Genomic DNA, 57,671 nt, shown 5'->3' on the forward strand with positions numbered 1-57,671 from the left:
TGACCATGAATGACCCAATGCTGGTACAGCTGTGCATCGGTTGTGATACCGGCAGCGGCAAGATCCGTGTTCGCGGCAGCGTAGTCAGCAGCAACAAAAGTAGATGCCGGGAAGGTTGCGAAAGGCAGACGCATTTCCAGAGAACCGTTGGCCAGGAAGTGGTCAAACGGGTTGATGCCGGCAGCTGCAACATCCGGGTACTGGCTCAGATAGAAGCTGGTGTCGAAGGACGCAGACGGATCGGAACCTTCAAAACGGCCGAAGGTGTTGTAGTGCTGCTGCGCGAACTCAGCCCAGGTCAGGCCAGTGGAGCCAGCGGTCGCGATGAACGCGTTATACACGTCCGGGCGATGCGTCTGGTAAAAAGTTGCATCAAATGAAAGAGACATGCTCATTTCTCCTAAGATCTTATTTCTTGTGACGTCACGTCGGGTACGCCGGGTGATCAATCCCGACCACCATATCTCACTGGACAGCTAAAAACTGGCTGTTCAGTGATTGCTGTACAGCTAACACTGTACCGCGCGTCTGACAAGCACTTTCTTGAGGAGAAGTCAAATTTTTTTGAAGTTTTTTAGCAGTCAATTGAATGACTTAGCGTTATTTTTGTAGGCGTGGCAATTATGCCGCAAAAACGCCTCACACAGACAGGAACCGAAGCCCAATTCACCGTCTGCTTAAAACTTCACACCTGAAACTCTGCTGTAAAAAATACCAATCGCAGAAGAATCCCATCCTGCTTAAAATTTTAGCATTTTCTTGAGTGACATGAAAGGTTTTTCAAGGACCTTAATGACAGTGTGATTTCTTATTCCGCTACAAATACGGGTCAATCCCTAACAGGCATTTTTAAGATTCGCAACCCCGGATGGAATTTCGAATCTCCGCTGATTACTCAGTGCCAGATTTCTGGTTAAAAATTAGTTCATAGGTTGTCGGCTCGTAAAACTCGAGCATCTTGATGGCAAAATCCCGCTTGTCGACACCAAGGGCGCCGGCATAGATCTCATAGCGGTCCGCCGGTAACCGGCCTTTGCCGCTCTCAATCTGGGAAATGAAGGTGTAATAGAGCGCACCCATCTTAGTGGCCAAGTCCCGCTGGGAAAGGCCTGCTTGTTCGCGCGCCGCCTTGAGCCAGCTCCCGGCCTGAAGGCGTAAATCCTGGCGTTTATCATCGTTTGTTTTCGCACTGGATTGAAACTGCATATTTTATCGCCACCTTGAGGGGAACCTGCCACAGTCATTTTTTGTACAGGAAATAGTGTGCAAAATCCAGTGCAAATGTGATATTTATGTCGTGGTTGGCAGATTCCGGGGCCTGCGGACTGCATTTTGGCTGGACGCAAACACCTTGAAACCATAGTGTGCCGCCGAACGCATATATAGAGAGACGCATATGGTCGAAATCATTGCCTTTCCGGGCAGGTCGTCTTCATCGATCATTGATACAACCAGGCTCAATTTAGAGGGCACGGTGGACTTGACGCAGGCGCAGGTGACCCCTGTGCCGCAAGTTGGAACGACTGTTGACGGCACACTTGTGGTCAGCGCACCGGAGACGGCAACCGCGTTTCCAGAGGGCGACTGGACCAACCAGGAGCTGGCGGATCTCTACCGGGTCGAATCGCTTTTGGTCCAGGCCGGCATCAAGATGTCGACCGGCCGCGGTGTCACGGACGAAAACGACCCGTGGTTCGTGTTCTGCCGCGAAGACGGCGATGTGTTTGTTCACCTTGCGCGCGCCGACGGCCGCTATCTGCTGGACAGTCCTGGCCTCTCCGGCCTGCTGGAAGGCCCCGATTTCACCACCCTAATCGACAGGTTCGTCGAGCAGCTGGCCGCTTTGCGTCAGCCGGAAGACACTGGCAATGTGGTCAGCTTCCGGCCGAAGATGCTAAAAGACAACACGGTTTATCTGCATCCGTCTGTTCTGCTTGCCGCGCTCATCTGGACGCTGTATCTGGCCTCCGACGACATCGCCAGCGCGACAGAAGCGGCCGGTGACATGGCGGAAGACATGATTCTGCCGGTCGATCAGCTGCTGAAGTTTGATCAAGCGGGCGACGACCCGCTTTCGGACGCTGGTTCCGCACCGTTTGGCGATAGCACCGACCGTCCGGAAACAAAAGCTGGCCAAAACAGCCAATCCGACACCGCGTCGGGCGCGGCCTACCCAGACAGTGATCGTGGAGCACCGGGCTCTGACCGGTTGGTCGCCGGTTTCAGCGCCATGGCGGCAACGGCCTCGCCGGCAGCACAAGCAGTGTCCGCCAGCCTTGCCATCATCGCCTTTAGCTATGGGTTTTACGGATCCCAAGCTGGCAAGGATAGCGACGCGACATCCGGCAACGAATTTTCGATTGCCGGCCTCCAATTTGCTCTACGGGAACTTGCTGAAAGCGTTTCTGTCTCGGCCCGGCACGTTGCGGATCAAATCCCGGGCGAAGTCCAAACCGGGTTTGATGCCACACCTGTTGTGCTGGAAAGCTTGGAAGGCGCATCCCCGATCGAAGTGGCCGATGTTGTCGACTTCCAGCTGCATCTTGCAGATTTGGCCGCCGATACGGCTGTGAGTGATCTAACTGCATTGGAGGCTCCAATTGACGAGCCGCGGGCCCGGACAACTGAGGCCGAAAATGCAGGCCATGCGGCTGAGCCCGATGGCGTGAGCGAGGAAACAACTGCTGTTTCCCACGATAACGAAACTGCTTCCGCGGAACCAACACAGCAAGATCCAACTCCTACGGCACAACCGGCCGCTTCTCCAGCCGAAACGGACATTTCCTCTGACAGTGTTACGACGGCCGCGCTGGACAAGCTCAGCTCCGGGTCCAGCTATACAGTTGGGGTTGCCGCTGTTTCGACGACCATGAACCAGGACGATTTTGATACGTTCACAGGTTTCCTACAGACTTGGAGATCTGATAGCGAACCTAATGGTCTAGATAACGATGCCGGTACGGATGGCGATCTTGCGGCCGTCTCAGATTTGCTCCCGGGCCTGAGTGACCCGCAAACCGATGGACCCGCAGCCCCGGCCCCAGCAGAACCGGCGCCGGGGCTCGGCACCGCCGACCCAAGCGAGCCTGAAGCGCCAAGGGTTTCTGCGGTCAATGCGGAAATTGAGACGCTTGACAGCTCTGCCGATTTCTTCCTTTCAAACGTCTTGCATATCATCGACACCGTCGAAATCGTGTTTTTCAATTCCGGATCCACGACCGAACTCGTGTTCTACGACAAATCTGCGGTAGACGATGCGACCGACCGCCCTCATGCCCGCAGCTGGGTCAACGACGACGGTATGGTGGTTTCGATGGTCGGTCACTATCAAGATTTCGTAGCTTACGGTTTGGTCTAGTTTCATGAGTGAGACACCTTCCGCGCCCGGGGCCCAGTCCCGGGTCTGCGGTGTTGTGGTCACGTTCCACCCCGACATTCCTGCGCTCACACGCCTGCTTGAGCTGATCGCACCGCAGGTCGACAGCCTGGTGATTGTCGACAATGGATCGGACACCGACCTGACATCGCTTAAAGAGACCTTCCATGCACAGCTGGAATGTCTTGGTGAGAATTATGGCATCGCTCGGGCTCAAAATGTTGGCATAAAAATCGCCCGGGAGCTGAAGGCCAGCCACGTTTTGCTGCTCGACCAGGACAGCCTTCCTGCACCCGATATGGTTGACCAGCTCATCGCCGCAGAACACAGCCTCCGGGCGGACGGCAAGAAAGTTGCGGCCGTTGGTGCCAATTATGTCGACCCGCGCCAAGGCGAGACCGGATCCTTCGTTTACCGGGATGGGTTGAGACTGAAACGGCGGCCGATGACAGCCCCGGATGCTATTGTCGAAACCGACTTTTTGATCGCCTCCGGCAGCCTCACACCGATCGACGTCTTCGACGAAGTCGGCGACATGGTCGACGAACTGTTCATTGATTATGTCGACATTGAATGGGGTCTTCGTGCCCGCGCAATGGGATACTTCAGTTATGGTGTCTTCAGCGCGCATATGGAGCATGCCCTTGGTGATGATCACATCCCGTTCCGGGGGCATCGCGTGCCGCTCCACAGCCCTTTGCGTCATTATTATCAGTTGCGCAACGCCGTCTGGTTGATACGGCAGTCCTGGTTGCCAAAAGTGTGGACCGCCCTGTTGGTGTGGCGCATGTTCCGACAGTTTCTCTTTTTCACCGCGGCCGCCCCAAAGGGATTGAAGCACGGCCAGATGATGCTCGCCGGCATAGCCGATGGGCTGCGCGGGCGCATGGGCGCCAAGTAGATGACTGCGGACAAACCAGCCCAGACCCCTGAGACCAAGCCGTTTCTGACGGTTTCTCTGGTGGTTTACCGGCCTGATCCAGCCGTTTTCAAAGCCACGCTTAAAAGCCTTTCAACGGCAATAGAAAGACTTGGCACGGTCGATACGAAGGTCTTTATCATCCAGAATTGCAAGACAGAAGCTGTGCCAGACCTCGCAGCTACAGCTTTTCAAGGCATCCCTTTCGAGATCCTGGAAGGACACGGCAATATCGGTTTTGGCCGGGGCCACAATCTTGTGCTTGCCGACACCGGTCAGATCCATTTGGTGCTCAATCCAGATATTGAAATGGCTGAAGATGCGCTTGTTCAAGCGGTCGATTTTCTTAAAAAACACGATGACTGCGGCTTGCTGACTCCTCATGCCTGCTGGCCCGATGGAACCCGGCAGTTTTTGTGCAAGCGTTATCCAGCGCTCTTCGATTTGCTTTTGCGCGGGTTCGCTCCACATTTTTTGAGAAAACTATTTAGCAAACGTCTCGCCCGCTATGAAATGAGCGCAGAAACCGGCTTAGAAACTTTTTGGGCTCCGCCGATTGTAAGTGGATGTTTTATGATGTTCCGCGGCGATGTTTACCGGAAACTCGGTGGATTTGACCCCCGGTTCTTTCTCTATTTTGAAGATTTTGATCTGGCCCTACGTGCCGGAAAGATCACCCGGATTGCATACGTTCCGGCAATTCGTATTGTTCATGAAGGTGGCCACGCTGCCCGAAAAGGATTTGCCCACATCAAGCTGTTTGCAAGATCCGCATTCCAATTCTACCAGCTTCATGGCCTGAAGATTTTCTAATCAACTGCTTAGGAACCGGGAGGAGCAGCCACTATCAATAGCATCCTACCAGGATAGCGAAAAAGGCTGTGAATTCGGATCACGTCACATCCCCTTCGCTGACGATGATCAGTGGCCGGGCGGAGGCTGGAGGATTGAGTTTCTGGAGCGCAGCAAATCCGGCGGCACCTGACGGCGTTGTTGCCGGAAGATCCTGCACCTTCAGAGCGGTTACGGCCGCCATAGCTTCGTCATCGCTCACGGTCAAAAAGGTGTTCGCTGCGTCCCGAAGAATTTCGAACGCTAACAAAGACGCAGTTTTACAATCCAGGCGGCCCATGTTCGATGTTGGACCCTGAACATCAACGACCTTGCCGGCCCGGACGGCCTCCCGAAGACATGGAGCTGCATCCGGCTCCACCACAATGATCTGCGGTTGGACAGACCAGTTTTTGCGGATCATATAGGCGACTGCGGCGGCCATTCCTCCAACACCTGCTTGAAGGAACACATGGCTCGGCCATTCGCCGCAGCGTGAATAGGTTTCCCGCAATTCTTCGGCCAACACCGTGTACCCTTCCATCACCAGGCGGGGCGGTTCGGTGTACCCCGGCCACGACCCGTCAGCCAAGTGAATGAAATCGTTGGCTTCTGCATCCTCAATGGCGGCTTGGATACTGTCTTCGTAGGTGGCACCAGAGCGGATAACCTTCGCGCCGACGGCCTGCAGCCGAGCGACAAAGCTTTCGGGTACTGTATCCGCCAAATGGATCCGGGCATTAGCACCAAAAATCTGGGCGCCCTTGGCAACGGCCATGCCGTGATTACCGGCACTTGCGCAGACGAAGGTTTTTCCCTTTGCCCTTTTTCGGATCATATCCAAGGTAACCGTATCCGGGACCGAAGCGCCAAGACACAGGCGGGCTACGGCATAAATGCCACCGAGCGCCTTGAACGCACCAAGGCCCATGCGCCCGGTCTCATCCTTGATCTGAACGGTCCACGGTTCAAATGTCCGCTCCAGAAGTGGGGTCGCAGCGGCATCTGACCAGAGTGTCATTAGCTGGGCGGTATGCTCGTGATCGAGCTTAAACGATAGCTTTTCCATAAACCGAGACTAGACAATTACGTTGATCAGAATGTTTCACTGAGTTAGGTTTTTCGAGAAAATTTCTCAATATTTTGGGAAGATCGTATGAAAATCGATCAAGTTGACGTCACTATCCTCAATACGTTGCAGGACAATGCACGCACCAGCCTTGAGCAATTGGCTCATCTGACCGGCGTGTCGACCGCCTCGGTCCAGCGCCGCTTGAAGGCCTTGCGGGAATCCGGCCTCATCTTGCGCGAAGTGGCGATCCTGGACGGCGCCAAGCTTGGACTGGCCATGAGTTTCATCATCATGGTGGAATTGGAACGGGAACGGCTGGATCAGATCGATGCCTTTGTAAATCGGGCACGGCAGGAACCCCAAGTGCAGCAATGTTATTATGTCACGGGGGATGCGGATTTCTGTTTGATATGCATGACCAAAGACATGCAGGAGTTCGAGGCACTGACCCATCGCCTGTTCTTCCAGAACGCCAATGTCCGTCGATTCCGGACATCAGTTGTGATGGGCCGCAAGAAAGTTGGCTTGGAAGTGCCACTGGAGGCAGAATGACAAATGTTATTAATGTCTATTGTCATTCCGCAACGCAGACAAGCACCGCTGAATAAATCACTTTTCCTGTCGCAGAGTTGTGTACTCAACCCGCATATGTTTAGATTTTAAAATTAAATAGTTCTAGTATTGGGGGATGTTGTGGCAGTTATTAATACAATTCCGCTCACAAGAAATGTTGTCAGCGATTACGTCCTTTACAATCCTCTGCTCAAATGGGGAACCAGCGGTGTAGCCGGAACGCCTGGTGGCGAGGTTACCTGGAGTTTTGCCACATCTCCGATATCTGGAACCAACAACGGCACATCCTATACCTCCGATGCAGCGATAACCGACCCCAATTTTCAGCAAGCCATTCGCCAAGCGTTTGATACCTGGGCCGCTGTCGCCAACATCACTTTCCGAGAAGTAACCGATTCGAGCAGTGTGCAAATCCGCTTTGCAATGGATGCTATTGATGGTGTGAGCAACACACTGGGGTTTGCGGATACGCGCGCGACTTCTGTTGACGGCGGTGTCACGTGGACCAATACACTTTCACATGTCATTTACGACACAGCTGAAAGCTGGACGACAACAGCATTTCTAAGCACTTCGATCCATGAAATTGGCCATAGCTTAGGCATTGATCACAGTGACGTTCCTGGCAGCATCATGCAAGCTGTCACCGTTGGCGATAATTATGGAACAACGCTGACACAGGATGACATTAACGCCGTCCAGGCCGTTTATGGCACCAATTCTGATCCACTCGCGGCCGTCGAGAACATCTTCCGGTTTTTCAATCCGACCACGGGCTCGCACTATTTTGCGACCGGTGACACCCAACGCTCAACAATTGCAGCCTCCAATCCGAGCTGGTTGAACGAAGGCGCGGCCTTCCAGGCGGCGACCACGCAAGAGACGGGAACAATCCCCGTTGTCCGCATGTTTAATGAATCCTCCGGCCGATATCTCTTTACAGCAGACACGACTGAGATTTCGATCATTCAAAACCAAGGCTGGTCCCAACAGCAATCCGGCGTTTGGTTTGTAACACGTGGAGAAGAAGCCGCTCTTGGTTACACCACAGGGGTGTTCCGGCTCTATGTCCCGGCTTTGCAGGGACATGTCTATTCTTCAAACCAGGCTGAAATCGATATTCTACTGACCACACTCAACGCAACCAATGAAGGGGCGGCCTATTTCCTCAATCCATCCCTGACAGCTTCCGCCGCAATGAGTTTCGAATACGGCTTGGATGACACGATGGACGCAGAGACCGTTGCTGCCCTCGTGGGTCTTCAGGCGCCAGAAAACAACATTGAATTCGGATAGAATAGCCGACTTATCGAACCGCCAAGATCAGTCAGTGAGTTCACGCCTATCGTCCCCATGGCCGCGACTAGGCCATGAAAAGGCCGTAGGAATTGCGTGTAAAAACGCAGTTCTTGCAAATATGCGATGATTTAGAGGCTTGAAATCACTTATGTCGGCAGGATAGTATCCTTTTTTGGATCCAATATCCTATAATGCTCTTGCCGATGTGAAGGTACAACTATAATGAACGGCTTTGCCCATGCTGGTGACGCAAACACGTCGCTTGGCGGCGTTCGCAAAATATTGTTTGAAACCTACGACCTTCAGGGATCTATCAACGGGCTTCCCGGCGAACACGATCTAAATTTCAAAATCGGCGGAATAGACGGCAAGGACTATCTGTTAAAACTTCATGCCGATGACGACGATGACATTCTGGACATGCAAGTTGCCGTGTTGGAACACCTGAACAAGGTTGATCCAGGCTTACCAGTTTCAAGGGCCATTCCAGACCTTGACGGCAATAACATGAGTTCAAACACCTTTGAGGGTCCGCGCAAAGTACGGCTTTTGACTTGGCTGGCCGGAGACATTTGGGCAAAAGCAGAGAACCGCGGCTCCGAGGCTATAGACACCCTCGGCGCACTGCTCGCCCGGCTAGACAAGAGCCTGGAAAGCTTCCAGCATCCGGGCGCTCAAAGGAGCTATGACTGGGATATTGCCCAAGCCTCAAAGCACCTGACTTATTGCAAATTCATCGATGATGCCGACAAGCGCAAAACGGTTGAGGAGATTCTCAACCGATTTGTATCAGATGTCCTGCCCCGGCTACAAAACTGCCCACGCCAGGTCATTCACAACGACGCCAACGACTACAATGTCCTGCTGGATAAAACCGGTCGGGTTAGCGGCTTGCTCGACTTCGGCGATATGGTGGAAAGCTATCGGGTGGTCGAGATTGCCGTTGCCAGCGCTTATGCACTGATTGGCACCGAAGACCCCATCGGAACAGCGGCTCGGTTGGCAAGAGCTTATCATCAGGTCAATCCGATTACCGAAGACGAATGCGACTTGATCGTCGACCTGATCAAGACACGATATGCAGTCTCTATATGCATGGCAGCCAAACAGATCCGGGAGGCACCGGAAAACCACTATCTGCTGGTCAGTCAGGAAGATGTGTGGCGCGAGCTCCGGCGCGTTAACACCGAAAACCATCGCTTGGCTGTCTTGCGTCTACGTGCAGCTTGCGGGTTGCCCCCTATTCCAAAAGCCCGGCAGATTATGCGCTGGCTTGAAGAAAACGCCCATACGTTTGCGCCTGTAATCCGGCCAGAAACACCTAAACCAAAAACAATCACTTTCGATTTTACCACGTCGGCACCAGATGCATCGCAAATCTCAGCCTTTTCTGGGATCGAATTTGATGCCTATTGCGATGATAAGATCCTTGAGGCCAAAGCCGACTTTGGCATTGGCCTTTATGGTGAAAACCGGACAATTTACAAAAGCGACGCGTTTGAAACCGCCAACACTTCCGCCCGGCGCTCCATTCACCTGGGCATCGATCTGTTTACACCGGCGCACGAACCAGTTTACGCGCCGCTAAAAGGCACGTGTGCATTCCTTTATGACGATGCTGTCGAAAATGGCTTTGGACCAACTGTGCTCCTTGAGCATAAGACCAAAACGGGAGATGTCTTCTGGACCCTATATGGTCATTTGTCCCGCCAAAGCTTCGCCAAGCTGAAGACAGGGCAGAAAATATCCCGGGGCCAAGCCTTTGCCGAGATCGGCCGCCGTGAGGAAAACGGAAGCTGGCCGCCACATTTGCACTTTCAACTGGTTACTGATCATCTGGGACTGGAAGCGCAAATGCATGGCGTCGGTGTCCGCCAGCAATGGTCTGTCTGGCGTGATATCAGCCCGGATCCAAGTGTCTTTCTAGGTTTGAACGTTCCCGCAGCAACTGTGGTTGCAAGGGACAAAGACAGCCTGATCCACGAGCGTCACGCTCAGCTTGGCCGCGCCTTGAGCATTGCCTACCAAGACGCTCCGCTGAACATTGTCAGCGGGGACGGTTGTTATCTCATCGATGAAACCGGCAAACGCTGGCTCGATATGGTCAACAACGTCTGCCATGTCGGACACTGCCACCCACGTGTGGTCAACGCCGCCCAACAGCAGATCGCTGAGCTGAACACCAATTCCCGCTATCTGCATGACAATCTGGTTGAATACTCCAATCGGTTGGTCGGCCTTTTTCCGGACCCGCTGAACGTTTGTTACTTCGTCAACTCCGGCAGCGAGGCCAATGACCTGGCCATCCGGATCGCCCGTGCTCATACTGGCAACCACGATCTTTTGACTGTCGATCACGCCTACCACGGCCATCTGTCCAGCCTGATTGACGTTAGTCCATACAAGTTTGCCGGCAATGGCGGCTCTGGCCGACCCAAGCATGTTCAAGTTGCTGAGATGCCCGATCTTTACCGGGGCCGCTGGCGTTACGGTGACATGGATGCTGGAAAGAACTATGCGGCCGATGTGCACCGGCAGATCGAGGGGCTTGCCGCGGAAAACAAAAATCCGGCCCTCTTCTTCAGCGAAGGGATCCTGGGCACGGGTGGCCAGCTCACCCTGCCCGACGGTTATCTGAAGGAAGCTTATGCGCATGTTCGGGCCGCAGGCGGTCTGTGCCTAGCAGATGAGGTTCAGGTGGGCTTTGGCCGGGTCGGCTCACACATGTGGGCCTTTGAGACACAAGATGTCGTGCCGGACATTGTCACGCTCGGAAAACCCATCGGCAACGGTCATCCAATGGCCGCGGTGATCACCACACCAGAAATCGCAGCTTCCTTTGCCAATGGCATGGAGTACTTCAACACCTTCGGCGGCAACCCCGTCTCGGCAGCAACCGGGCTTGCTGTCTTAGATGTCATCAGAGATGAGCGGCTTCAGCACAAATGCCTTGTCACCGGCCATAGGCTGATGGACGGCGCCCGCGAGCTCGCCGAAAAACACCCGCTGATCGGCGATGTCCGCGGGATGGGCCTCTTCATTGGAATTGAGCTGGTCAAAGACCGCAAGACCCTCGAACCTGCCGCAAAAGAATTGGCGAAGATCATCCAGGTTTTGAAGGAAGACCACGCGATTCTTCTCTCGAGCGAAGGCCCCTTTGACAATGTCTTGAAAATCAAACCGCCGGCGCAATTTGGCACGGCAGAATGCGATCACTTCCTGAATGCCCTTGATGACACTCTGGGTAAAATCAACTGAGACAGCAAGGCTCTGACAAACAGCGCAGTTTTTGCATGGTCCGCTCTGGACATCTCCTCATCCGGTGAATAACTAATTTCAACGCATCCAAGATGCGAAGCGCCCGCCGGATCTGGAATTCAGAAGAGACAGCATGCTTCCCAAAAAACGCGCGTTTATCACCGGGTCCGCCGGCTTCATCGGATTTCACCTTGCCGAGCTTTTGCTGCAGGAGGGCTGGGCGGTCGCCGGTCTCGACGGCATGACGGATTATTATGATGTCCGTTTGAAAGAACGCCGCCACGAGATCCTGCACCAGCATGGCTCGTTTTCGTCGACCATCGCGCGGCTGGAGGACAACGACCGCGTCTCTGTAGCGATCGCTGACTTCAAGCCGGATGTAATCATCCATTTGGCGGCTCAAGCAGGCGTCCGCTACAGCCTGGAAAATCCGCGCGCCTATGTTGATGCCAATGTTGTCGGCACCATGAATGTTATGGAGGCGGCCAGGGCGGCGGACGTCCAGCATCTCTTGATAGCCTCAACCAGTTCGGTCTATGGCGCCAACACCCAGATGCCGTTTGATGAGCAACAGAAAACCGATACGCCGCTGACCATCTATGCTGCGACCAAAAAGGCCAATGAAGCGATGGGCCATGCCTGGGCGCACATCCATCAAATCCCGATCACCATGTTCCGTTTTTTCACGGTTTATGGTCCCTGGGGACGGCCGGATATGGCGCTCTTCAAGTTCACCAAGGGCATTCTGGAAGAAACCCCGATCGACATCTACAATCATGGCGATATGTTTCGGGACTTCACCTATGTAGAAGATCTGGTGCGCGGCATCCGTGGCCTGATAGATGCGATCCCAGGTGCGGGCAATGTGACATCGGAGAAAGACAACTTGAGCCCGGTCGCGCCCTATCGCGTCGTCAATATCGGTAACTCGGACAAGGTCCGGCTCTTGGATTTCATCGAGGCAATTGAGGCTGAGCTTGGCAAGAAGGCAATCCGCAACATGATGCCGATGCAGACCGGTGATGTGCCGGCAACCTGGGCCGACGCAACCCTGCTTCAAGACCTGACCGGTTACCGGCCGCAAACCCCGTTCCAGGAAGGCGTTGCCAGATTTGTTGCGTGGTACCGCGACTACTACAAGGTTTAAGGCAGATTATGTTGCGCCAAACCCCGAACACCGCAAAAATTGCCGTCATCGGCCTTGGGTATGTCGGCCTGCCGTTGGCGAGCGAATTCGGCAAAACACAATCCGTCACCGGTTTCGACATCAACCCGGAACGCATCGCTCAGCTAGAAACCGGCACCGATACCACGCTGGAGGTATCTGAAGGCGAGCTCGCTGCTGCCCGGCACCTGACTTTTACGAGCGACCCGCAAGATCTTGCCGACTGCACGACTTTCATCGTTACTGTGCCGACGCCGATTGACAGCTACAAACAGCCGGACCTTGGACCTTTACTCCGGGCTAGCGAAGCGATCGGCAAGGTTCTGAAAACCGGCGATGTGGTGATTTACGAATCCACCGTTTACCCCGGCGCGACCGAAGAAGATTGTGTTCCTGTGTTGGAACGGGTTTCAGGTCTGACCTTCAACGTGGATTTTTTTGCAGGATACAGTCCCGAGCGGATCAACCCGGGCGACAAGAACCATCGCCTACCGGATATCTGCAAGGTTACATCCGGCTCGACACCAGAGGTCGCCGAGTTCGTGGATCGGCTCTACGCCTCAATTGTCAAAGCCGGGACCCACAAAGCGCCGTCGATCCGGGTCGCGGAAGCGGCCAAAGTGATTGAAAACACCCAGCGGGATCTCAACATCGCACTTATCAACGAGCTGGCGATCATCTTCAACCGGCTGGACATCGACACCAAAGCGGTGTTGGAAGCGGCTGGAACCAAATGGAATTTCCTACCCTTCCGGCCAGGTCTTGTCGGTGGCCACTGCATCGGGGTCGATCCTTATTACCTGACGCATAAGGCCCAGGCGACAGGCTATCACCCGGAGATCATTCTGGCGGGGCGTCGGCTTAATGACGGCATGGGTTCTTACGTGGTTTCTCAGCTGGTCAAAGCCATGACCCGTAAGAGCTTGCCGATGACCGGCGCACGAATTCTGGTCATGGGATTGGCGTTCAAAGAAAACTGCCCAGACCTCAGAAACACTGGTGTCGTCAGCATCATTGAAGAACTCAAGGATTATAATGTCGATGTAGACGTTTATGACCCGTGGGTGGATGGCATTGACGCCGCAAGCGAATACGGCATTCATCCGGTGAGTGACCCCACGCCTGGTGACTACGATGCGATCGTTGTCGCGGTCGCGCACCAGCAGTTCAAAGAATTGGGAATTGAAAAAATCCGCGCCTTCGGCAAGGCAAACCACCTGATTTACGATTTGAAGAACGTTTTTTCCGGCGGCGATGTAGATCTGCGGCTCTAATTTCCGTCAAACACCGCAACACAGGCTTTACCAGAAATCCACTTAGCCGGTTTCAGCCAGACGCGTGTACACAATCGTTCAAGACGCTTGAAAACACCTGAGATAGGTTGTTCCAATCTGAATTCTGTTTTAAGCGCCCGCACTTTGCGCAAGCGTGGGCACGACAGACACATTGGACAGGAACCTGATCGAACTATGCAGCCGATAAATCTTTCTGACAAACTGACCAAATTCGCGACCCACTGGGATCCACATGTTGTTGGCGACTACAACACCAACGATGTCATGGTGGTGAAATTCAAAGGAGAATTTCCGTTTCACCAGCACGAAAACACGGATGACTTTTTCCTCGTTCTCGACGGCGAAATGATCATGGATATCGAAGGCCAAGAGCCTCAGGTGGTCAAAGCCGGTGAGCTTTTCATCGTGCCGAAAGGGGTCGTGCACCGGCCACGCGCGGACGAAGAGGTCAAGGTTTTGCTCATTGAGCCAAAAGGCGAGCCTAATTCCGGCGACGCCGACCGCGAACCGGCGCCCAAGCCAAGAATTTGAGCGCCGGCTCCTAACAGTAAACGGCTAGATGCAGCGGCCGCCGTCGACTTCCATGGCAACGCCGGTGATCATACCGGCTTCATCGGAACAAAGGTAACAGGCGGCATTGCCGAGGTCTTCGGGTGTCGAGAATCGCCCGATCGGAATGGTGGACAAAAACTTTGCCCGCATTTCCGGAGTGTCTTCACCCATGAAACTTTTCAGGAGCGGGGTTTCTCCGGCCACCGGGCAGAGCGCGTTAACGCGCACACCATTTGGAGCCAATTCAACGGCCATGGTTTTGGTCGCGGTCACCATCCAGCCCTTGGAGGCGTTGTACCAATTGAGCTTCGGGCGCGGGCTGAGCCCTGCGGTCGAAGCGACATTGAGAATCGCACCGGAGCCTCGGCCGATCATCGCCGGAACGAAGTGTTTTGTGGTCAGGTAGACGGATTTGCAGTTGACCGCCATCACCCGGTCGAACTCATCTTCTGTCACATCTTGCATTGGTTTCGGCAGATGGGTGATGCCGGCGTTGTTCACCAGAATGTCGACGCCGCCGAGTTTTGAAGCCGCGATTTCAGCCAGCTCCGCCACGCTGTCGTTGCTAGCGACATCGGCTTTGGCCGCAAACCCTCCGACTTCTGCCGCGACTTCTTCGGCCAAATCCAGATTCAGATCCGCAATTAGGACCTTGGCGCCTTCCGCTGCGAACTTGCGCACGATGCCCGCTCCAAAGCCGGACGCCCCGCCTGTCACGATCGCTGTTTTGCCCTGCAATCTCATGGGTCAAACTCCCTTAAATCATTTATCGTTTTGAAACTCAGCCGTGATAGGCGGCGACGGTCTTCAGTGATGTGAAGCCGTAGAGTGCTTCAAAGCCCTTTTCCCGGCCGTGGCCGGATTTGCCCATGCCGCCGAATGGCAGCTCGACACCGCCGCCCGCGCCGTAGTTGTTGATGAAGACCTGACCAGAACGGATTTTCTTCGCCAGCCGCATCTGCCGGGCGCCATCCCGGCTCCAGATGCTGGCAACAAGGCCGTAGTCCGTGCCGTTGGCAATCGCGACAGCTTCGTCTTCATCGTCGAATGGAATGATCACCTGCACCGGTCCAAAAATCTCATCCCGGGCGAGCACATGGTCCGGTTTAACGCCGGCAAAGAGCGTTGGCGTCACGTAGCTGCCGCCCTTTGGCGCATCCTGCAAAATCCCTTCGGCGGCCTTTTCAAGATCCGCACCCCGGTCAATGAAGGTGGAGACGATGCCCTTTTGTTTGGCCGAAATCAGCGGACCGACATCAAAATCGGAGAGCGCTGGTCCCACCTTCAGTTCGCCGTACCGGCCGGCCATGCGCTCAACGACCTGATCATAAAGCCCACGCTGAACCAGAATGCGGGAGGAGGCCGAACAGGTCTGGCCCGCATTCTGAATACCGGCATTCACCAGGAACGGCAGGGCCGCATCGAGGTCGGCATCATCAAACACAAGCTGCGGTGATTTTCCCCCAAGCTCTAGGGTGACCGGAATGACGTTTTTGGCAGCTGCCGTTTGAATGTGCACTCCGGTCGCAACGGAACCGGTAAAGCTGACATGATGAATGCCCGGATGGGACGAAAGCGCAGCGCCCGCCTCCGATCCGAGACCCGGCACAACATTCAAAACCCCGTCCGGCAGACCGGCTGCCTTAGCAAGATCGGCAAAAGCAAGGGCTGTCAGGCAGGCATCTTCGGCCGGCTTCAGAACACAAGTGTTGCCGGTCGCAAGCGCTGCGCCGATGGACCGACCGATGATCTGCATCGGATAGTTCCACGGCACAATGTGCCCGGTAACGCCATGCGGCTCGCGCAAAGTGTAGACCGTATAGCCGTCGAGATAGGGGATGGTTTCGCCGTGCAGCTTGTCCGCCGCGCCGCCGTAAAATTCCAAGTAACGCGCAAGAGCGATTGCATCGGCTCGTGCCTGTTTGAGCGGCTTGCCGACATCCATTGCCTCGATCCGGGCCAGATCCTCAACCTTTTCAAGCACCAGCTCGCGGAGCTTGAAGAGGATCCGTCCACGTTCGACCGCTGTCGTCGTGCCCCAAACGTCGTTCCGAGCGGCTTCGGCGGCCGCAACGGCGGCGTCGATGTCTTCAGATGTACCACGGGCAATCTCACCGATTTCCGCGCCGGTCGACGGGTTGAACAGCGGCAGCGTTCCGCCGCCTGCAGGCGCCGTCCATTCACCGTTGATCAGGCACTTGGCCGGATCAAACCAGAGATCCAACTCGTTGCGCATCGTTCCTCCTCAGGCCGCATTAATATCGGCCGGAAGAACCGGCGCGGCGGCGACCAATTGTTTGGTGTAATCGTGTTTGGGCGCGTCGAAGACGGCGCCTGTTGGGCCTTCTTCAACGATTTCGCCTGATTTCATCACCATCACCCGGTCGGTGATCGAGCGGACGACAGAAAGGTCATGGCTGATAAAGAGATAGGTGAGATCAAACCGATCACTCAAATCCGCCAGAAGATCCAAAACCTGGGCGCGGACAGAAACGTCAAGCGCGGACACCGCCTCATCCAGGATGATCAGATCCGGTTTGATGATGAGCGCCCGGGCAATCGCGATCCGCTGGCGCTGGCCGCCACTGAATTCATGGATGTATTTATGGCGGTCGTCCGCAGTGAGCCCAACGCTTTCCAGCGCCTCGGCAATGGCGGCCTCGCGCTTTGCGCCTTTCGGCGGAGCATCCAGCAAATGAAACGGCTCGGTGACCAACCGCTCGACCTTCCAGCGTGGATTGAAACTGCTGTAGGGATCTTGAAACACCACCTGCATCCTGCGGCGGACTGCGATATTGGCATGGTGTTCGGTGAAGACCGGTTGGCCGTCGAACGAGATCTCACCGCCCTGGACGTCCTCTAGCCCCAAAATGGCCCGGGTCAGCGTGGACTTGCCGCAGCCGGATTCCCCAACAAGGCCGAGGCTCTCGCCCTTTTTGATTTCAAAACTGACGTTGTTTACGGCGCGGAAATGAACAGTCTTGCCCCACCAGCCATGGGTGTGGCCGACATAATCGCGGACCACGTTCTGGACTTTCAAAAGCGGCGTCTCTTGAACCAACCCTTCCCGGTCCGGCACATGACCGGACGCCTCCAGAAGGGCTTTGGAATAGGGATGCTGCATGGTGCGGAAAAGCGTTTCTGCTGGACCGCTTTCCACCACTTCACCGTCCTTCATGATCACCAGATCGTCGGCAAGATCGGCGACCACAGCCAGATCATGGCTGATCAGCATGAGGCCCATGCCATCTTCGGACACCAGCTTTTTTAGAAGTTCCAAAATCTGCGCTTGGGTGGTGACGTCGAGTGCGGTCGTTGGCTCATCGGCGATCAACAGCTTCGGCCGCAAGGCTATCGCCATTGCGATCACCACACGCTGACGCTGTCCGCCGGAGAGCTCATGAGGATAGCGGCTGAGCGGAAACTTGTCCTGCGGCAGTTCGGCCCGGCGCAGAGCCTCGGCTGCCCGCGCCATTGCTTCGGATTTGGAGACCTTTTCATGCACCAAAATGGTTTCGGCGACCTGCGCACCGATGGTTTTCAGCGGATTGAGCGCGGTCATCGGCTCCTGGAACACCATGCCGACATCCCGCCCCCGAATACGGCAGAGTTCTGCTTCGTTCAACGCCAGAATGTCCCGCCCGGCAAGGGTAATCTTGCCTGAACTGGTGGTCCCATTCGGCAGGAGCTGCATGACGCTGAAGGCTGACATGGATTTGCCCGAGCCGCTCTCGCCGATCACACCCAGGATCCGGCCCGGGGCGACCTTCATCGACACGCTTTTAAGGACCGGCTGACCGTGAATTTCCAGCGACAGATTTTCGATCGTCAGAAGGCTCATGTGCGCGCCCTCCTGAGTTTCGGATCGAGAAGATCGCGCAGACCGTCGCCCATCAGATTGAGGCCGAGCACGGTCAAGAGGATCGCCAGGCCAGGGAACAATGCCAGATGCGGGGCGAGCGAAATCATCGTCTGGCTGTCAGCCAACATGCGGCCCCAGCTGGCCGTCGGCGGCTGAGCGCCCAAACCAACGTAGCTCAATCCCGCTTCCGCAAGGATACCAAGAGAGAACTGGATCGTGCCCTGAACGATCAGCAAGTTCGCAACATTCGGCAAAATATGTTCCAGGGAGATTCGCGCCGGGCCTTTGCCCGCTACACGCGCCGCCAGAATGTAATCCCGGTTCCAGAGGGACAGTGCCGCGCCGCGGGTCAGACGGGCAAACACCGGAATGTTGAAGATGCCGATCGCGATGATGGCATTCAGTGCGGACGCGCCGAAGACGGCGGTGATCATGACCGCAATCAAAAGACTCGGGAAAGCGAACACCAGGTCATTGGCGCGCATGATGACTTCATCCAGCCAGCCCCCCTTGCGGGCGGCGGCAGCCAATCCGAACGGCACGCCGATAATCATACCAATGCCCACGGCGACCAGGGCAACGGCAATGGAGGTGCGCGCACCGACCATGATCATGCTCAAGATATCGCGGCCGAACTGGTCGGTGCCGAGGAGATGTGTCCAGCTCGGCAGTTTCATCCGGTTGGCGATGTTCAGAACGGTTGTATCGTAAGGCACCCATACGAGACTTATGAGCGCCGCACTCACAAACAAAACGGTTAGGAGGAGGCCGGGGAGAAGCGTCCGGCTGTGCAGAAAGATGCCCATCAGCGCCGTCTCCTAAGGCGCGGGTCGACCCAGGCATATGCCATGTCGACCGCGAAGTTGACGATGATGACCGCAAACACCAGCAGCATAACCACGCTTTCAACGACAATGAGATCGCGGGCGCTGATCGATTGGAACACCAGCCGGCCAAGGCCTGGTAAGAAGAAGACATTTTCGATGATGATCGCGCCAGCGAGCAGGAAGGAAAACTGCAGACCAAGGATGGTCAAAACCGGGATCAGTGCATTGCGTACCGCATGGCGCCACAACGCCTGACCTTTGGTGAGGCCTTTGGCCCTGGCCGTCCGAATAAAATCTTCACCGAGGGTATCGAGTAGGCTGGAACGCATCACGCGTGTCAAAATGCTGGCTTGCGGCAGGGCCAAGGCAATTGCGGGCAAGGTGAGTGCCTTCATGCCAGCGAAAAACCCAGCATCCCACCCCGGAAACCCACCGGCGGAAAACCAGCGCAGATTGATGGCAAAAACCAGCACCATCAGCATGGCGAACCAGAAATTTGGGATGGCCACACCAAGCTGTGTCACGCCCATAACGGATGCATCCACCGCAGTTCCCCTTCGGGACGCGGCCCAAATCCCGGCCGGAAAGGCGATCAATGTGCTCAAGGTCAACGCATAAAGCGCCAGCGGTAAAGACACCCACAAGCGCTCACCGATCATCTCGGCAACCGGTGTCCGGTAGGTGTAAGAGACGCCGAAATCGCCGCTCAGAAGCCCGCCGGCCCAGGATACGTACCGCTGCAGCACCGTTCCATTCAGCCCCAGTTCTTCCCGAAGCGCGGCAAGCGTGTCTTCCTGCGCGTTTAGGCCGAGCATGTAAGCAGCAGGATCTCCCGGCACGACTTCCAGCGCCAGAAAGATCACCGCCGAAGCAGCAACCAGGCTCAGCGCAAGAGACAACAGTCGTTTCAGGAAATAATGGAGCATGGACTTTCTGTTGGGCTGCCGGCGGTGTTGGCGCCCGGCCATGGGCTAGATTCGAACCCGTATCCAGGATGATCCGGGATATTCAGTGTTGCTTTATTTCAATCACTTTCCGATTGAAAAGGCTTGAAAGGTCGCCTTGAGGGATGACCGGTACGCCCGATGTAACTCCACCCCTCAAGGCTGCAGTTAGCTTCGTGTCCCTGTGGGGAGAGAACTTTCCGAAGCTAATTCTTCACGACCGGTTAATTGTCCCAGTAAACTGCTGTCAGGTCGGTTGCCTGGGTCGGCTGGTTTTTCCAAAGACCCTGGATCTTGGCGTTGGCGACCGTCGGGAATGCCAGCTGGAACAAATAGCCATTAACGTAGTCGTTGGAGATCATCTCCTGCGCCTGCTTCAACAGACCGGAGCGTTTTTCCGGATCGTTTTCCGCCGTCAGGTCTTCCATCAGTTTTTGGAAGTCCTTGTTGTCGTACTGGAAATAGTACTCCGGACGGGCATAGATGCCGATGTCCATCGGCTCGGTGTGGCTGACAATAGTTAGACCATAATCCTTGCCCTTAAACACCTGTTCCAGCCACTGCGCCCATTCCAGATTGGAAATCTCGGTTTCAATGCCAACAGCGCGCAGCTGTGCGGCAATGATCTCACCGCCGCGGCGGGCATAGGACGGCGGCGGCAGTTTCAGGGTCGTTTTGAACCCATCTGCATGGCCAGCCTCGGCAAGCAGTTTTTTGGAAAGCTCAGGATCGTAAGCGCTGTTGCCGGTCAGATCGATATAGTCCGGATTATGCGGTGCAAAGTGTGACCCAATCGGAGTGCCATACCCGAACATAGCACCATCGATGATGGCTTGCCGGTCTATTGCATGCGCGATGGCCTTGCGGACCTTCACGTCATCGAGCGGCGGCTGCTTGTTGTTGGTCGACAGGATGGTTTCACCTTCGGTCGACCCCACTAGCACCTGAAAACGCGGATCGGCTTCAAACTGCGGCAGGTTCTCCGGAGCCGGGAAGCCGACAAAGGCGTTGACGTCTTCGGCCATCACGGCGGCAAAGGCCGCGGTCGGATCGGAGATGAACTTGAAGGTCACATTGTCCAGCTTGGCTGGTGTGCCCCAGTAATCGCCATTTTTTTCCAGATCGATCTTGTCGCCCTGAACCCAATTGGAAAATTTGAATGCACCAGTTCCGATTGGGTTGGTCTTGATGTTCTCAATGGATTCCGGTGCGACGATCACTGCATCGCCCCAAGCCATGTTGAACAGGAAGCTGCCGTTCGGAGCCGAAAGCATGACTTTCACCGTCTGCGGGTCGATAGCTTCAACAGCCTCAATCCCCGAGAACAGCGCCTTTTGTGCATTCTGACTGTCATCGGACCGGGCCCGGTCAAGGCTGAATTTCACATCCTCGGCGGTCATGTCTGAACCATCGTGGAACTTCACGCCGGATCGCAACTTGAATGTATAGGTCTTGCCGTCATCTGAAATGGTCCAGCTCTCAGCAAGGCCCGGATTGACCGATCCGTCAGGGCCAAAGCGGGTCAGACCTTCGAAAACGTTCGAATAAAGAACCGAGTCAATTGCGCCTGCGGCTGCGCTGGTCGGATCGAGATGCGGCGGCTCCAGCTGCATGGCCACGGTGATGTCGCTTTTTGCATGTGCCAATCCCATGCCGGCGGTCAACGCCAGAACGCTGATCAGACCTGTGCCAAGTTTTCCCAAATGCATAGCTTCTCCCCTTTGCCGTCTCGTTTACTGCGGCTTTGCCAAGAGCTCGATCAGCGACCGTCCCATCACTTTCGCGGAATCGAGCATGTCATCAACGCCGACATATTCATCTGGTTTGTGCGCCAAATCCAGAATGCCGGGTCCATAGGCAATACAATTTTTGAGTTTGCCGATCCGGTCAATATGCTTTTGATCGTATGTGCCTGGGCTGACGACATATTCCGCCTGTTTGCCCATGGTTTCTTCAATTGCGTTCGCGACCGTCTTGACCACCGGCGCATCCTTGTCGGTCATAGTCGGCAACACCCTGTGCAACTCGCGCACATCGTAGCGGAAATCTTCCCTCCGGCTTTCGACGGTTTTCAAGACATCCATAACTTCCGCCTGAACATCCTCGATGTTTTCTTCCATCAGGAAACGGCGGTCGAGAACAACCCGGCAGCTGTCTGGAACACAAGGGCTTGGCAATCCAGTGAAATCCGCTTCACCTTCCGCCTGTCCGCCATGGATCGAATTGATATTCAACGTGGATTGGCGCGCACCTTCCGGAACGATCGGCATTTCGGTGCGTTTTTTCGCGAGTGCCGGAAAGAGACTCTCTTCCATTTCATCCAAGACGGCCCCCATGTGACGAACGGCGCAGTCTCCCAGGAACGGCATCGACCCGTGGGCGATCTCGCCATAAGTTTCGACTTCCGCCCACCAGACGCCCCGGTGACCAAGGCAAATGCGGTCCTTATTTAGGGGTTCGGGGATGATCACATGATGCACCCGATCCGGGTTGAAATAGCCTTTTTGGGCCAAATAAGCGACACCACCATAACCGCCGGATTCTTCATCCGCTGTGCCGCTGATTTCGATGGCGCCGGAAAAATCCGGACTGACGGCCAGAAAAGCCTCAGCGGCAACGATGCTGGCAGCCAGACCGCCCTTCATGTCGCACGCGCCGCGGCCATATATCTTGCCGTCTTCCAGTTCGCCGCCAAAGGGATCTTTGGTCCAGCCATGACCGACATCGACCACATCAATGTGGCTGTTGAAATGCACACATTCACCCGGGCGCGTTCCCTCGCGGCGGGCGATCACATTCCAGCGCGGGTACTTGTCGCTGTCTCCGGGGGCGCCATGGGCACGGATCAACTCAATGCCGAAGCCTTTGCCGCCCAACCGTTTGCCAAGGTATTCGCAAATGTCCCGGTAGTTTTCGCCCGGCGGATTGAGCGTTGGAATGCGCAAAAGATCCTGCGTCAGCGCGATGAGATCGTCGCACCGGTCGTCAATTTCCCGGATCAGTTGGTCGGCTGGCTGCATTCGTAGCGCGCTCATTATTCACATTAGGTGGAATAACTATGCTATGTCCGGTATACGGTGCCTATACCGTATAAACACGGTGACCTATGAACAACTTTGATCAACTGACGTTTGACCACGCTCCAATGGGCCTCGCACTGACGGAGCATCGCATCATCCGCAGCTGCAACGCCACGTTTGCGGCGATGTTTGGTTATGAGAAGGCCGACTTGATCGGCCAGAGTTTCCGGCTGCTGTATGGGACAGATCAGGAATTTCACCAAGTTCGCGATATCGGGCTTGCGCCTTTGCGCCAGTCTTTGCCTTATTCGGATGAACGGCTGATGCGTTGCGCTGATGGGACCCGGATTTGGTGCCGCTTCCGCGCCCGCACCTTGACCCCGGACGACCCGCTCGCCCAGGCGGTTCTCAGTTTTGCGGTAATTGAAGACAAGAACAGCGGTCCGCAACTGACCAACCGGGAGCGGGAAGTGCTATTGCTCCTTTCGCAAGGCAAAACCAGCAAGGAAATTGCCAGAGATTTGAGTCTCTCCCCACGAACAATCGAGGATGTCCGCGCCCGGCTTTTGAAAAAGTTTCAGGTCAAGAACGTCGCGGTTCTGCTCGCGCGTTTGTCCGGCCTATCTGGCTAACGGCGGACCGAGATACTTATCTTGCCCCGCGCCCGGCTTTCTCCGTCTCATAGAGCGAAAGCACATCCGCCCGGCGGCAGAGTTCTGTGCCGGACGTCAAGGCGGTGGCAGCCCCCGCCGAGACACCGAGACGGAAAGCCTCTTCGATTGAATTCCGTTCGATCAAAGACCAGACCATCGCACCTACAAAACTATCGCCAGCACCGACTGCAGACTTTGCCGACACATGAAGCGCAGGGACCCGCATTGCCTGATTGGAATTGACCAGCAACGCGCCCTTCGTACCCAGCGTGACGGCGATGTTTTCCGCTGCCCCTTTAGCGACAAGTTCCTGCGCAAATCTCCGGACACCTTCTTCATCCAGAGACCGGCCAGCCAGTTTTTCAAGTTCCCCAAGGCTTGGTTTGAACAGATAGACACCGCCTTTGTCGAGCGCCGCCTTCAGGGCTGGACCTGAGGTGTCGACAACAAAACGTGCGCCGCGTTCCGCAATGATCGCCCCCATCCTTGCATAGGTATCATCCGCAACACCACGCGGCAGGGAGCCGCTGGCGACCACGTAGTCCGCATCGGTTTGCGCGACGAGATCAAATACCGGCTGAAGCTCACCGGCCGTCACTTCCGGTCCTTCGGGAACAAAACGGTATTCGATCCCCGAAGTTTCCTCGTGAACGGCAAAGGCCATCCTGACCGGGTATTCTATTGAATAGCGATGCAACTTGATCCCGGTCTCATTCAAAAACGCGTCTAGAAGAACACCGGTCGCGCCGCCAGAGAGATAAGCAAGGTCCGGCTTACCGCCGAGTTCCGAAATCACCCGCGCCACATTAACCCCACCACCACCTGGATCCTGCCGCTGATTGGTGGTGCGGGTCTTATGCATCGACTGCACCCGCTCCGCGTCACAGGAGACATCGATTGTCGGATTAAGTGCGATGCAAAGAACTTTGGTCATGGGATCCGTTTCGCTTCTGTCAAATCTGTATTGCAGAAGTTCAAATAGGAACTCAAGTGCGGGGAAACGCGCAAAAGAAAACCCCTCTCCAGGACAGAGAGGGGTTTTACACCTCAAAAACTCACCTAGTGCTTCCCCGGCCTCGCGCCGGGGTCACCCTCGATGAGATCCCGGCTCAAGACCGGGACAGCAAAGAGTGTGTTGGCTTAGCGGCCGATATTATCCAGCAGCAGCCACGGCCCGTTTGGCCATGACAGTGACCAGATTAGCACGATACGCAGCCGAGCCATGCAGATCAGATAGGAGATCGTCCGCATTCGGTGCAATTCCGGCCACTGCATCGGAGGACCAGTTGCTGGCGAGTGCTGATTCCATATCGTTCATCCGGAACACACCGTCTTGCCCAGCGCCTGTCACTGCAACCTTAACCGACCCGTCCGCGCCCTTGGCAACGAAAACACCGGCCATAGCATAGCGCGACGCCGGGTTCGGGTATTTGGCATAAGCGCTTTTTTGTGCTGCTGGAAACTTCACCGAGACCACAACTTCATCTTCATCAAGCGCGGTTTCAAACATGCCGGTGAAAAAGTCTTCGGCGGAGAGTTCCCGCTTGCTGGTGACGACGGTCGCACCCAGAGCCACCAAAGCCGAAGGATAGTCGGCTGCCGGATCGTTGTTGGCAATGGAGCCGCCAATGGTGCCCATGTGGCGGACAGCCGGATCGCCAATACCGCCTGCAAGTGCGGCAAGCCCAGGCAGTTTTGATTGAACGATGTCGCTGGAGGCGACCTCCGCGTGAGTTGTTGCCGCACCGACCGCGACACCGTCACCATCAACGCAAATGCCGTTCATCTCAGCGATATTGGTCACATCCACCAGATCAGATGGTGCGGCCAAGCGCTGTTTCATGGTCGGCAGCAAGGTCTGGCCGCCACCCAAAATCTTGCCGTCTTCGGCCTTAGCCAGAAGGTCGGCAGCTTCAGCGGCGGAACCGGCCCGGTGATAAGTTGTTTCATACATTTTAGGGTCTCCCCAAAAAATTACCGATTAAGCGGGCGGCACACGCCGCCCGGAATGATTTGCCTTTGAGCCTTATTCGGCCGCCTGCTTCATGCCGGACTGAGCCAGAGCCCAGACCCGCTCCGGCGTTGCCGGCATGGTCAGGTCATTGGACCCCAGCGCGTCCGTGATCGCATTGATCACTGCCGGTGGAGAGCCGATTGCCCCAGCTTCGCCGCAGCCCTTCATGCCAAGCGGGTTGCCCGGGCATTCGGTGACATGGGTTGACAGCTGATAGGACGGCACATCGTCAGCACGCGGCATGGTGTAATCCATGTAGGACGCTGTCAGCAGCTGGCCGGTTTCGTCATAGGCCGCGTTTTCAAGCAACGCCTGACCGATACCTTGCGTGATGCCGCCGTGCACCTGGCCTTCCACGATCATCGGATTGATGATCTTGCCGAAGTCATCGGCAGCGGTGAAGTTGACGATTTCCGTTTTGCCGGTATCCGGATCAATCTCCACCTCACAGACATAGGTGCCTGCCGGGAAGGTGAAGTTGGTCGGGTCATAGAACGCGCCTTCCTTCAAACCCGGCTCCATGCCTTCCGGCAGATTGTGGGCCGTATAAGCGGCAAGTGCCACTTCTGTGAAGGTCAGCTTCTTGTCCGTGCCGGCAACTTTCAACTCGCCGCCCTCGATCTGGATGTCCCCTTCGGACGCTTCCATCAGGTGAGCTGCGATCTTCTTGGCTTTGGATTCGACTTTGTCGAGCGCTTTGACGATCGCCGACATGCCGACCGCGCCGGAGCGGGAGCCGTAGGTGCCCATGCCAAACTGAACTTTGTCCGTGTCTCCATGGACAATAGAGACAGAATCGGTGTCGAGACCGAAACGCTCGCTGATCAGCTGGGCAAAGGTTGTTTCATGACCCTGACCGTGGCTATGCGAACCCGTTAGAACCTCAATGGTGCCAACCGGATTGACGCGCACTTCGGCCGATTCCCAAAGACCAACACCGGCGCCAAGCGAACCAACGGCCGCAGACGGCGCGATCCCACAGGCTTCGATGTAACAGGAAAGGCCAATGCCACGCAGCTTGCCCCGAGAGGCCGCTTCCGCCTTACGCGCTGCAAAACCATCGTAATCGGCAGCTTTGAGAGCCGCATCCAGCGTCGCGTCATAATCACCAGCGTCATAACACATGATCACTGGGGTCTGATGCGGGAAGGCGCGGATGAAGTTCTTGCGGCGGAACTCTGCCGGGGATAATCCGACTTCGCGCGCGGCCGTTTCCATCATACGTTCAACCAGATAGGTCGCTTCCGGACGTCCAGCTCCACGATAAGCATCGACCGGAGTCGTATTTGTATAAACCGCCTTCACGTTGGCGTGGATTGCCGGAATGTTGTACTGGCCCGACAGCAATGTCGCGTAGAGATAGGTCGGCACCGATGACGAGAACAGCGACATGTAAGCGCCAAGGTTCGCGACTGTTTTGACGCGGAAACCGGTGATCTTGTTATCCGCATCGAGCGCCAGTTCGGCTTCCGAGCGGTGATCGCGGCCATGCGCATCGGTCAGGAAGGCTTCCGTTCGGTCTGATGTCCATTTCACCGGACGTCCGACCTTCTTGGATGCCCAAAGGCAGACCATCTCTTCCGGATAGATGTAGATCTTGGAGCCGAAGCCGCCACCAACATCCGGTGCGATTACCCGAAGCTTGTGTTCCGGGGCAACGGCATAAAACGCCGACAGCACCAAGCGCGCCACATGGGGGTTCTGGGACGTGGTGTAGAGCGTGTAATGCTCCTCGGCATCGTCGTAACCAGCCAGGGCAGCGCGCGGTTCCATTGGGTTCGGCACCAGACGGTTGTTATGGATTTCCATCTTGGTGACGTGGGCTGCGCTTTCAAAGGCGGCATTTGTTGCCGCTTCGTCGCCGATTTCCCAATCGTAGATCAGGTTGCCTTCCGCTTCCGGATGGATTTGCGGCGCGCCATCTTTCAACGCATCCAGCGGATCAACAACGGCGTCGAGTTCTTCGTAATCGACAACAACCGCATCTGCAGCATCGCGGGCTTGCGCCTGCGTGTCGGCGATAACCACAGCGACGGCCTGGCCAACATGGCGGACGACTTCCGGCTCCAGAGCGCGCCAACCACCCATTTTCATCGGGGTGCCGTCTTTGGAGTGGATCATCCAACCGCAAATCAGGTTGCCTATCCCATCACCCACCAGCTGATCACCGGTTAGAACCGCATCAACACCCGGCATTGCCAGAGCGGCTTCAGAATCAATGCTTGTTACTTTTGCATGTGCATGCGGCGAGCGCACAAAGGCGGCATAGCCCATTCCCGGCATCGCCATATCATCTGTATACCGGCCCTTACCGGTGATGAAGCGCTTGTCCTCTTTGCGCAAAGCGCGGGCGCCAATCCCCTCTACTGCCATCACTCTCTCCCTCAAATTTTCTGGCTGGCCACTTCCACTGACGCTGCACTTATCCTCCCGGCAGCACGCCAACGGTCAGGCCGTGATCTCTCTCATGAGCATAAAGACACATGCGAAAACGGTGACTGACTGTGCTTATTCAGCGGCCTGGGCCATACCGGCCATCTGGTCGGAGGCGGATTTGATCGCCTTAACGATGTTTTGATAGCCGGTGCAGCGGCAGATGTTGCCTTCGAGCTCGTGGCGGATGGTTTTTTCATCCAGATTGCCAGCGCCGTGCCGGTTGATCATGTCGATCGCGCTCATGATCATGCCCGGCGTGCAAAAACCGCACTGCAAACCGTGATGCTCGCGGAAGGCGGCTTGGACCGGGTGCAGATTGTCGGCGCTGCCGACACCTTCCAGAGTCACAACTTCGGCGCCCTCTGCTTGAGCGGCGAGCATTGTACAGGACTTCACGGCCTTGCCGTTCACATGCACCACACAGGCGCCGCACTGCGACGTATCACACCCAACATGAGTTCCTGTCAGGCCGCGCACATCCCGGATAAATCCGACCAGAAGTGTGCGGTCTTCCACATCTGCCGAAACGGACTTGCCGTTCAACACCATCGACACTTTTGCCATGAATTATTCTCCCTCAGGTAGCTCCAGATCCAGATGTCCGCGTCCAACCGGGCTCCCAGATCCAAAATTTCTCCGGCTTTCCGCCGGTTGTTTACCGTTCCCAACCCAGCAACTTCAGATGGTTCTGGATCCTCCTTGCAAGAACTTTCCGAAACACTGGGCCAAACGTCAACTGCCGCCTTTGCGGCGGCAGTCAATTTCAGCTGGCCAGGGCCAAAACAATAATCAAACCGGCCAGTGCGACCATCCCCCAGACCATAGGTCCGCCGAATGCACCGCGGCCGGCCGCCGCTTCAATATTTTCTTCCGCCTTATGGATTTGTTCCTCTACAGCGTGTTCTGCATCCTCCAAGGCATGAACCACTGTGTCGGGCGCATCCTCCATCGCCAAACGCTTGGCTTCTTCGGCAACACCTGGATCAAGCTCCTGGGCATTTCCGGCTGAGGCTTCCGCCACCGTTTCTGCCGGACCGGCAACGGCTTCTGAAAACTTTGTGAAAAATTCCTCGGCCATTTTTTTGGCCGTGGAATCGATTAGCCGGCTACCGAGTTGCGCCAGTTTGCCGCCGACCTGCGCCTTTGCGGTATATTCCAGCAAGGTGCCGCCTTCGGCGTCACTCAGCTTCACGTCCGCTGATCCCTTGGCAAAGCCGGCAACGCCGCCCTTACCTTCGCCAACAATCGTGTAGCTTTCCGGTGCATTGATGTTTTCGAGTGTGACCGCGCCTTTGAACTTGGCTTTTACCGGACCGATTTTCGAGGTCACGGCAGCGGTCATTTCCGTATCAGATGTTTTTTCCAAGGACTCGCAGCCCGGAATACACACCTTCAAAACTTCCGCATCATTCAATGCAGACCAGACAGCATCCCGCGATGCCGGAATCAGTTGACTGCCCGATAACTCCATTGTCTCCCTCCAAAGCCGATCTTTTTTTAAAATCGGAAGCTTATAGAAAAGAACAGTGGCCCGGCCCTGTACACTGTACTTTAGGCCACGACCTCATCAATGAATGAAGGTGCGACCTAAGACGGGTCTCCGCTCTCCTTTACAAGCCTCCCGCTCAACAGCTACAAATTTATTGTGGTGACGGCAATCCCAGAGACAAGAGGAGGCTGGCATCTGGGAGGACAGTTTGGATCAAAAAGCCTGGACGCGATATGGCTGCGGGGTGGTTGCTCTGACAGCCAGCCGGCCAGAAGAAATTTGTTTTTGGACAGAATTGGGCGCTGCTGCGGCCTCAGGCCAGTTCACACTTGGTCTGTTGTTTTTTTCGCAAGACAATTTTTCAGCTGACGTTATTCAAGCGCAGATGGCGCAGTATGCTGCGGAACTTCCCTATGCCGCCTGTTCAACGGCAGGGGAAATAGGCGCCCTGGGCAATGACACCGGCCAATGCCTGGCAATTTTGTTCCCGAAAGACCAGTTCACTATCGAGCCGATCAGGATCGATGGAATCCGGACCATCGGCTTTGACCGGATCGTTGCACAAGTCAAACAAGCCCGGCAGACTTTTGAGCAAGAACATCAACCTTCCGCTCTTTACCCAGATATGGGTGAAACCTTCGCAATATGTCTGATCGACGGGCTGTCCGTTGTGGAAGAAATGGTCACCGCAGCACTTCACTGGGCGTTGGAAGATATTCCACTTCTTGGCGGTTCGTCCGGAGACAGCATGCGTTTTGCCAAAACATCTCTAATCCTTAACGGTATTGCCGGTGACGATTGCGCTTTGGTGCTGTTGTGCCGCAGCAAAGTGCCGTTCAAGATTTTCAAAACCGACCATTTTGTGCCAACGGAACGCAAACTCGTCGTCACCCGGTCGGATCCGGCAAGACGCATCATTTACGAATTTAATGCAGCGGAAGCGGCCTCCGAATATGCGCTAGCGGTGGGCATTGATCCCTCGTCGCTGTCGGCAATGAGTTTTGCATCCAATCCTCTAGTGGTCCGCGTTGGCGGTGAGTACTACTGCCGCTCGGTGCAAAAGGTGAATCCGGACGGATCCCTGTCCTTCTTTTGTGCCATCGACGATGGCATCGTGCTCACCGTTGCAGAACCGACCGGCATGACCCGCTCAACCCGGGAAGCCTTCGAAAGCGTCGATAAAGAGATCGGCGGGATTGACTTTGTGCTTGGCTTTGATTGCGCGCTGCGCCGGATCGATGCACAAAACCGCCAGGCTACCCAACGCATCAATGCTATCTACGACACGTATAATGTTCTCGGTTTCAACACCTATGGCGAACAATATCTGTCGATGCACCTCAATCACACATTCACCGGGATCGCATTTGCAAGAGCGCCATCTGGTCCGGGAGCACTCTTATGAGCCTTTACGATATTGATGACCCGGCCCGCCTGAAAAAAATCAACGCTGCACTGGTCAACCGGGTCGAACAGGCGATTGATCAGCAGAGAAACGCCTTTTCCCTGTTTCAGACGGCAATATCTTTGGAAGGGCAGATCCGGCGCCGGACCGATGAGCTCACTTCCGCCTTACACCGGGTGGAGGAAATCAATGTTGAATTGGCTCGGCAAAAGGATATTTCGGAAAAAGCCAACCGGTCAAAAACGCAGTTTCTTGCGGCCGCAAGCCACGACATCCTGCAGCCACTCAATGCGGCCCAGCTGACCATTTCTTCGCTCTATGACCTTCAAGAATCCGACAAAGCCCGGGCCATGGTTGGCCAGGTTGAGCGCTCGCTGGACACAATGAACGAACTGCTGCGCACACTTCTGGATATTTCCCGGCTGGATGCCGGGGTCACGACACCGCGTTTTACCTCCGTTCCGATCCCGCCAATTCTCGACAGCCTCTTGTCGGACCTCCGGCCGATCGCCGAAAAGAAGGGATTGAGACTGCGTGTCGCCGTCACCAATGACTGCGTTTACACAGACCGTCTGATGTTACGGCGCGCGCTGCAGAACCTGATTTCAAATGCCATCCGCTACACTGATCAAGGGGGGGTTTTGATCGGCACACGGCGGCAGGGCGACCGAATTTCCATTGAGGTGATAGACACCGGGCGCGGCATCCCGGAAGACCAGCAGGAAAAGATATTTGAAGAATTTCACCGTGGCCCCCTGGCTGAGGGCGATTTCGATCAGGGAACCGGCCTTGGTTTGGGACTTGCCATCGTCAGCCGGCTGGTCACGGCTCTCAATCATGAAGTCTCAGTGAATTCGGCTCCGGGCAAAGGCAGTATTTTCCGCATCAGCGCACTGCGCGCCTCCGAGCCGCCAGCCGTGCGGACAGGAGAGTCGGTCCAATCAGTTCCAGCCCCGGCAAATGCAAATCTTGCAGGCAAAAAAATCCTGGTTCTGGAAAATGATCCGGCAGTGCTTGAGGCTATGAAGGGACTGCTGGCGACCTGGGGCTGCGATTTCAAGATGGCCCGTTCGACCCATCAAGCTCTAACAGCGCTGGATAGCAACAGCTGGATCCCTGACTTGATCATTGCCGACCATCATCTGGATTTCGGCAATCTGGGCACAGATACCCTCGTCCATTTGTTCGGTATTCTTCCGGTCCGAGTTCCGGCGATCCTTGCAACGGCCGATGCCTCTGAAGCCGTTGTCGAACAAGCGGCCAGCCTCGGTGTTGAACATATGCGCAAGCCGGTGAAACCAGCTCAGCTGCGGGCACTGGCAACGCATCTCATCAACGGCGGCGAATAAACTGCCTGCCGATTACTGAAGCGGTGGCGTAGCCTCTGTCGTGGACAAAACATCGAATGGGTCGGCAGTGCCCAATGCCTCCAGCCGCTTTACTTCAATCACTGCCTGGGTCCGGCTGGAAACACTCAGTTTGCGCAGTATTTCGGACACATGCGCTTTGACTGTCGTTTCGCCAACCGAAAGCTCATAGGCGATCTGCTTGTTCAAAAGGCCGTTGCAGATCATCTGCAAAACCCGAATTTGCTGCGGCGTTAAACTGGCGAGCCGCTCAATCATCTTACGGGTTTCATCATCAATCGGCTCATCGACCGCATCACAATAGTTTTCCGGCACATAGACAGCACCGTTCATCACCTGTTGGATGGCATTAGCGAGCGTGGTTTTCTTAGATGATTTCGGAATAAAACCGGCCGCTCCATAGGCCATCACCTGCGCGATGATCGGCGGATCTTCAGCTCCGGAAACGACCACGACCGGGAGCCGGGGATAGTGGGTCCTAAGGTGAAGAAGGCCATCCATTCCTTTCACTCCGGGCATGGACAGGTCTAAAAGTGCCAGATCAAAACTGGAATCATCTTTAAGAAGCCTGCTAGCTTCATCAAGTGATGCCGCATCAAGCGTGTCGGAGTTGGGATACGCCAGCTCAACCGCGCTGTGCAATGCTTCCCGAAACAGGGGATGATCGTCAATGATCAGGAATTTGCTCGCGCCGTTGCTTTCAATAGACATGGCTGTGGGCCTCCCCTCTCCAAACAAAACCGAACACTTCGGTCTGTATTACGTTTCAAAACCGTAGCTAGGCTGTGTGGATGAATTGGAGACGCATTTCGTGAGGCAAAGAGCGAAAGATGGCGTGGAAAGACCTGCAGAGCGTATCGGTGATACGGTCTAGGGGCAGTCCACGTCAGATTGCTGCTCTTTGTCTCACCCGAAGGGCTGGGCCTGCAGCGTCCAATCTTCTGCGAAAATCTGTTTTGATGATGCACCAGCATCACCTGCGCCAGATTTTCTTGACCTTGAACGCAGCAACTCCCAGCGAAATACATCTCCTATTCGTCCACACGGCCTAGGTCATCAGTGTTTCTCGATAACGATGTCAACTCAACTGTCCTTTAGATGAAAGTCTCGCGGAGATTGCCCTGTCGAAGGAAGCCGCTGCGTCATAAGATTAAAGTTGAAGTTTTGGTTCAATTTTTTTGAGGCAGTGGTTCCAATACCGCTCCTTTTTGGTGTAAGGAACGATGAGCCAAGGCACAGTCTCTGACGAATTGCGGAACAGTTCGCCCCAGCCACGACAATCAAAATTCCTTTGCAATCTGTAACTTAGATCCGGAACACCGCTGATACGGCCGCGGTAATCCGGTCCTCTATGCGGTGGTACCGCGCCATTTATCGAGCGTTGGTCCAGAGGCGGCACAAACGGCCGTGCCGGCAAATTCGTTTCCAAACTGCGAAGGGTACACCACCAAGAGGCCGGAGTACTTGCTGGCCAATGACCCTTGTTCGAATGCACGAAGGAGAACACGGATGAAAAAAATTTTGGTTTCTTGCCTTATCGCCCTTGCCGGTCTTCCAGGCTTGAGCGCACAAGCGCAATCTGCTGAGGCAATCACCGTGCAGCTAAACACCGCGGAAACAGCTGGAGATGCCTGCCGCCTAACCTTTGTCATCAAGAACGACCTTGCCGCGGGTTTGGACGCGCTCGGTTTCGATCTCGTCACATTTGATCCTTCTGAAGGCGTCTCTGGCTATGCAGCGGTCAACTTCGGCACCATTCCACCAGGAAAAACCGTCGTCCGCCAATATGATGTCGGCAATGGCGCGTGCGCCGGAATTTCCCGGGTTCTTCTGAACGAAGTCCGGGTTTGCGAAGCCGAAAAGGCAGCCGTTGCAGACTGCCTGTCAAAGCTGAGCATCTCCTCCCGGTCTGACATCGACTTCATCATGTAATGGTGGACCTAATGCCCCAATATCTTTCTGCGGCCCTGCCGCCTTTCCTCACGCCGCTTACCGGTTTGATCGACCAGGGCGGCCCTGTCGTTCTTCTTCTTTTTTGCCTATCGATTGTGGCGGTTGGCCTCATCTTGGCGAAAGTCCTGCAGTTTTCCTTCCTGGGTGTTGGCCGGCATAACGGTGCGCGCGCGGCATTGGCACTGTGGCTCGATGGAAAAAAGCATGACGCTCAGTCGTTGGCCGAACAAAAGAACTCTGTGTTGGCTAATGTTCTGGTCAAGCTGATGTCCAGTACGCATCTGGCCAACGTTGATCCTACGCTTTTGAAAGAGGACATTGAGCGCATCTGCATCCAGCGCATCAACGTGTTGCGGGCCTATTTGCGTCCACTGGATATGATTGCGCAAACAGCCCCGCTGATTGGGCTTCTTGGAACTGTACTTGGCATGATCGAGGCGTTCCAGGCCATGCAAGGGGCTGGCGCAGCGGTTGATCCATCCGTTCTGGCCGGCGGTATTTGGGTTGCTCTGTTGACAACTGCGGTCGGCCTGGCTGTTGCAATTCCTGTGTCTGCGATTGTTGGCTGGTTCGACAGCCGGGTCGAAGCCGAACAAGCAGAAATGGAAGCCCTGGTTACGGCCTTCTTCACCGGCGGTGTTGCCGACCGGGGTTCTGCCGAAGTGGTGGCGTTGGACATTCCGGAGCCGAGGCATGCGGTTTAAAGCAAGGCAAAGGCGCAAACCGCTTGGCCTGACATCCCTGATCGATGTGATCTTTCTGCTGTTGTTGTTTTTCATGCTGGCGTCCAGCTTTACCCGCTATCAGGCGCTTGAAGTCGCCAGCGGCGGGCAAGGCGGTGGTGCCGATGTCAAACCGGCGTTCCTGCGCATTCACACAGCCGAGCGCATCGACCTCAACGGCATGCCACTGCAAAAACCGGAACTGGTCGAGAAATTTGCCGGCCTAACTGGAGACAACCCGGTCGTGGTTGCGATCTGGTCCGGCCCTGAGGCCAACGTTCAAGACGTTGTCGATGTCATGTCTGCTGCCCGTCAAACGGGTTTAAAAACCGTGCTGGTCACCGGAGATTAGGGCCTGCCATGCGCTTTAACCGCACCCAAAAACGACAGCCGCCGGAAAACACGATCCCCTTAATCAATGTCGTGTTCTTGATGCTGATCTTCTTCCTGTTTGCCGGATCAATCTCCAAGGACGATGCCAGGGAGCTGGAGCCGCCACTCAACATTCTGGAGGACGAAACCATCCGCTCGACCGGCGCCTTGATCATCGATCAGGAGGGTAAGACGCACGCGGGCGATCAGGAAATTGGTGTCCTCGATTGGGTCGCGTTGCGGGAGGCTGAAGCCGAAGACGGCGAACCCTTGAAAATCGCAGCAGACGGCACGCTTGGCGCCGATCATTTGGAAAAAGTCCTCCAGGAGCTGAAGACCACAGGCCGGAAGGACATTGTTTTGATTACCAGAAGAGGCACACAGTGACGTTTCCGCGTTTCTTAGCTGCTGGATTGGCGCTCTCTTTTCTGTTCCACGGAGCTGGCTCTGCCTATTTTGCCAAGGATCCAAATGAGATCGAAATCGCCGCCTCTCAAGGCGGTGGTGTTTCGGTCATCGGCTCCTTAGAAGACCTGGTAGCCGGTAGCAAAGTCGAAGAAATTACACCGGAAGAACCGGTCGAAGAGATTGAACCTGAATTCGAACCTGTTGAGGTGGTTCAGGCAAAGCCGGTTGAAGTGGCAAAGGCCGAAACCCCGATTCAGCCCCAGGCGCAACCTATTCAAGCACCTGTCACACCGGTTGTCAGCGAAACGGTCCCCGTTGTTGCCGGCGTCACATCCATCGAAGCGGTCACGGCTGAAACAGTAACTCAGCCCACGCCAGAGCCGGAAATAGCCGAACAGGTCAAAACAAAAGAGGTAACGCCTCCCAAGCCGGTCAAAAAGGTCGAGACCCTCCAGCAAAAACCGGAAGAGATTGCGGATATCAAACCGGACCTGGAAAAAGCGGTAGAGGTTACTGAACCGCTCAACCCAATTGTCAAAACGCCGCCGGTCAAACCAGAACCTCTGATCAAAGAAGCCAAACTCGTTGAGAAGGTGAAGCCGGTTCAGGAGATAAAACCGGTTAAACAGTTAAAGCCGGTCGAAAAGAAGAAGAAAAAGGCCAAGAAAAAAGGCTCCGACAGAAACTCCAAAAAAGGTGGTAGCCAGGTTACCAGCAGGACCGCCAACTCGAATGCGAACGGGCGCGCCGATGCCAAAACAAATGATGGCGGCACCAAAGCGGCTTCCAACTACAAGGGCAAGGTTTTCTCCAAAGTACGCCGCGCCCAGCGCTACCCGCGTAAGGCAGAACGCAAGAAGATCCAGGGAACAGTCCATGTCTCCTTCACGGTGGCAAAAACCGGATCAGTCTCCAACATCCGTGTTGTCAGGTCATCGGGGCATGCCATTTTGGACAAGGCCGCTGCAGACCAGGTCCGGCGGGCAGCGCCCATGCCTAAATTCCCGAAAAACATCAAGAAAACCAAACTCGCTTTCAAAGCACGGATTGCGTTCAAAAGCCGCCGTTAGGCCTCTTCGGATCTGCTTGGTGTGCTGTTCCGGTAACAGCGCACTCGATATGTGAGTTTTTACTCATATTAATACTTGCACAAAATGCTCAAGATTTATAAAGCTGCGTCATCATAAGATCCGAGCCAGAAGCCAGGATGCATACAGATGGGCAATAGGGCACATGTTGAAAAATTCTGGCTTGGTCACAGCCGCACTGCTGGCCGCTGTACAGGGTGCTGCTGCGCAGGACCTGACACTTGAAGATGAAACCGTTCTCAGCAGCGGCGATGCGACGCTTCTGGATGTGATTACCGTTACTTCCGCGACCCGGACAGAAACGCCGATTGATGAGGCAACCGTCTCGGTCTCGGTCGTTACCGAAGACCAGATCGAGCGCCAGGCCAACGTCAACTCGAATATCGGTCAGATCCTGTCGAAGACCATTCCTGGCTTCGGGCAATCGACCGAAAACCTGACCGAATACGGTCAAACCTTGCGCGGCCGGAACTTCCTGACCCTGATCGATGGGGTGCCGCAGACCAACAATTTGAACAACAACTACCGCGCGCTGAACAGCATCAGCCCGTCTGCGATTGGACAGATCGAAGTGGTTCGTGGTGCAACGGCGGCGTATGGTTTCGGCGCGCCGGGTGGTCTCGTCAACATCATCACCAAGACGCCGGAAGACGGAGAGTTCAACGCCAACCTCAGCCTCGGCTTCAAGGCATCTCCGTCTAATTTTGGTGAATCGCTCTCCTACATCACAGAAGCTGGGGCGTCCGGGGCAAAGAACGGCTTCTTCTATCTTGCCAACGGCAGCTGGGAAGACAGTGGCGCCTCCTTCACTGCGGATGGTGCACGCCGCCCGCCGGATTCCTTCGGAACCCAAGGCGGGACAGATGATATCGGCGCGTTCAACTTCCTCGGCAAATTGGGGTATGAGCACGAGAACCACCGGGTTCTCTTTAGCGCCAACAAGTACCGTTATTGGCAGGACAGCAATTGGGCCGGCCTCGTTTCCGGCGGCAGCCGCGCAAACAACACCAGTGCGACCCCGTCCCGCGGTAACTTGAACACCCGCACACCAGGAACTGACAACCTGACGCTCAACGCCAACTACACCAATGATGACATCTTGGGTGGTTCGCTGGATCTTCAGGCCTACTACAACGACAACACAACCACCTTCACCCGGACAGAATTCTTCGGCTTCCAATACGATCAGTATGAGACCGAATCCCAGAAGCTGGGTGGCCGGGCAACGTTCGACACACCGTTGCCCATTGAGCAGGTTCCGGTCGATCTCGTCTGGGGTCTCGATGTCTTGAACGACAAGACCAAAACCAACCCGATCGACGGTCCGGTTGACACCCCGGAATATGATCTCGTTGGTTTGGCTCCGTTTGCTCAGCTACGCGCTGAGCTGTTTGATGACCGGGCCAAACTGACCGCCGGTGTCCGTTACGAACATCTCTCCGTCGACATCAACGACTATGTCAATGAAATCGGCACGTCCGTGACTGGCGGAACGCTGACATTCCGCGAGCCGCTGTTCAACATCTCCGGGTCCGTTGACCTCAACGACACTTTCACGGTGTTCGGCGGCTTTTCCCAAGGCTTCCAGCTGGGTGACCTCGGACGGTATCTCTACAATTCCGATTTCACCAATGTGTCGCAGCTATCCGACGATGGACAGAAAACCGACAGCTATGAAGTCGGCCTGCGTGCTGTCGGCAACGCCTGGGATGCGTCGATCACCGGCTTTTATAATAAGTCCAACAATGGCGTGACCTACGACGCCAACCTAGACATTGTTCTGTCACCGGAGCAGATCTGGGGTGTCGAGATTGCAGCCAATTATGATGTTACCGATCAGATCGCTGTCGGCGGTACGCTGACCTGGCTTGAGGGTGAATACGATACGACCGGAGACGGCAAATACGATTCCGATCTCGGGTCAGACCGGATCGCGCCGCTGAAATTGACCGGCTATGTCGAGTATTCACCGCGTGACTGGGCGAACTTCCGCCTGCAGGGCCTTTACTCTGGCCACCGCGACCCGGACAGCACGCAGTTCACCGGCATCGAAACCATCGACTCTTATTTCGTGATGGATGCGTTTGCCGACTTCCAGGTCAACGACACATCCAAACTTTCGCTGGGAGTCGAGAACATGCTCAACGCGGACTATGTCCCCGTCTTGCAGCAGGCCTATTCAGTCCAGTCCTACGGCTATGATGACTATTATTACGTCAAAGCACCGGGAGTGACCTTCTCAGCCAAATACTCTGTGAAGTTCTAACTCCTAAAGCTCCGCTGTCCCCACGCGGCGGAGCTTTTAATGTTTTTCAAATGAAAGACCGGTCCGATGTCCGCCATCGCTGAGCAGCAGAAATCAAGTTCCAGCCGGCTTTTTTCCTGTGTCGACGTGTCTGTAAACGTGGACGACAAAGAGCTTCTAAAAACGGCTCATCTAGAATTCGCTGCTTCAAAAATCACCGGCCTCATCGGCCACAATGGATCTGGCAAGTCCACATTGTTGAAAGTTCTGGCCGGCCAGATGGCTGCATCTGGCCAAGTTCAATATCAGGGTCAGGACCTTCACACATGGGGCCGGCGGACCCTTGCCAGGTCCATTGCTTATCTACCGCAGGACCCTCCTGCAACCCGCGGCCTTCTGGTGCGCGAACTGGTAGCGCTCGGACGCTATCCCTGGCATGGCGCATTCGGCCGGTTTAGCGCCAAGGATGCAGACAAAACCCGGGAAGCTATGGAGCTGACGGACCTCGCTCCGCTTGCGGATCGCCTTGTCGATACCCTGTCTGGCGGGGAGCGCCAACGCGCCTGGATCGCGATGATGGTGGCGCAAGATGCTGAGTGTCTTCTGCTGGACGAACCGATTTCAGCGCTCGATATCGCCCATCAGATCGAAATTTTGAACTTGCTGAAGGATCTAAGCGAGAACCGGGGCATCGCAGTCATCGTGGTCTTGCATGACATCAACATGGCCGCGCGTTATTGCGACCGGTTGATTGCCCTGAAAAATGGCCGATGCTCAGCTGAAGGGCCGACGGACAAACTACTGACGGCCCCAACACTCAAAGACATCTTTGGTGTCTCGATGACGGTCGCCCCCCATCCGGGCGGTCAGGGAGTATTGGCCTATGTCGATTGACCGGCGGTCTTTTCTGATCGGTGTAAGCGCGCTTTCTGTCGCTTCGTTCCCGGTATTTGCGTCAAGCGCGTCGCGGATTGTTTCGCTGGATTATGCGGCTGCCGAAACGCTGATTTCCCTCGGTCTCCCCCCGGTCGGCGTTCAATCCGCGGACCACTGGAACCGGTGGGTTGTGGAACCAGAATTGCCTGTGTCCGTCGCAAATGTCGGTCAAGATCTTGCTGTCAATCTGGAGGTGATCGCGGCGCTCAAGCCAGACTTGATCATCACAACACCCTATACGGATATGTTGCGCGGTCGCCTTGAACCAATCGCGCCAGTTCACATGGTTGCCGTCTACAATCAGACTGGCACACCGCTCAAAAACGCATACGTTGAAACTGAGAACCTTGGCCGCTTGGCCGGCCTTCAAGGCGGCGTGGACGCTTTTCTAACATCGGCCGATGCCGAATTTGAGAGCCTGAAAGTCCGGCTTGCAACGAAAAAACGTCCACCCGTCGCGCTGGTCAATTTCATGGATCGCCGCCATGTCCGGGTCTATGGCGCCAGCAGTCTTTATCAGAACGTCTTGGACCGGATCGGTCTTGAAAATGCCTGGACCCGTCCAACCAACTACTGGGGTTTTGCAACGGTCGGGCTGGAAGAGCTCGCCCGCCACGCCCCTCAAGACATGCATCTGATTGCCTTTGAGCCGATCGTCGACGAAATCAAGCCGACACTGGCATCGAGCCCGATCTGGCGGACGATGCCGGTGGTCCAAAACGGCAACTATCAGGTTTTCCCGGCGGTTCTGACCTTTGGCATGGTGCCGTCCGCCTTGCGCTTTGCCCGATTGATCACGGACTACTTGGAAGGGCTCCCGTCATGACCGCTACCCTTCTCAACCGTGCACCGGTTCTCTCAATCACGCTGATTGTTGGCGCAGCTCTTTTGGGCTGGCCGCTTGTTGCGATTGTCCTTCCGAGTCTGATGGAGGCGCCCACCGGATATGATGTGGAGCGCATGATTGCCCTCTACTCGACATTGCCTCGCATGGTCACAGCATTGCAGTGTGGCGCGGCGCTGTCACTTTCCGGCGCGTTGCTTCAAATTGCCCTCAGAAACCCGCTGGCCTCACCCACCACGCTTGGCGTTTCGGCGGGTGCGCATTTGGCACTGGTCCTGGCGGGCCTATTCGCCCCCGCATTGATTGCCTTCAACCGCGATATCGTTGCCTTGATTGGCAGCTTGATTGCCGCAGGCCTCGTTTTCAGCCTTGTATCCCGCCGCGATATTTCTCCCGTGACACTGGTGCTCGGCGGCCTGGTGGTCAGCCTCTATTGCGGCGCGGCGGCCACACTGCTGGTTCTGCTCAACGACCGATATCTTGCTAGTCTTTTCATTTGGGGGGCAGGATCGCTCTCCCAGCAGGATTGGTCTATCCCGCTCGGGCTTTTTTGGAAATTGGCCATACCAATTTGCGCCGCCGGGTTCCTTGTTCGCCCTCTAACGCTTTTAAGCGCTGGAGATGAAGCCGCCCGGTCACTCGGCGCCTCCCCTGCACGAATGCGCATGATCACCGTGCTCACCGCTGTCGCACTGGCAGCCATGGTCACCAGTTCGGTCGGGGTAATCGGCTTCATTGGTTTGGCTGCACCCGTGATCGCGCGGATGAGCGGGGCCCGCACGGTTCTCAGTCAGATCGTTTGGTCGACGCTGATCGGGGCTTTGCTTTTGTTCCTGACGGACAACGCAATTCAGCTTCTTGCCGGATCGCTGGCCGATTTTGTTCCAACCGGTGCCGTCACGGCTCTTTTCGGCAGCCCGCTGCTTCTGCTGCTGTTGCGCAAAACCAAATCGTTACAAACTCCGAGTTCAAGCCCGGCGGCCGTCAAGCGGGTCTCTATTCCGTTTCTGGTAACGCTGTTGGGTTGCTCGCTTATCCCCGCCACTCTCGTATTCGCCAGCCTTCTCTTTGGCCGCGACGCCTCTGGCGAATGGGAGTTCATTTTTTCCAACGCCACTGCGGATCTTCTTTTGGAACTGCGGGCACCCCGTGTCTTCAGTGCAGCGGCGGCAGGCAGCTTGCTTGCGGCCGCAGGTGTTATCCTGCAAAGGCTATCACGCAATGACATGGCGAGCCCGGAAGTTCTCGGCGTCAGTTCCGGCGCTATGCTCGGACTGGCCTTTGGCCTGTTTTTCTTGGCCAGCCCGCATACCGGGCCAATGATCTTTTGCGCGGCCATCGGCGCATTTGCGATCATGGGCTTGATCCTTCTGCTCAACAGAAAAAGCGGCTTTCAAGCGGAACGCATGGTTCTCGCCGGGATCGCGTTCACTGCATTGCTCGACGCTTTGGTTGGTGCCTTGGCCGCCACGGGGGATCTGCGTTCGCTTCAATTGCTGCGTTGGATGAGTGGCACCACCTACGGCGCTACCTATGACAGCGCAACACTGCTCTTCGGCCTGGCCATTGCCTTGCTCGGCTTAGCGCTCTTATTGGTGCGCTGGATCGGTGTTCTGGAACTTGGACCAGGGGCCGCTGGATCGCTCGGCCTACCCGTTTCCCGCGCCAGCGGGTTGCTGTTTTGCCTTGCCGGATTGATGACGGCGGCTGCAACGCTTGCTGTCGGCCCTTTGAGTTTTATTGGCCTCATGGCACCGCATATCGCCCGGCATCTTGGGTTTGTCCGGCCAGCAGATCAGCTTCTTGTAGCCGCATCTGCTGGAGCCTGCCTGATGGTAACTGCCGATTGGATCGGCCGCCACGGATATTTTCCTTACGACATGCCCTCCGGCCTTATCTCAGCTCTTGTCGGCACACCCTTCCTGATGGTGCTTCTCGGCCGGCGGTCTTCTAGGTAAGCAACTGAAATTATTGCTCTATATTCACTTCGATATACGCAGCAGTACGTATCACACCGAGAGACAATATGAACAGCAAATCGTCCGCGTATGTGACTTTGAACCAAGCTGAAGGTGTCTTCGCGCATCTCCTCGATCATGCGCGCGAACATGACATCGTGCTGGAGCAAACCGGACCAAAAGACTTCAAGATTGTTGTCGGCAGTGGCTTTATTGCGATCGGCACCGATGGCCTTGGTCTCATTCTAAATATTTCGGCGGAGTCGGTCGGGATACTTTATTTCCTCAAGGAGGCTGCGGTCCGGCATTTGGCCGAAATCCGCCCGGAAGCTGCAGATGATCTCCGCTGGGACGACAAAGGCACTCTGACACTTAACCTCAAGGCACCGCCCAGTTTTCATGAGCTCTCCGTTGTATCTGTCAGCGAACCTTTGGCCGGATTGATCCGGCTTCGGCTGTCCGGAGCTGGAGATTTGAGCGGCCTTGCAGGACCAGGCATTCATGTCAAACTCATGCTGCCATCAAATCCCGGGCGCCCACCAGTTTGGCCAGAAGCCACGGCCAACGGGATCACAAAATGGCCGAAGGGCAAGGATGAGCTTCATGTCCGCTATTATACGATCAAGGCAATTGACCCAAAGACAGGTATGCTCGACATCGACATCGCCCGGCATGACGGCGGATTGATCGCAGACTGGGCCGTTACCGCAAAGCCAGGCGCAAAAATCGGGCTTCTTGGTCCCGGCGGAGGCGAAACTCCGGAAAAAGCTGCACGCGTCCTTCTGTGCGGTGATAAGACCGCGCTACCGGCTTTGGCTCGCATGCTGGAAGAACTACCGGACAATGTCGCTGGAGATGTGGTTGCAGAAGCTGCTGATCTAGATTGTTTGACGGATTATCTCCCGTCCACTCACCTAACGTTACACGTTCTCCCGGAAGACCGGTTTCGGAGCGATGTTGAACAGTATTCTGAAAGCCTGACGGTGAACAAGAAACCGGATTTTGCCTGGTTCGCGGGAGAACATCAAAACGCGCAAAGTATGCGGAGATTTTTCAAATCTGATCTTGGCCTCGCCAAGGGTCAACAATACGCAATCACCTATTGGCGCGACGGTGCGTCGCTGGAAGCAAATTGACCTGCATTAGATGTAATAAACAGCACTGATCATATATTAAGGGGTGCGTGCCTGAAGCGTCCTTGCAAGCAATTTGAATACAGGCATCCGAGGGGGAGATAAAGAGTGCCAGCCACGACGGCGAAATCCGTTTCTGCGCGAAAGTCCGCTCAGCAGGAACGCTCAAAGGCGAAAATCCAACTGATCCTCGACACCACGCTTGCTATGCTCAACGAAGGGCCTGCTGACCGGATCACCACCAACGAGATCGCCAAACGGGCCGGCATCAGTATTGGCTCGCTTTATCAATATTTTCCTAAAAAAGAGGCCATCTTCTACAGCTTGTTCAGCAAATGGCTGCAGGACACGCTTGATCGACTTGATGACGTCGAAGCACGCTTTAGCGGGTCTGAAGATCTTGAGGATCTGTCAGATGCGGTCTTTGAGTGCCTGTCCCGCGACGACAGCATCAACTCAAAAGGCCACTGGCAGCTCCTCAGGGCCATGGGCAGCACCGAAGAACTTGCCGCTTTGGAAGCAGAACATCAAAGAGAAGTCTTCCAGCGTATCGTCGGATTTCAAGAAAAGTTTGGCCGGTCCATTCCTCCCGAAAAGGCCGAAGTCCTGGCAACTCTGCAGCACCATGTGACTGTCGGATGCCTGGCCACTGCCGCCCAAATCGGCAATCACCCGGAACGCGCGGCCGCCCTCGACTGGGGCCGCAAAGCGATGCGGTTCATCTACGACATTGAGAAATTGAACGCCTGATTACGCCAAATTCGGAAGACGCTTACGGAACCTTCGGATCCGGGTTTTCTGTATGACCATCGACGGCGATCACCTGGCCCGAAACCAGCCGAGCCCCGTCTGAAGCCAGGAACGCTGCCATTTCGGCAATGTCCTCGGGCCAGACAAAAGACTTCATCGACACGCCGGAGGTATAGCCTTCATAGATCGCGTCGCGGGTCGTACCCTTTTCGGCTGCCTCGCGCATCATGACACCTTCCATGCGCGGCCCTTCAACCCCGCCCGGACAAATGGCATTGGCGCGGATCCCGAACGGTCCCAGCTCCATCGCCAGAGTTTTCATGAACCCAATCACGCCCCATTTGGCAGCCGCATAAGGCGCGCGGTTTGGGTACCCAAATATTCCTGCGGTTGAAGACGTCACGATAATGGCGCCGGACCCGGCGGCTTTCATCATCTGCGCAGCATATTTGGCAAACAGGAACGGGCCATCGAGGTTCACGGACAGGCAACGTCGCCAGTCATCCAGTGCGATGTTTTCGACCTTTGCAGTTGGACCCGCGATGCCAGCATTGGCGCACAGGGTGTCGAGTCCGCCCCACGCGGCCTTGATTTCAGAAAAGAGCGCGCTCACCGCGTCTTCATCGGTGACATCCAGGCAGGATTTCTGCCAGTTCTCTGGACACGCCTGGAGTGCGGCCCCATCGACATCAACGATCCAGACCTGATCCCCATTTGCTGCGAACTTTTCAGCCATCGCCCGGCCGATACCGGAGGCACCAGCCGTGATCAGAACCCGTTTGCTCATATGTCGGCCACCTTGATGACTGTGGTGCCGATCTTGGTACCCGCTTCCACAAAGGCATGGGCTTCGGCAGTCTGGTCCAGGGAAAAGGTGCGCGCGACCGGGTGCTGCAGATCGTTGTTGGTGAGCCAACCAGTGATATCAACGACACCCGCTGTCCGTGCCGCTTCCGGCAAGATGTAAACCAAAACCATGCGCAGCGTCTGACCGTCAAACATCATCGGATAAAAGGGGAGTTTCGGTTCCGGATCTGCCATGGAGCCATAGGCAGCAATGGTGCCGTTTTGCGCCAGAACCTTACGGGAAGTCGCGAGATTACCGCCGAATTCGACTTCAACGATCCGTTCAACCCCCTTGCCCGAGGTGGCCTCCAGAATGTTTTCCGCAACATCGTCGGTGCGGTAGTTCAGGACAACATCGGCGCCCATTTGCCTCGCATGGGCGGCCTTTTCCTCAGAGCTCACCGTGGTGAAGACCCTGGCACCACGCAGTTTAGCCATCTGGATTGCATAAGAACCAACGGTCCCCGCCCCACCAGTTACAAGAATATCCTGGCCGTCAATGGCACCATCGGCAAAGAGGCACCTGTGTGCGGTCAAAGCGGGAATGCCGAGGCATGCACCGTCTTCAAAACTTGCTTCTTCAGGCAAATAAACAGCCTGTTCTTCATGCAGCGCGATGAGGGTTCCATTCGACCCGTGCGCCCGCTTCCAGCCTGCATTCCAGAGCCAGACCCGTTCACCAATCCGTTCTTCGTTGACGCTGTCGCCTACCGCCACAATCCGTCCAGCGCCATCGCTATGAGGAATAACCCGATCGAAAGCCATCGGGCCACGGACCCCAGCACGGGATTTGGCATCCGATGGATTGACCGCAGAGGTGGCAACCTCGACGAGTACCTCGCCATGTGCCGGTTTTGGGTCGTCCAGCTCGCCAACGATAAAAACATCGTTCGCCGGACCATTGGTTTCGTAATAGGCGGCTTTCATAGCTCTACCCTCAACTTATTGAATGCATTTGGCTTCAGACTTTTGACGCCGCTGCGCGTTGCTTCAGGAGGTCCGTCAGCCAGTTCGGGTCCATTTCAGGAACCGACGACAACAACAGTTCCGTGTAAGGATCATGCGGCGGGGTAAACATGGCCGATTTCTGCCCTAGTTCGACCACCTTGCCCGATTGCATGACAACCACCTCATCAGCGATTGCCTTCACCGTCGCAAGATCGTGCGTGATGAACATATAGGCGAGATCAAGCTCGCTTTGCAGACGGTCTAGCAATTTCAAAATGCCTTCGGCCACCAGCTGATCAAGCGCGGACGTGACTTCGTCGCAAATGATGAACTTCGGGTCCGCCGCAAGCGCTCTGGCAATACCAACCCGCTGTTTCTGACCGCCGGACAGTTCCGAAGGCAACCGGCCGATAAACTCATCCGGCTCCAGTTCGATCATATGTAGAAGTTCACGAACTCGGTCTTTCAGCGCTTTGCCGCGCAGGCCGAGGTAAAACTGCACAGGACGGCCAATGATCTGGCCAATGCTCTGCTTCGGATTAAGGGCCGTATCCGCCATCTGATAGATCATCTGGATCTGGCGCAATTGATCGGGCGTGCGGGCTTTGTAGCCCGCCGGGAGCGGTGCGCCATCAAATAGCACCTCACCTGCCAGCGGTTGCAAAAGGCCCGTGATCACGCGGGCTGTGGTAGATTTGCCGCTACCTGATTCCCCTACGACGGCTACAGTCCGGCGTTTGTGAACATCAAAACTGACGTCGTGAAGCACTGTCAGCTGCCCGTAGGCGGCGGTTACGTTTTTGACCGAGACAATCGGTGTGTCTTCTTTAGCTGCTAATGGCTGTTCTTCACGTGCATGGCTACGCACGGCCCAAAGGGATTTGGTGTAATCCGCCTTTGGCGCATCCAGCATGGTTTTTGTGTCGGCTTCCTCGACCTCATTGCCATGCAGCAGCACCTTAATCCGGTCTGCCATCTGGGCTACCACCGCCAGGTCGTGGGTAATGTAGATCGCTGCGGTCTGGAACTGATCAACAATGTCCCGGATCGCGTCCAAAACCTCAATCTGCGTGGTCACATCGAGCGCCGTGGTTGGCTCATCGAAAATGATCAGATCGGGCCGGCAGGACATCGCCATTGCGGTCATCGCCCGCTGCAACTGCCCCCCGGACACTTGGTGCGGATAGCGGAACCCTATGTTTTCCGGATCGGGCAACTGCATTTTCCGGTAAAGCTCGACCGCATCGGCCGCCGCATCGCCGCGCGACGACGTGCCGTGCTGAACCGGGGCTTCCGTATATTGATCGATCAACCGATGTGCCGGATTGAAGCTGGCTGCAGCGGACTGCGCCACATAGGCGATGCGTTTGCCCAAGAGATCGCGCTTCACGGAAGGCGCCGCTTTGACCAAGTCAATGCCATCGAACGTGATCGATCCGCCGGAAATCCGGCAGCCGTCGCGGGTGAAACCCATAGCTGCCAGGCCGAGGGTCGATTTGCCCGCTCCGGATTCACCGATCAGGCCGAGAACTTCGCCGCGATGGAGCGTCAGATCGACACCCTTGACGATTTCGCTCCATTTTTCGTCAGACCGGCCTTCAATGCGCAGTCCCTTGATCGTTAGGAGCGGTGTATTTGACGTATCAGTCATATCGGATCCTCACTCCTTCAATCCGCTGGCCCGGTGCAGCATCCAGTCAACGACGAAGTTGACCGCCACGGTCAAAAGCGCAATGGCGCCAGCCGGCAGCAACGGAGTGATGTCACCAAAAGTAATCAATGTGGCGTTGTCACGCACCATGGATCCCCAGTCCGCAGTCGGCGGTTGAATGCCAAGGCCCAGGAAGGACAAGGCCGAAATCGACAGGAACACAAAACAAAACCGGAGGCCGAATTCCGCCACGAGCGGCGCTGCCGCATTTGGTAAGATCTCACGGATGATCAGATAGCCAAGGCCTTCACCACGCAGCCGGGCCGCTTCGATGTAGTCCATGACAACTATGTTCATGGCAACCGACCGGGCCAGCCGGAACACCCGGGTGGCGTCAATCATCGCGATTACCAGGATCATATTGACGATCGATGTTCCAAAAATCGTCAGCAGCAAAAGCGCGAAAATCAAGGATGGGATTGCCATCAAAATATCGACGAACCGGCTGAGCAATTCATCGATCCAGCCGCCGAGAACCGCTGCAAGCAGCCCCAGGATGGAGCCGACGAAAAAGGCCAACAGAGAGGTTGCAAAGGCAATGCCCACCGTGTTGCGCGCGCCGTAGACCAGGCGTGTGAACATATCCCGACCAATGTTGTCTGTGCCAAGCCAGTGAGCGCTGTCCCAGGGCAGAAACTGTGCGCCAACGACTTCTGTCTCACCGAACGGTGCGATCAACGGCGCGAACACGGCGACCACAAAATAGATCACGATAACCAGCAGACCAAAACTTGCCGACAGCGGCATAGTCCGGGCAAACTTTGCGACGGATCCAGTTCCAGCCGTGATCAGCACAGTGCGGAACACATAGGCACTCGCGGCGGCAAGGCCCAATGCTGCCGCGCAATAGATCAGGGTCATCCATAGTGGAGTTGAAGATGCCATGCCCGTCTCCTAACGCGAATGAATGAGGCGCGGGTTGGACAAGGTCGCCAGGACATCCGCAGTCAGATTGAGAAGGACATAGGCGCAAGCGAAAATCAGGGCCGCGGCCTGAACAACGGTGAAGTCGCGTTTGGCGACCGAATCCACCATCAGCTGACCAAGGCCCGGATACACAAACACGACCTCGACGACCACAACCCCGGTGATGAGGTAGGCCAAATTGAGGGCGATGACGTTGATAATCGGTGCCAAAGCATTCGGCAAAGCGTGTTTGACGATGATCCGTGCCGGACTAATCCCTTTCAATCGGGCCATCTCGATATAGGGCGATGCCAGTAGGTTGATGATCGCGGCCCGGGTCATACGCATCATGTGCGCGGTCACCACCAAGGTGAGCGTTAGGGCCGGAAGGAACGTACGGTAGAGTTGTTCACCGAAGGACGTGCCCGGTTTTAGCGTTGCCAGCGATGGGAACATCCCGCTTTGCGCCAGAAGAACAATCAGAATGTAGGCGACAAAAAACTCCGGGAATGAGATCGAGCTCAAAGTGACCAGGTTCACCGTCCGATCAAACAAGGAATTTCTGTAAAGAGCTGCCAAAATGCCCAGGCCGACGGCCAGTGGGATTGAAATTGCCGCAGCATAAAGGGCGAGAAACAGTGTATTGCCAAGGCGGCCTGAGATCAGGTCTGCGATTGGCCGGCCATTGGCAAGAGAGTTTCCAAAGTCTCCCTGAAGTACACCGCCCAACCAGCTCAGGTACCGTTGATAGGCAGGGAGGTCCAATCCGAGTTCCCGGCGGAAAGCCGCAACGGTTTCCGGAGTTGCCGATTGTCCGAGGATTTCCTGGGCAATGTCGCCCGGTAACATCTCGACCGCTGCAAAGATCAACAGCGAAATTGCAAACAGGGTCAAAAGGCCAAGCCCAAGGCGCTTGGCAATCATAAGCCAGATTTTACCCACTAAATCTCCCCCCGAGATGGCGCGCGGAAACGCCGGATGTGCTGGTCACATCATGTTACCGCAAGGCCCGGTGTATTCCGGGCCTTGCAGCAGCGTTTTTAGGCGAACCACCATCTCTCGACAGCGCGGAAACCGTCAAGCGTCCAGTTGGCGCCAACTTTCTCGGGAGTTGCGATGGCTGTCGAATGGGCCATGACATAACTTGCGAACATCGGGATAACCGTGCCGCCTTCGTTGCTGACAATGTTCTGCATCTCGAAGTACATTTCGCGACGCTTTTCTTCGTCAAGCTCGGAACGGGCTTCGACCAGCAGCTTGTTGAACCGCTCATTTTCCCAGTAAGTGTCGTTCCACGGCACACCTGAGGCATATGCGGTAGCAAACATCCAGTCTTCGGTCGGACGGCCACCCCAGTAAACCGCGCAGAACGGCTTTTTCATCCAGACGTTTGACCAGTAGCCATCGTTCGGCTCACGCACGATTTCGATGTTGATGCCAGCTGCCTTGGCAGATTCTGAGTAAAGTACACCAGCATCGACAGAGCCGGTGAAGGCTGCATCAGACGCAGATAGCGCAACATCCAGGCTGTCGAGACCGGCCTGCTTCAGATAATGCTTCGCCTTGTCAGGATCGTAAGTGTGCTGCTCGAGTTCTGCTGCGAAGAACCGGTTGGAACGTCCAATCGGATGATCGTTGCCGACTTCACCGAAGCCGTTCAGAACCTTGTTGACCAGTTCCTGGCGGTCGATGGCGTATTTCAACGCCTGACGCACGTTGTTGTCATTGAACGGCGCAGCACGCGTATCCATGGCAAAGGTGTAATGCTGCGTTCCTGTGGTGGTCAGGAGTTTCAGATTTGGCGAACGGCTCAGCATGTGCGCTGTGTTCACATCGACCCGGTCGATTACGTCGGCTTCGCCTGTCACCAAAGCGTTCAAGCGCGCTGCGGAGTCCAGGATTGCGAGAATTTCAACGCCATCGAAATGGGCCCGATCCGACTTCCAATAGTTCGGATTGCGTTTCAGTGTCGCCTGAACGCCCGGCTCATAGGATTCCACAACATAAGCACCACACCCGTCATTGCTGGCCGGGTCGATAGCACCATTAGCTGCCGGCATAACTGGCAGGTGATAATCCGACAGGATGAACGGGAAATCGGAGTTGCCGTTTTCCAACGTCACGACAACCGTGGACGGTCCATCAGATTTAATGTCGGTGATTGGCGCAACGATTGGTTTTGCAGCCGATTTACTGTCTTCACCCCGGTGATGGTTCAATGACGCGATCACGTCTTCAGCTGAAACGGTTTTGCCTGAATGGAACGCAACGCCGTCACGCAGCTTCAGTGTCCAGACCTTAGCGTCCGGGCTTGCTTCCCAGCTTTCAGCGACTTCGCCAACCAGGGATCCATCGGCAGCGATTTCAGTCAGGTAACCGTGACGAGCCGTTGCAAAAACCTGGACGTATGCGTTGTCCCAGGTAGCCGGATCATAGCTGTCTGACGTGTTGCCATGACCCATTGCAAGACGCAATGTGCCGCCTTTTTTCGGCTCGGCATGCGCACCGCGCGCGCCCATAGCAGACAGTGCTGCCGCACCTCCAAGTGCGGTTGCCCCTTGCAGAATGGTTCTGCGGGAAATTCCCTTGGAAGCAGTTTTTGTTAGATCTTTTATCATTCGATCCTCCTCCGGATATTTTCTGTGCTTGAACTTCGTGACCCACTATATCGCAGATCTTCCCTCTGATTTTTTTGTTTTCTGCGCCACCGGAAATTGTTTCGCATGCAAACGATACAAACACCGATATCACACCCACCCGCGACCGCTATCTTTATTTTGATTGATTAGTCAGTCAACGTCTTTCATTGTTAAGGTGCAGTCTGCAGCGCCCCGCTCAAATACGGCGCGCAGTCGTCATGAACCGACATTTTCCCCTTGTCATTTCCTTAAAAGCGTAGTGCTGTTCCGAGAATGGACTGTGCGCAAATGGAATAAGAATATGCCGATCTGGTCGAATCCGGCTCAAAAAACGCGGAAGTTAAATGTTCTGCTGTTCGACAAGTTCTCTAACAATTGCCTGGCCAACGCCATTGAACCCTTTCGAGCCGCCAATGCGATCAGCGGCCAGAGCCTCTATCAATGGAAGTATGTGACACTGGACGGGGCACCCATTCAGTCCTCGAGCGGGCTTCGCATTATACCAGACGGCGCCTTGAGCCACGCAGAGCCCGGATACGCTGTCGTGGTTTTGTGCAGCTATGACTTCGTCTTGCACAGCACGCCAGCGAGCTTTGCAGCGCTGAGGGCCGCTGCAACCCGGCACGACGTGATGATCGCGATGGATGCCGGCAGTTGGCTGTTGGCAAGTGCAGGTCTACTTGATGGCCGCAAGGCCACCATTCATTGGGAAGAGCATACCCATTTCGCGGAAACCTTTCCTGACGTGACGACGTTTCGGGATCGTTATGTCATCGACGGCAACCGGATTACCTGCACCGGCGCCATGGCTGCATACGATCTTTCCTCACACTTGGTTGCTGAACATCATGGGGAAGCGCTGCGCCTGGAAGTCGGGCTGATGCTGATGCACGATGGCTCCTCATCCCAGCTTGCGTTTCCATTGCCTCAAGCGCGCAGCGATGCGGTCAAACGCACCATCAAGGTCATGCTGGAAAACCAGGAAACGCCGCTGCCGATTTCCAAGCTCGCGTCAAAAACCGGCCTGTCGCAGCGCCGTTTGCAAGATCTGTTTTCCCAGGAATTTGGAACAACACCATCCGTAGTCTACCGGCGCATTCGCTTGGCAACAGCCAGGCATTTGGCCACTGATGGCTCACTAACAATCGGGGAAATCGCCTGCCGGTGCGGCTATGCCAACGTCAGTGCGATGATCCGGGCATTTGTGGCTGAATTCGGCATCCCGCCTGGAAAACTTCGCCGAGAGGGTCATCCGGACAACCGGTCGGACCGGGGTATTAAGTCAAACTCGAGCCTGTAGGCGCGTGTCATTGCACTGGCGTTTTGATAACCGCAGCGGATTGCGATTTCGGCGATGGTCAGGTCTGTGTAGCGGATGAGCCTCCGCGCCTCCCGCAGACGGATGGCCTTGTAGATAGCCTTTGGCGTCATGCCAAATTCTGCATTGAACCGGTTTTCCAACAAACGCTGATCGACCTTCAGGCGTTCGGCCACGTTTGGGATGGTCAAGGGGTTTTCAATGTTCCGCCGCATCAAGGCCGTCGCTTCGCGCATCAGCCGATCTGCGGTCCGTTCTTGAAACAGATCTGACCTTTCACCGGAACTGCCATGCATAAACAAAGTGGCCACTTCCAGAGAAAACAGCGGACTGTGATCCTTCTTGATAATTTCCAGCATCAGTTCGAAGGTTGTCGAAGCACCGCCACAGGTCGCAACCGTGTCTTCCAGGACATAGCGGTCTTCGACAACATCAATTTCCGGAAAGGCTTCGGCAAAGCCCGAAAGCTCATCCCAGTGGATGGTTGCTTGTCTGTTATCCATCAAACCGGCTGCAGCCAGCATCCAGCCGCCCGTGTCGAGACCGCCGAGCAATTTGAACCGCTTTCGTGCCGCGCGCAGAATTTGGTGCAGTTTTGGGGTCGAATACGATTTGAAGCCGTAACTCGGCATAACAAACAGGTAATCACCGCCCGGCTGCGCGTCTGCCCAACTGAGCGTTTCAACAGGCAATCCGCTTGAAGACACCACTGTACCGCCTGCCACACTGACATGTTGCCAGGAATAGAGCGGTTTCCGGGCAATCGTGTTGGCCGCGCGGAACGGCTCAATGGCGTTTGCCAGGCAGTGGTTTGAAAAGTTTTCAAACAGCAGGACGCAGATCAACCGGATCTGTTGCGACGGCTGCGGATCAGATTTTTTCAAAAACTGCACAACATCCCACCAAAACTGCACAGAACGAAATTCGAATTCTTCACACTCTCTTGTCAGCAAATCAAGAGGGGCGACGGCGATGCATTTTGGCCTGACCGAAGAACAAGAGATGATCGTCTCCACAGTGCGATCATTCGTAGAGAACGAAATCTACCCGCACGAAGAGATGGTTGAGAAAGCCGGTCAGGTGCCGCATGAGCTTGGTGAGGAACTCAAGCAGAAGTGCATCGACCTTGGATTTTATGCCTGTAACTTCCCCGAAAGCGTCGGCGGTGCCGGATTGAGCCATCTGGATTTTACGCTGGTGGAACGCGAACTTGGCCGCGGCTCGATGGCTCTCAACCACTTTTTCGGCAGGCCGCAGAATATCCTGATGGCCTGTAAGGACGAGCAGATCGAAAAATACCTTCTGCCAGCCGTCCGGGGTGAGAAAATGGATGCCTTGGCCATGACTGAACCCGATGCTGGTTCCGATGTTCGCGGCATGAAATGCCAGGCCGTGCGCGATGGCGGTGATTGGGTGATCAGCGGCTCCAAGCACTTCATTTCGGGCGCTGAACACGCCGATTTCTTCATTGTCTTTGTGGCGACCGGTGTGGATGAAACGCCTAAGGGGCCGAAAAAACGGATCACCTGTTTCCTGGTGGACCGGGGCACACCAGGGTTTGAAGTTCGCGACGGCTACAACTCCGTGAGCCACAAGGGCTACAAAAACTACATTCTTTATTTCGACCAATGCCGCTTGCCCGATGCTCAAGTGCTTGGTGAAGTCGACGGCGGGTTTGAAGTCATGAACGAGTGGCTCTACGCCACGCGCCTGACCGTTGCTGCCATGAGCGTTGGCCGCGCGCGGCGCTGCTTTGACTATGCCGTCAACTATGCCGCTGAGCGGAAGCAGTTCGGCCAGTCCATCGCCAAGTTCCAGGGGGTGAGTTTCCAGGTGGCCGACATGATCACCGAGATCGATGCCGCCGATTGGCTGACGCTTGCAGGGGCCTGGCGGTTGGATCAAAACCTGCCGGCCAACCGTGAAATCGCCAGCGCCAAAGTCTATGCAACAGAAATGTTGGCCCGGGTGACAGACACCACGCTGCAGATCTTTGGCGGCATGGGTTTGATGGACGATTTCCCGATCGAACGGTTCTGGCGCGATGCCCGCGTGGAACGGATCTGGGACGGCACCAGCGAAATCCAACGCCACATCATCAGCCGCGACATCTTCCGGCCGTTGGGGGCTTAAAGATGCGGTCTTTGACCCGCTTATTAAACCCGCGATCGATTGCGGTCATCGGCGGCGGCGCCTGGTGCGAGAGTGTCCTCACGCAATGCAAAGCGTTCGGTTACTCCGGTAAACTTTCAGCCATCCACCCCAAACGTTTGGATGTTGGCGGTATTCCGGCCGTCACCTCTCTGGCGGATCTGGAAGATGTGCCGGATGCGATTTTTATTGGGGTGAACCGCCATGTCACTATTGAGGTCGTGCGCGAAGCAGCTCAGCTCGGCGTGGGAGGCGCTGTCTGTTTTGCTTCCGGTTTCCGCGAGGCTGCTGCCGAGCTCGAAGACGGAAATGACCTGCAGGACGCTCTGATTGAAGCTGCTGGCGATATGCCGATCCTCGGCCCGAACTGCTACGGGTTCATCAATGCGCTTGAGACAGCGTCCCTTTGGCCGGATCAGCATGGTTTGGCCAAGGTTGACCGAGGCGTCGCGATCATTTCGCAAAGTTCAAACATTGCACTGAACCTGACCATGCAGACCCGCGGCCTGCCGGTGGCTTATGTCATGACAGTCGGCAACCAAGCGCAATCCGGGTTGTCTCAGATTGGCGAAGCGCTTTTGCAAGACGACCGCGTGACGGCGATAGGTCTTCATATCGAGGGGATCGACAATCTCTCCGCTTTTGAAGCCTTCGCCCGCAAGGCCTGGGCCTGCGGAAAGCCGGTCGTGGCGCTGAAGACCGGACGATCCGAGCAGGCTCAGGCCGCAACGGTCTCCCATACAGCTTCAATAGCGGGGACGTCTGCAGGCGCATCAGCGCTGTTTGACCGATTGGGAATTGCCGAAGTCCAGACACTTCCGATTCTCTTGGAAACGCTCAAGCTTTTCCATGTTCACGGTCCATTACCCAATACCCGAATTGCTTCGATGTCTTGTTCCGGTGGTGAAGCCAGTCTCATGGCGGATCTGGGCCTTGCCCATGACATTACATTTCCGGAGCTTACAAATTGCCAATCGAATGGGCTGCGTAGCGCACTCGGCCCGAAGGTCGCCCTCGCCAATCCGCTTGATTATCACACTTATATCTGGAGCGATCCTGCAGCTATGGCCGACACGTTCGCGGCCATGATGGCTGGTGATCTAGCACTCGGCTTGGTGGTGTTGGATTTTCCACGCAGCGACCGCTGTAACGGTGCGGAGTGGGAGAAAGTTATCGATTCGATTGATTTGGCCGCCCGGACCTCAGGCAAACCGATGGGCGTAGTTGCCTCGCTCCCGGAAGCGCTGCCGGAAATCATTGCTGAGGATCTGATTAGGCGGAACATTGTTCCCTTCGCCGGGATGGAAGAAACCATGGCCGCGATCTCCGTGGCGTCAAAACTTACGCCGCCGCCAACTGATACCGGCATCTTTGTTCCGGGAGAGCTGGTGCAGGTCGAAACTTTGAGCGAAGACGCCGCCAAAGCGCAATTGAGCGCGTTCGGTGTCCGAATCCCCAAAAACGCAACGGCCAAAACTGCGGAAGAGGCAGCCACTCTTGCCGATAAGATCGGCTATCCGGTTGTCCTGAAAGGCCTGGGCATCGCCCATAAGAGCGAAGCAGGCGCTGTTGTTCTCAATCTGATGTCCAGCGAGGACGTTCTGGCTGCTGCAGCACATATGCAAGTGGATGGATTTCTCGTAGAAGAGATGGTCACTGGAACGCTCGCAGAGTTATTGATCGGTGTCGTGCGCGACCCAGGTCACGGCTATGTGTTGACCCTAGCGGCCGGCGGTGTGTTGACCGAACTTCTGGAAGATGGCGTCTCTTTGACCATCCCGGCCAGCCGGGAAGACCTTGAAAAGGCCCTTGACCGCTTGCGGATTTCAAAAGTGCTCAAAGGATTCCGGGGACGGCCTGCCTGTGACATCGACAAAATCCTCGATACTATTCTGGCACTTCAGACATACGTTTTGTCGGGTACGGTTGAAGAAGCCGAGATCAACCCGCTCCTTTGCGGCCCAGACCTTGCCATTGCGGCGGACGCCCTCATCAGATGCGGACAAAAAACATGACGGATAATCCAATCAAGACCCAAATCACCGGGCATATTCTGGAGGTCACGCTCGACCGACCGAAGGCCAATGCCATTGATCTTGCGACCAGCCGGATCATGGGCGACGTCTTTACCGATTTCCGGGACAATCCAGACCTGCGTGTCGCCATTGTGACCGGCGCTGGCGGAAAATTCTTCTGTCCGGGCTGGGATCTGAAAGCGGCAGCAGACGGCGATGCCGTTGATGGCGATTACGGCAAGGGCGGTTTTGGCGGTCTGCAGGAACTGCGCGGCCTCAACAAGCCGGTAATCGCGGCCGTCAATGGTATTTGCTGCGGCGGCGGCCTGGAATTGGCGCTGTCCGCCGACATTATTCTTGCTGCTGATCAC

General features: G+C 55.7%; 50 protein-coding genes (2 of these 50 cut by a window edge). 27 read left to right on the forward strand and 23 right to left on the reverse strand.

Going from position 1 to position 57,671, the window contains the following annotated elements; translation table 11 throughout:
- Positions 1-389, reverse strand: the start of a protein-coding gene (locus ACOOFE_RS25895) for a beta strand repeat-containing protein (RefSeq protein WP_420412688.1). It extends 2,008 nt beyond the left edge of the window; only the first 389 of its 2,397 coding nucleotides appear in the window; it begins with the start codon at positions 387-389; its stop codon lies beyond the left edge, outside the window.
- 502 nt (positions 390-891) lie between these two features.
- Positions 892-1,206 carry a helix-turn-helix domain-containing protein gene (locus tag ACOOFE_RS25900; RefSeq protein ID WP_420412689.1) on the reverse strand — a complete coding sequence of 105 codons (315 nt, stop codon included), beginning with the start codon at positions 1,204-1,206 and terminating at the stop codon, positions 892-894.
- 190 nt (positions 1,207-1,396) lie between these two features.
- Between ACOOFE_RS25900 and ACOOFE_RS25905 the strand changes: the two genes are divergently transcribed.
- Genes ACOOFE_RS25905 through ACOOFE_RS25915 form a run of 3 tightly spaced genes read left to right on the forward strand, consistent with a single transcriptional unit; the run spans position 1,397 to position 5,108 of the window.
- Positions 1,397-3,358: a hypothetical protein gene (locus ACOOFE_RS25905; protein ID WP_420412690.1), complete on the forward strand. Its 1,962-nt coding sequence runs from the start codon at positions 1,397-1,399 to the stop codon at positions 3,356-3,358.
- 4 nt (positions 3,359-3,362) lie between these two features.
- Entirely contained in the window at positions 3,363-4,277 is a 915-nt protein-coding gene (locus tag ACOOFE_RS25910; RefSeq protein ID WP_420412691.1) for a glycosyltransferase family 2 protein, read from the forward strand.
- Entirely contained in the window at positions 4,278-5,108 is an 831-nt protein-coding gene (locus ACOOFE_RS25915) for a glycosyltransferase family 2 protein (RefSeq protein WP_420412692.1), read from the forward strand. It abuts the gene before it with no gap.
- A gap of 79 nt (positions 5,109-5,187) precedes the next feature.
- Here the strand turns inward: ACOOFE_RS25915 and ACOOFE_RS25920 are convergent, their stop codons facing one another.
- On the reverse strand, positions 5,188-6,147 hold the full coding sequence (locus ACOOFE_RS25920; protein WP_420412693.1) for a pyridoxal-phosphate dependent enzyme: 960 nt from the start codon (positions 6,145-6,147) through the stop codon (positions 5,188-5,190).
- Between the two features lie 135 nt (positions 6,148-6,282).
- On the opposite strand from ACOOFE_RS25920, the gene ACOOFE_RS25925 reads away from it, so the two are divergent.
- The 6 genes from ACOOFE_RS25925 (at position 6,283) to ACOOFE_RS25950 (ending at position 14,319) form a co-directional block, all read left to right on the forward strand.
- Positions 6,283-6,750, forward strand: a complete 468-nt coding sequence (locus ACOOFE_RS25925; RefSeq protein ID WP_420412694.1) for an Lrp/AsnC family transcriptional regulator — start codon at positions 6,283-6,285, stop codon at positions 6,748-6,750.
- A 141-nt stretch (positions 6,751-6,891) separates the two neighbouring features.
- Positions 6,892-8,067: a matrixin family metalloprotease gene (locus tag ACOOFE_RS25930; protein ID WP_420412695.1), complete on the forward strand. Its 1,176-nt coding sequence runs from the start codon at positions 6,892-6,894 to the stop codon at positions 8,065-8,067.
- A gap of 225 nt (positions 8,068-8,292) precedes the next feature.
- On the forward strand, positions 8,293-11,328 hold the full coding sequence (locus ACOOFE_RS25935) for an aminotransferase class III-fold pyridoxal phosphate-dependent enzyme (protein ID WP_420412696.1): 3,036 nt from the start codon (positions 8,293-8,295) through the stop codon (positions 11,326-11,328).
- 133 nt (positions 11,329-11,461) lie between these two features.
- Positions 11,462-12,475 (forward strand): GDP-mannose 4,6-dehydratase, encoded by a 1,014-nt coding sequence (locus ACOOFE_RS25940; protein ID WP_420412697.1) that lies wholly within the window; start codon positions 11,462-11,464, stop codon positions 12,473-12,475.
- Positions 12,476-12,483: 8 nt separating this feature from the next.
- Complete coding sequence (gene tviB, locus ACOOFE_RS25945; RefSeq protein WP_420412698.1) at positions 12,484-13,767, forward strand: Vi polysaccharide biosynthesis UDP-N-acetylglucosamine C-6 dehydrogenase TviB; 1,284 nt, start codon at positions 12,484-12,486, stop codon at positions 13,765-13,767.
- Between the two features lie 195 nt (positions 13,768-13,962).
- A complete protein-coding gene (locus tag ACOOFE_RS25950) occupies positions 13,963-14,319 on the forward strand; it encodes a cupin domain-containing protein (RefSeq protein WP_420412699.1) in 357 nt (118 codons plus the stop codon).
- 24 nt (positions 14,320-14,343) lie between these two features.
- Here the strand turns inward: ACOOFE_RS25950 and ACOOFE_RS25955 are convergent, their stop codons facing one another.
- From ACOOFE_RS25955 to ACOOFE_RS25985, 7 genes are all read right to left on the reverse strand, one after another.
- Positions 14,344-15,084 carry an SDR family oxidoreductase gene (locus ACOOFE_RS25955; protein ID WP_420412700.1) on the reverse strand — a complete coding sequence of 247 codons (741 nt, stop codon included), beginning with the start codon at positions 15,082-15,084 and terminating at the stop codon, positions 14,344-14,346.
- A gap of 37 nt (positions 15,085-15,121) precedes the next feature.
- Positions 15,122-16,576: an aldehyde dehydrogenase family protein gene (locus ACOOFE_RS25960; protein ID WP_420412701.1), complete on the reverse strand. Its 1,455-nt coding sequence runs from the start codon at positions 16,574-16,576 to the stop codon at positions 15,122-15,124.
- Between the two features lie 9 nt (positions 16,577-16,585).
- Entirely contained in the window at positions 16,586-18,181 is a 1,596-nt protein-coding gene (locus ACOOFE_RS25965; protein WP_420412702.1) for an ABC transporter ATP-binding protein, read from the reverse strand.
- Positions 18,178-19,008: an ABC transporter permease gene (locus ACOOFE_RS25970; protein ID WP_420412703.1), complete on the reverse strand. Its 831-nt coding sequence runs from the start codon at positions 19,006-19,008 to the stop codon at positions 18,178-18,180. The genes ACOOFE_RS25965 and ACOOFE_RS25970 overlap by 4 nt, the downstream gene beginning before the upstream one ends.
- Positions 19,008-19,955, reverse strand: coding sequence for an ABC transporter permease (locus ACOOFE_RS25975; protein ID WP_420412704.1), 948 nt, complete (start codon positions 19,953-19,955; stop codon positions 19,008-19,010). Before ACOOFE_RS25975 ends, ACOOFE_RS25970 begins: the two co-directional genes overlap by 1 nt.
- Positions 19,956-20,197: 242 nt before the next feature.
- Positions 20,198-21,682 (reverse strand): ABC transporter substrate-binding protein, encoded by a 1,485-nt coding sequence (locus tag ACOOFE_RS25980; RefSeq protein WP_420412705.1) that lies wholly within the window; start codon positions 21,680-21,682, stop codon positions 20,198-20,200.
- 24 nt (positions 21,683-21,706) lie between these two features.
- The gene (locus ACOOFE_RS25985; RefSeq protein WP_420412706.1) at positions 21,707-22,993 is read right to left on the reverse strand and encodes an acetylornithine deacetylase/succinyl-diaminopimelate desuccinylase family protein; all 1,287 of its coding nucleotides are present in this window, start codon (positions 22,991-22,993) and stop codon (positions 21,707-21,709) included.
- An 86-nt stretch (positions 22,994-23,079) separates the two neighbouring features.
- Here ACOOFE_RS25985 and ACOOFE_RS25990 point away from each other — a divergent pair, with 86 nt between their 5' ends.
- On the forward strand, positions 23,080-23,625 hold the full coding sequence (locus tag ACOOFE_RS25990) for a LuxR C-terminal-related transcriptional regulator (protein ID WP_420412707.1): 546 nt from the start codon (positions 23,080-23,082) through the stop codon (positions 23,623-23,625).
- Between the two features lie 16 nt (positions 23,626-23,641).
- Here the strand turns inward: ACOOFE_RS25990 and ACOOFE_RS25995 are convergent, their stop codons facing one another.
- The 5 genes from ACOOFE_RS25995 to ACOOFE_RS26015 all read right to left on the reverse strand — a co-directional run bounded on the left by ACOOFE_RS25995 (position 23,642) and on the right by ACOOFE_RS26015 (position 29,567).
- Complete coding sequence (locus ACOOFE_RS25995; protein WP_420412708.1) at positions 23,642-24,580, reverse strand: 1-phosphofructokinase family hexose kinase; 939 nt, start codon at positions 24,578-24,580, stop codon at positions 23,642-23,644.
- Between the two features lie 219 nt (positions 24,581-24,799).
- Complete coding sequence (locus ACOOFE_RS26000) at positions 24,800-25,600, reverse strand: FAD binding domain-containing protein (RefSeq protein WP_420412709.1); 801 nt, start codon at positions 25,598-25,600, stop codon at positions 24,800-24,802.
- A gap of 72 nt (positions 25,601-25,672) precedes the next feature.
- A complete protein-coding gene (locus tag ACOOFE_RS26005) occupies positions 25,673-28,033 on the reverse strand; it encodes a xanthine dehydrogenase family protein molybdopterin-binding subunit (RefSeq protein WP_420412710.1) in 2,361 nt (786 codons plus the stop codon).
- 135 nt (positions 28,034-28,168) lie between these two features.
- Entirely contained in the window at positions 28,169-28,660 is a 492-nt protein-coding gene (locus ACOOFE_RS26010; RefSeq protein WP_141184109.1) for a (2Fe-2S)-binding protein, read from the reverse strand.
- Between the two features lie 199 nt (positions 28,661-28,859).
- Positions 28,860-29,567 (reverse strand): SRPBCC family protein, encoded by a 708-nt coding sequence (locus ACOOFE_RS26015; protein WP_141184110.1) that lies wholly within the window; start codon positions 29,565-29,567, stop codon positions 28,860-28,862.
- A 226-nt stretch (positions 29,568-29,793) separates the two neighbouring features.
- Between ACOOFE_RS26015 and ACOOFE_RS26020 the strand changes: the two genes are divergently transcribed.
- Both ACOOFE_RS26020 and ACOOFE_RS26025 read left to right on the forward strand, forming a co-directional pair.
- A complete protein-coding gene (locus tag ACOOFE_RS26020; RefSeq protein ID WP_420412711.1) occupies positions 29,794-30,990 on the forward strand; it encodes an FIST N-terminal domain-containing protein in 1,197 nt (398 codons plus the stop codon).
- Positions 30,987-32,339, forward strand: a complete 1,353-nt coding sequence (locus ACOOFE_RS26025) for a hybrid sensor histidine kinase/response regulator (protein WP_420412712.1) — start codon at positions 30,987-30,989, stop codon at positions 32,337-32,339. The genes ACOOFE_RS26020 and ACOOFE_RS26025 overlap by 4 nt, the downstream gene beginning before the upstream one ends.
- Positions 32,340-32,351: 12 nt before the next feature.
- Here the strand turns inward: ACOOFE_RS26025 and ACOOFE_RS26030 are convergent, their stop codons facing one another.
- A complete protein-coding gene (locus ACOOFE_RS26030; RefSeq protein ID WP_420412713.1) occupies positions 32,352-33,068 on the reverse strand; it encodes a response regulator transcription factor in 717 nt (238 codons plus the stop codon).
- 798 nt (positions 33,069-33,866) lie between these two features.
- Between ACOOFE_RS26030 and ACOOFE_RS26035 the strand changes: the two genes are divergently transcribed.
- The 11 genes from ACOOFE_RS26035 (at position 33,867) to ACOOFE_RS26085 (ending at position 44,766) form a co-directional block, all read left to right on the forward strand.
- Positions 33,867-34,289, forward strand: a complete 423-nt coding sequence (locus ACOOFE_RS26035; RefSeq protein ID WP_420412714.1) for a hypothetical protein — start codon at positions 33,867-33,869, stop codon at positions 34,287-34,289.
- Between the two features lie 11 nt (positions 34,290-34,300).
- Positions 34,301-35,014 carry a MotA/TolQ/ExbB proton channel family protein gene (locus ACOOFE_RS26040; RefSeq protein WP_420412715.1) on the forward strand — a complete coding sequence of 238 codons (714 nt, stop codon included), beginning with the start codon at positions 34,301-34,303 and terminating at the stop codon, positions 35,012-35,014.
- Positions 35,004-35,384, forward strand: a complete 381-nt coding sequence (locus ACOOFE_RS26045; protein ID WP_420412716.1) for an ExbD/TolR family protein — start codon at positions 35,004-35,006, stop codon at positions 35,382-35,384. Before ACOOFE_RS26040 ends, ACOOFE_RS26045 begins: the two co-directional genes overlap by 11 nt.
- An 8-nt stretch (positions 35,385-35,392) precedes the next feature.
- Positions 35,393-35,791 carry an ExbD/TolR family protein gene (locus ACOOFE_RS26050; protein WP_420412717.1) on the forward strand — a complete coding sequence of 133 codons (399 nt, stop codon included), beginning with the start codon at positions 35,393-35,395 and terminating at the stop codon, positions 35,789-35,791.
- On the forward strand, positions 35,788-36,882 hold the full coding sequence (locus ACOOFE_RS26055; RefSeq protein ID WP_420412718.1) for a TonB family protein: 1,095 nt from the start codon (positions 35,788-35,790) through the stop codon (positions 36,880-36,882). The genes ACOOFE_RS26050 and ACOOFE_RS26055 overlap by 4 nt, the downstream gene beginning before the upstream one ends.
- A 163-nt stretch (positions 36,883-37,045) precedes the next feature.
- Positions 37,046-39,166 carry a TonB-dependent receptor gene (locus tag ACOOFE_RS26060; RefSeq protein WP_420412719.1) on the forward strand — a complete coding sequence of 707 codons (2,121 nt, stop codon included), beginning with the start codon at positions 37,046-37,048 and terminating at the stop codon, positions 39,164-39,166.
- Between the two features lie 66 nt (positions 39,167-39,232).
- Positions 39,233-40,039, forward strand: coding sequence for an ABC transporter ATP-binding protein (locus tag ACOOFE_RS26065; RefSeq protein WP_420412720.1), 807 nt, complete (start codon positions 39,233-39,235; stop codon positions 40,037-40,039).
- A complete protein-coding gene (locus ACOOFE_RS26070) occupies positions 40,029-40,907 on the forward strand; it encodes an ABC transporter substrate-binding protein (RefSeq protein WP_420412721.1) in 879 nt (292 codons plus the stop codon). The genes ACOOFE_RS26065 and ACOOFE_RS26070 overlap by 11 nt, the downstream gene beginning before the upstream one ends.
- Positions 40,904-42,883, forward strand: coding sequence for a Fe(3+)-hydroxamate ABC transporter permease FhuB (gene fhuB, locus ACOOFE_RS26075; RefSeq protein WP_420412722.1), 1,980 nt, complete (start codon positions 40,904-40,906; stop codon positions 42,881-42,883). The genes ACOOFE_RS26070 and fhuB overlap by 4 nt, the downstream gene beginning before the upstream one ends.
- Before the next feature lie 68 nt (positions 42,884-42,951).
- The gene (locus tag ACOOFE_RS26080; RefSeq protein WP_420412723.1) at positions 42,952-44,019 is read left to right on the forward strand and encodes a siderophore-interacting protein; all 1,068 of its coding nucleotides are present in this window, start codon (positions 42,952-42,954) and stop codon (positions 44,017-44,019) included.
- A gap of 105 nt (positions 44,020-44,124) precedes the next feature.
- The gene (locus ACOOFE_RS26085; protein WP_420412724.1) at positions 44,125-44,766 is read left to right on the forward strand and encodes a TetR/AcrR family transcriptional regulator; all 642 of its coding nucleotides are present in this window, start codon (positions 44,125-44,127) and stop codon (positions 44,764-44,766) included.
- 22 nt (positions 44,767-44,788) lie between these two features.
- On the opposite strand, the gene ACOOFE_RS26090 is transcribed toward ACOOFE_RS26085, so the two are convergent.
- The 6 genes from ACOOFE_RS26090 to ACOOFE_RS26115 all read right to left on the reverse strand — a co-directional run bounded on the left by ACOOFE_RS26090 (position 44,789) and on the right by ACOOFE_RS26115 (position 51,795).
- A complete protein-coding gene (locus tag ACOOFE_RS26090; RefSeq protein WP_420412725.1) occupies positions 44,789-45,553 on the reverse strand; it encodes an SDR family oxidoreductase in 765 nt (254 codons plus the stop codon).
- The gene (locus ACOOFE_RS26095) at positions 45,550-46,539 is read right to left on the reverse strand and encodes an NADPH:quinone reductase (RefSeq protein WP_420412726.1); all 990 of its coding nucleotides are present in this window, start codon (positions 46,537-46,539) and stop codon (positions 45,550-45,552) included. The genes ACOOFE_RS26090 and ACOOFE_RS26095 overlap by 4 nt, the downstream gene beginning before the upstream one ends.
- Positions 46,540-46,573: 34 nt before the next feature.
- On the reverse strand, positions 46,574-48,211 hold the full coding sequence (locus ACOOFE_RS26100; RefSeq protein ID WP_420412727.1) for an ABC transporter ATP-binding protein: 1,638 nt from the start codon (positions 48,209-48,211) through the stop codon (positions 46,574-46,576).
- A 9-nt stretch (positions 48,212-48,220) separates the two neighbouring features.
- On the reverse strand, positions 48,221-49,018 hold the full coding sequence (locus ACOOFE_RS26105; protein ID WP_209011063.1) for an ABC transporter permease: 798 nt from the start codon (positions 49,016-49,018) through the stop codon (positions 48,221-48,223).
- A gap of 147 nt (positions 49,019-49,165) precedes the next feature.
- Complete coding sequence (locus ACOOFE_RS26110; protein ID WP_247653784.1) at positions 49,166-50,119, reverse strand: ABC transporter permease; 954 nt, start codon at positions 50,117-50,119, stop codon at positions 49,166-49,168.
- Between the two features lie 98 nt (positions 50,120-50,217).
- A complete protein-coding gene (locus ACOOFE_RS26115; RefSeq protein WP_420412728.1) occupies positions 50,218-51,795 on the reverse strand; it encodes an ABC transporter substrate-binding protein in 1,578 nt (525 codons plus the stop codon).
- A 322-nt stretch (positions 51,796-52,117) separates the two neighbouring features.
- Here ACOOFE_RS26115 and ACOOFE_RS26120 point away from each other — a divergent pair, with 322 nt between their 5' ends.
- Positions 52,118-53,116: a GlxA family transcriptional regulator gene (locus ACOOFE_RS26120; protein WP_420412729.1), complete on the forward strand. Its 999-nt coding sequence runs from the start codon at positions 52,118-52,120 to the stop codon at positions 53,114-53,116.
- Here the strand turns inward: ACOOFE_RS26120 and ACOOFE_RS26125 are convergent.
- The gene (locus tag ACOOFE_RS26125) at positions 53,065-54,027 is read right to left on the reverse strand and encodes a GlxA family transcriptional regulator (protein WP_420412730.1); all 963 of its coding nucleotides are present in this window, start codon (positions 54,025-54,027) and stop codon (positions 53,065-53,067) included. The genes ACOOFE_RS26120 and ACOOFE_RS26125 overlap by 52 nt on opposite strands.
- Positions 54,028-54,106: 79 nt before the next feature.
- Here ACOOFE_RS26125 and ACOOFE_RS26130 point away from each other — a divergent pair, with 79 nt between their 5' ends.
- The 3 genes in view from ACOOFE_RS26130 to ACOOFE_RS26140 are tightly spaced (at most 2 nt apart) and all read left to right on the forward strand, a layout consistent with a single transcriptional unit that may run on beyond the window.
- Positions 54,107-55,267 (forward strand): acyl-CoA dehydrogenase family protein, encoded by a 1,161-nt coding sequence (locus ACOOFE_RS26130; RefSeq protein WP_420412731.1) that lies wholly within the window; start codon positions 54,107-54,109, stop codon positions 55,265-55,267.
- A 2-nt stretch (positions 55,268-55,269) separates the two neighbouring features.
- The gene (locus tag ACOOFE_RS26135) at positions 55,270-57,300 is read left to right on the forward strand and encodes an acetate--CoA ligase family protein (RefSeq protein WP_420412732.1); all 2,031 of its coding nucleotides are present in this window, start codon (positions 55,270-55,272) and stop codon (positions 57,298-57,300) included.
- Positions 57,297-57,671: the beginning of a carnitinyl-CoA dehydratase gene (locus ACOOFE_RS26140; protein WP_420412733.1), read on the forward strand. 411 nt of this gene lie beyond the right edge of the window; the window shows 375 of its 786 coding nt (coding positions 1-375); it begins with the start codon at positions 57,297-57,299; its stop codon lies off the right edge, out of view. Before ACOOFE_RS26135 ends, ACOOFE_RS26140 begins: the two co-directional genes overlap by 4 nt.

Origin of the sequence: Roseibium sp., from assembly GCF_965216085.1 — a bacterium.
Taxonomy (GTDB): Bacteria; Pseudomonadota; Alphaproteobacteria; order Rhizobiales; family Stappiaceae; genus Roseibium.

Excerpts from the sequence above, each read along its gene's own strand:
- ACOOFE_RS25900 (WP_420412689.1), bottom strand. The coding sequence starts at position 1,206 with ATGCAGTTTCAATCCAGTGCGAAAACAAACGATGATAAACGCCAGGAT.
- ACOOFE_RS25905 (WP_420412690.1), top strand. The coding sequence starts at position 1,397 with ATGGTCGAAATCATTGCCTTTCCGGGCAGGTCGTCTTCATCGATCATT.
- ACOOFE_RS25910 (WP_420412691.1), top strand. The coding sequence starts at position 3,363 with ATGAGTGAGACACCTTCCGCGCCCGGGGCCCAGTCCCGGGTCTGCGGT.
- ACOOFE_RS25915 (WP_420412692.1), top strand. The coding sequence starts at position 4,278 with ATGACTGCGGACAAACCAGCCCAGACCCCTGAGACCAAGCCGTTTCTG.
- ACOOFE_RS25920 (WP_420412693.1), bottom strand. The coding sequence starts at position 6,147 with ATGACACTCTGGTCAGATGCCGCTGCGACCCCACTTCTGGAGCGGACA.
- ACOOFE_RS25925 (WP_420412694.1), top strand. The coding sequence starts at position 6,283 with ATGAAAATCGATCAAGTTGACGTCACTATCCTCAATACGTTGCAGGAC.
- ACOOFE_RS25935 (WP_420412696.1), top strand. The coding sequence starts at position 8,293 with ATGAACGGCTTTGCCCATGCTGGTGACGCAAACACGTCGCTTGGCGGC.
- ACOOFE_RS25940 (WP_420412697.1), top strand. The coding sequence starts at position 11,462 with ATGCTTCCCAAAAAACGCGCGTTTATCACCGGGTCCGCCGGCTTCATC.
- tviB (WP_420412698.1), top strand. The coding sequence starts at position 12,484 with ATGTTGCGCCAAACCCCGAACACCGCAAAAATTGCCGTCATCGGCCTT.
- ACOOFE_RS25950 (WP_420412699.1), top strand. The coding sequence starts at position 13,963 with ATGCAGCCGATAAATCTTTCTGACAAACTGACCAAATTCGCGACCCAC.
- ACOOFE_RS25955 (WP_420412700.1), bottom strand. The coding sequence starts at position 15,084 with ATGAGATTGCAGGGCAAAACAGCGATCGTGACAGGCGGGGCGTCCGGC.
- ACOOFE_RS25960 (WP_420412701.1), bottom strand. The coding sequence starts at position 16,576 with ATGCGCAACGAGTTGGATCTCTGGTTTGATCCGGCCAAGTGCCTGATC.
- ACOOFE_RS25965 (WP_420412702.1), bottom strand. The coding sequence starts at position 18,181 with ATGAGCCTTCTGACGATCGAAAATCTGTCGCTGGAAATTCACGGTCAG.
- ACOOFE_RS25970 (WP_420412703.1), bottom strand. The coding sequence starts at position 19,008 with ATGGGCATCTTTCTGCACAGCCGGACGCTTCTCCCCGGCCTCCTCCTA.
- ACOOFE_RS25975 (WP_420412704.1), bottom strand. The coding sequence starts at position 19,955 with ATGCTCCATTATTTCCTGAAACGACTGTTGTCTCTTGCGCTGAGCCTG.
- ACOOFE_RS25980 (WP_420412705.1), bottom strand. The coding sequence starts at position 21,682 with ATGCATTTGGGAAAACTTGGCACAGGTCTGATCAGCGTTCTGGCGTTG.
- ACOOFE_RS25985 (WP_420412706.1), bottom strand. The coding sequence starts at position 22,993 with ATGCAGCCAGCCGACCAACTGATCCGGGAAATTGACGACCGGTGCGAC.
- ACOOFE_RS25990 (WP_420412707.1), top strand. The coding sequence starts at position 23,080 with ATGAACAACTTTGATCAACTGACGTTTGACCACGCTCCAATGGGCCTC.
- ACOOFE_RS25995 (WP_420412708.1), bottom strand. The coding sequence starts at position 24,580 with ATGACCAAAGTTCTTTGCATCGCACTTAATCCGACAATCGATGTCTCC.
- ACOOFE_RS26000 (WP_420412709.1), bottom strand. The coding sequence starts at position 25,600 with ATGTATGAAACAACTTATCACCGGGCCGGTTCCGCCGCTGAAGCTGCC.
- ACOOFE_RS26005 (WP_420412710.1), bottom strand. The coding sequence starts at position 28,033 with ATGGCAGTAGAGGGGATTGGCGCCCGCGCTTTGCGCAAAGAGGACAAG.
- ACOOFE_RS26010 (WP_141184109.1), bottom strand. The coding sequence starts at position 28,660 with ATGGCAAAAGTGTCGATGGTGTTGAACGGCAAGTCCGTTTCGGCAGAT.
- ACOOFE_RS26015 (WP_141184110.1), bottom strand. The coding sequence starts at position 29,567 with ATGGAGTTATCGGGCAGTCAACTGATTCCGGCATCGCGGGATGCTGTC.
- ACOOFE_RS26025 (WP_420412712.1), top strand. The coding sequence starts at position 30,987 with ATGAGCCTTTACGATATTGATGACCCGGCCCGCCTGAAAAAAATCAAC.
- ACOOFE_RS26030 (WP_420412713.1), bottom strand. The coding sequence starts at position 33,068 with ATGTCTATTGAAAGCAACGGCGCGAGCAAATTCCTGATCATTGACGAT.
- ACOOFE_RS26035 (WP_420412714.1), top strand. The coding sequence starts at position 33,867 with ATGAAAAAAATTTTGGTTTCTTGCCTTATCGCCCTTGCCGGTCTTCCA.
- ACOOFE_RS26040 (WP_420412715.1), top strand. The coding sequence starts at position 34,301 with ATGCCCCAATATCTTTCTGCGGCCCTGCCGCCTTTCCTCACGCCGCTT.
- ACOOFE_RS26045 (WP_420412716.1), top strand. The coding sequence starts at position 35,004 with ATGCGGTTTAAAGCAAGGCAAAGGCGCAAACCGCTTGGCCTGACATCC.
- ACOOFE_RS26050 (WP_420412717.1), top strand. The coding sequence starts at position 35,393 with ATGCGCTTTAACCGCACCCAAAAACGACAGCCGCCGGAAAACACGATC.
- ACOOFE_RS26060 (WP_420412719.1), top strand. The coding sequence starts at position 37,046 with ATGTTGAAAAATTCTGGCTTGGTCACAGCCGCACTGCTGGCCGCTGTA.
- ACOOFE_RS26065 (WP_420412720.1), top strand. The coding sequence starts at position 39,233 with ATGTCCGCCATCGCTGAGCAGCAGAAATCAAGTTCCAGCCGGCTTTTT.
- ACOOFE_RS26070 (WP_420412721.1), top strand. The coding sequence starts at position 40,029 with ATGTCGATTGACCGGCGGTCTTTTCTGATCGGTGTAAGCGCGCTTTCT.
- fhuB (WP_420412722.1), top strand. The coding sequence starts at position 40,904 with ATGACCGCTACCCTTCTCAACCGTGCACCGGTTCTCTCAATCACGCTG.
- ACOOFE_RS26080 (WP_420412723.1), top strand. The coding sequence starts at position 42,952 with ATGAACAGCAAATCGTCCGCGTATGTGACTTTGAACCAAGCTGAAGGT.
- ACOOFE_RS26090 (WP_420412725.1), bottom strand. The coding sequence starts at position 45,553 with ATGAGCAAACGGGTTCTGATCACGGCTGGTGCCTCCGGTATCGGCCGG.
- ACOOFE_RS26095 (WP_420412726.1), bottom strand. The coding sequence starts at position 46,539 with ATGAAAGCCGCCTATTACGAAACCAATGGTCCGGCGAACGATGTTTTT.
- ACOOFE_RS26100 (WP_420412727.1), bottom strand. The coding sequence starts at position 48,211 with ATGACTGATACGTCAAATACACCGCTCCTAACGATCAAGGGACTGCGC.
- ACOOFE_RS26105 (WP_209011063.1), bottom strand. The coding sequence starts at position 49,018 with ATGCCGCTGTCGGCAAGTTTTGGTCTGCTGGTTATCGTGATCTATTTT.
- ACOOFE_RS26115 (WP_420412728.1), bottom strand. The coding sequence starts at position 51,795 with ATGATAAAAGATCTAACAAAAACTGCTTCCAAGGGAATTTCCCGCAGA.
- ACOOFE_RS26120 (WP_420412729.1), top strand. The coding sequence starts at position 52,118 with ATGCCGATCTGGTCGAATCCGGCTCAAAAAACGCGGAAGTTAAATGTT.
- ACOOFE_RS26130 (WP_420412731.1), top strand. The coding sequence starts at position 54,107 with ATGCATTTTGGCCTGACCGAAGAACAAGAGATGATCGTCTCCACAGTG.
- ACOOFE_RS26135 (WP_420412732.1), top strand. The coding sequence starts at position 55,270 with ATGCGGTCTTTGACCCGCTTATTAAACCCGCGATCGATTGCGGTCATC.